Source organism: Rhodovastum atsumiense, from assembly GCF_937425535.1.
GTDB lineage: Bacteria > Pseudomonadota > Alphaproteobacteria > Acetobacterales > Acetobacteraceae > Rhodovastum > Rhodovastum atsumiense.
The window spans coordinates 1-55,881 of the sequence record NZ_OW485604.1 but is presented as its reverse complement, the minus strand read 5'-3'; the positions used below and the strand labels follow the sequence as shown (position 1 = coordinate 55,881).

Annotated in this window: 54 protein-coding genes and 5 pseudogenes; 29 read left to right on the top strand and 30 right to left on the bottom strand. The window is 64.2% G+C overall.

The window, feature by feature from the left end:
• Nucleotides 1-139 precede the first annotated feature (139 nt).
• The 3 genes from NBY65_RS31165 to NBY65_RS31155 all read left to right on the top strand — a co-directional run bounded on the left by NBY65_RS31165 (nt 140) and on the right by NBY65_RS31155 (nt 3,466).
• Nucleotides 140-2,050 carry a sensor domain-containing diguanylate cyclase gene (locus NBY65_RS31165; RefSeq protein WP_150045171.1) on the top strand — a complete coding sequence of 637 codons (1,911 nt, stop codon included), beginning with the start codon at nt 140-142 and terminating at the stop codon, nt 2,048-2,050.
• A gap of 194 nt (nt 2,051-2,244) precedes the next feature.
• On the top strand, nt 2,245-2,955 hold the full coding sequence (locus NBY65_RS31160; protein WP_250266019.1) for an IS6 family transposase: 711 nt from the start codon (nt 2,245-2,247) through the stop codon (nt 2,953-2,955).
• A 280-nt stretch (nt 2,956-3,235) separates the two neighbouring features.
• Nucleotides 3,236-3,466, top strand: a complete 231-nt coding sequence (locus tag NBY65_RS31155; RefSeq protein WP_150045879.1) for a hypothetical protein — start codon at nt 3,236-3,238, stop codon at nt 3,464-3,466.
• Between the two features lie 7 nt (nt 3,467-3,473).
• On the opposite strand, the gene NBY65_RS31150 is transcribed toward NBY65_RS31155, so the two are convergent.
• From NBY65_RS31150 to NBY65_RS31115, 8 genes and pseudogenes are all read right to left on the bottom strand, one after another.
• Nucleotides 3,474-3,674 carry a dihydrofolate reductase family protein gene (locus NBY65_RS31150; protein ID WP_275266353.1) on the bottom strand — a complete coding sequence of 67 codons (201 nt, stop codon included), beginning with the start codon at nt 3,672-3,674 and terminating at the stop codon, nt 3,474-3,476.
• A gap of 168 nt (nt 3,675-3,842) precedes the next feature.
• Nucleotides 3,843-4,340, bottom strand: coding sequence for a UPF0149 family protein (locus NBY65_RS31145; protein WP_250266018.1), 498 nt, complete (start codon nt 4,338-4,340; stop codon nt 3,843-3,845).
• 130 nt (nt 4,341-4,470) lie between these two features.
• On the bottom strand, nt 4,471-6,048 hold the full coding sequence (gene tnpC / locus NBY65_RS31140) for an IS66 family transposase (protein WP_250266017.1): 1,578 nt from the start codon (nt 6,046-6,048) through the stop codon (nt 4,471-4,473).
• Between the two features lie 7 nt (nt 6,049-6,055).
• A pseudogene (gene tnpB / locus NBY65_RS31135) lies at nt 6,056-6,417 on the bottom strand (IS66 family insertion sequence element accessory protein TnpB).
• 29 nt (nt 6,418-6,446) lie between these two features.
• Nucleotides 6,447-6,866, bottom strand: a complete 420-nt coding sequence (gene tnpA, locus NBY65_RS31130; RefSeq protein ID WP_250266016.1) for an IS66-like element accessory protein TnpA — start codon at nt 6,864-6,866, stop codon at nt 6,447-6,449.
• Nucleotides 6,867-6,947: 81 nt separating this feature from the next.
• Nucleotides 6,948-7,289, bottom strand: coding sequence for a dihydrofolate reductase family protein (locus NBY65_RS31125; RefSeq protein ID WP_150045234.1), 342 nt, complete (start codon nt 7,287-7,289; stop codon nt 6,948-6,950).
• Nucleotides 7,290-7,331: 42 nt separating this feature from the next.
• Nucleotides 7,332-7,763, bottom strand: coding sequence for a DUF29 domain-containing protein (locus NBY65_RS31120; protein WP_150045233.1), 432 nt, complete (start codon nt 7,761-7,763; stop codon nt 7,332-7,334).
• Between the two features lie 53 nt (nt 7,764-7,816).
• The gene (locus tag NBY65_RS31115; RefSeq protein ID WP_150045232.1) at nt 7,817-9,895 is read right to left on the bottom strand and encodes a PAS domain S-box protein; all 2,079 of its coding nucleotides are present in this window, start codon (nt 9,893-9,895) and stop codon (nt 7,817-7,819) included.
• Nucleotides 9,896-10,052: 157 nt separating this feature from the next.
• Between NBY65_RS31115 and NBY65_RS31110 the strand changes: the two genes are divergently transcribed.
• Nucleotides 10,053-10,202: a hypothetical protein gene (locus NBY65_RS31110; RefSeq protein ID WP_162530861.1), complete on the top strand. Its 150-nt coding sequence runs from the start codon at nt 10,053-10,055 to the stop codon at nt 10,200-10,202.
• A gap of 585 nt (nt 10,203-10,787) precedes the next feature.
• Nucleotides 10,788-11,834: pseudogene (locus NBY65_RS31105) on the top strand (transposase); the annotation flags it as partial.
• A 522-nt stretch (nt 11,835-12,356) separates the two neighbouring features.
• Here the strand turns inward: NBY65_RS31105 and NBY65_RS31100 are convergent.
• Together NBY65_RS31100 and NBY65_RS31095 are read right to left on the bottom strand one after the other, a co-directional pair.
• Complete coding sequence (locus NBY65_RS31100) at nt 12,357-13,019, bottom strand: hypothetical protein (protein WP_150045231.1); 663 nt, start codon at nt 13,017-13,019, stop codon at nt 12,357-12,359.
• 3 nt (nt 13,020-13,022) lie between these two features.
• On the bottom strand, nt 13,023-13,979 hold the full coding sequence (locus NBY65_RS31095; protein WP_150045230.1) for a site-specific integrase: 957 nt from the start codon (nt 13,977-13,979) through the stop codon (nt 13,023-13,025).
• Between the two features lie 186 nt (nt 13,980-14,165).
• Here NBY65_RS31095 and NBY65_RS31090 point away from each other — a divergent pair.
• Nucleotides 14,166-14,609: pseudogene (locus NBY65_RS31090) on the top strand (transposase); the annotation flags it as partial.
• A 1,045-nt stretch (nt 14,610-15,654) separates the two neighbouring features.
• On the opposite strand, the gene NBY65_RS31085 reads toward NBY65_RS31090, so the two are convergent.
• From NBY65_RS31085 to NBY65_RS31050, 8 genes are read right to left on the bottom strand one after another with little or no spacing between them, the layout of a single operon-like run.
• Complete coding sequence (locus NBY65_RS31085) at nt 15,655-17,376, bottom strand: site-specific integrase (RefSeq protein WP_150045228.1); 1,722 nt, start codon at nt 17,374-17,376, stop codon at nt 15,655-15,657.
• A 13-nt stretch (nt 17,377-17,389) separates the two neighbouring features.
• Nucleotides 17,390-18,499, bottom strand: coding sequence for a hypothetical protein (locus tag NBY65_RS31080; protein WP_150045227.1), 1,110 nt, complete (start codon nt 18,497-18,499; stop codon nt 17,390-17,392).
• Complete coding sequence (locus tag NBY65_RS31075; RefSeq protein WP_239003177.1) at nt 18,492-20,801, bottom strand: AAA family ATPase; 2,310 nt, start codon at nt 20,799-20,801, stop codon at nt 18,492-18,494. The genes NBY65_RS31080 and NBY65_RS31075 overlap by 8 nt, the downstream gene beginning before the upstream one ends.
• Nucleotides 20,801-21,223, bottom strand: a complete 423-nt coding sequence (locus NBY65_RS31070; protein WP_150045225.1) for a hypothetical protein — start codon at nt 21,221-21,223, stop codon at nt 20,801-20,803. Before NBY65_RS31070 ends, NBY65_RS31075 begins: the two co-directional genes overlap by 1 nt.
• The gene (locus tag NBY65_RS31065) at nt 21,220-22,068 is read right to left on the bottom strand and encodes a DNA-primase RepB domain-containing protein (protein WP_150045224.1); all 849 of its coding nucleotides are present in this window, start codon (nt 22,066-22,068) and stop codon (nt 21,220-21,222) included. The genes NBY65_RS31070 and NBY65_RS31065 overlap by 4 nt, the downstream gene beginning before the upstream one ends.
• Before the next feature lie 38 nt (nt 22,069-22,106).
• Nucleotides 22,107-22,556, bottom strand: coding sequence for a hypothetical protein (locus NBY65_RS31060; RefSeq protein WP_150045223.1), 450 nt, complete (start codon nt 22,554-22,556; stop codon nt 22,107-22,109).
• Between the two features lie 2 nt (nt 22,557-22,558).
• Complete coding sequence (locus NBY65_RS31055; protein WP_150045222.1) at nt 22,559-25,036, bottom strand: site-specific integrase; 2,478 nt, start codon at nt 25,034-25,036, stop codon at nt 22,559-22,561.
• A gap of 1 nt (nt 25,037) precedes the next feature.
• Entirely contained in the window at nt 25,038-26,981 is a 1,944-nt protein-coding gene (locus tag NBY65_RS31050) for a hypothetical protein (RefSeq protein ID WP_150045221.1), read from the bottom strand.
• Between the two features lie 133 nt (nt 26,982-27,114).
• Between NBY65_RS31050 and NBY65_RS31045 the strand changes: the two genes are divergently transcribed.
• Both NBY65_RS31045 and NBY65_RS31040 read left to right on the top strand, forming a co-directional pair.
• The gene (locus NBY65_RS31045) at nt 27,115-28,590 is read left to right on the top strand and encodes a DEAD/DEAH box helicase (protein ID WP_162530859.1); all 1,476 of its coding nucleotides are present in this window, start codon (nt 27,115-27,117) and stop codon (nt 28,588-28,590) included.
• Nucleotides 28,580-29,737 carry a hypothetical protein gene (locus NBY65_RS31040; RefSeq protein WP_150045219.1) on the top strand — a complete coding sequence of 386 codons (1,158 nt, stop codon included), beginning with the start codon at nt 28,580-28,582 and terminating at the stop codon, nt 29,735-29,737. The genes NBY65_RS31045 and NBY65_RS31040 overlap by 11 nt, the downstream gene beginning before the upstream one ends.
• Nucleotides 29,738-29,757: 20 nt before the next feature.
• On the opposite strand, the gene NBY65_RS31035 is transcribed toward NBY65_RS31040, so the two are convergent.
• From NBY65_RS31035 to NBY65_RS31025, 3 genes are all read right to left on the bottom strand, one after another.
• Nucleotides 29,758-30,201 (bottom strand): hypothetical protein, encoded by a 444-nt coding sequence (locus tag NBY65_RS31035; protein ID WP_150045218.1) that lies wholly within the window; start codon nt 30,199-30,201, stop codon nt 29,758-29,760.
• On the bottom strand, nt 30,198-30,440 hold the full coding sequence (locus NBY65_RS31030; protein WP_150045217.1) for a type II toxin-antitoxin system prevent-host-death family antitoxin: 243 nt from the start codon (nt 30,438-30,440) through the stop codon (nt 30,198-30,200). Before NBY65_RS31030 ends, NBY65_RS31035 begins: the two co-directional genes overlap by 4 nt.
• Nucleotides 30,441-30,610: 170 nt before the next feature.
• Nucleotides 30,611-31,123, bottom strand: a complete 513-nt coding sequence (locus NBY65_RS31025) for a helix-turn-helix domain-containing protein (protein WP_150045216.1) — start codon at nt 31,121-31,123, stop codon at nt 30,611-30,613.
• Between the two features lie 546 nt (nt 31,124-31,669).
• On the opposite strand from NBY65_RS31025, the gene NBY65_RS31020 reads away from it, so the two are divergent.
• The 7 genes from NBY65_RS31020 (at nt 31,670) to NBY65_RS30990 (ending at nt 37,877) form a co-directional block, all read left to right on the top strand.
• Nucleotides 31,670-32,188 (top strand): IS630 family transposase, encoded by a 519-nt coding sequence (locus NBY65_RS31020; protein ID WP_250266014.1) that lies wholly within the window; start codon nt 31,670-31,672, stop codon nt 32,186-32,188.
• Entirely contained in the window at nt 32,173-32,736 is a 564-nt protein-coding gene (locus NBY65_RS31015) for an IS630 family transposase (RefSeq protein WP_408904194.1), read from the top strand. The genes NBY65_RS31020 and NBY65_RS31015 overlap by 16 nt, the downstream gene beginning before the upstream one ends.
• Nucleotides 32,737-32,876: 140 nt before the next feature.
• Nucleotides 32,877-33,296, top strand: coding sequence for an IS66-like element accessory protein TnpA (tnpA, locus tag NBY65_RS31010; RefSeq protein WP_150045235.1), 420 nt, complete (start codon nt 32,877-32,879; stop codon nt 33,294-33,296).
• Between the two features lie 29 nt (nt 33,297-33,325).
• Nucleotides 33,326-33,688 (top strand): IS66 family insertion sequence element accessory protein TnpB, encoded by a 363-nt coding sequence (gene tnpB / locus NBY65_RS31005; protein ID WP_239003176.1) that lies wholly within the window; start codon nt 33,326-33,328, stop codon nt 33,686-33,688.
• 7 nt (nt 33,689-33,695) lie between these two features.
• Entirely contained in the window at nt 33,696-35,273 is a 1,578-nt protein-coding gene (tnpC, locus tag NBY65_RS31000; RefSeq protein ID WP_250266011.1) for an IS66 family transposase, read from the top strand.
• Nucleotides 35,270-35,902 carry a UPF0149 family protein gene (locus NBY65_RS30995; protein ID WP_203330776.1) on the top strand — a complete coding sequence of 211 codons (633 nt, stop codon included), beginning with the start codon at nt 35,270-35,272 and terminating at the stop codon, nt 35,900-35,902. The genes tnpC (NBY65_RS31000) and NBY65_RS30995 overlap by 4 nt, the downstream gene beginning before the upstream one ends.
• A gap of 1,057 nt (nt 35,903-36,959) precedes the next feature.
• On the top strand, nt 36,960-37,877 hold the full coding sequence (locus tag NBY65_RS30990) for a replication protein RepA (RefSeq protein ID WP_150045795.1): 918 nt from the start codon (nt 36,960-36,962) through the stop codon (nt 37,875-37,877).
• Nucleotides 37,878-38,083: 206 nt separating this feature from the next.
• Here NBY65_RS30990 and NBY65_RS34215 read toward each other — a convergent pair.
• A pseudogene (locus NBY65_RS34215) lies at nt 38,084-38,197 on the bottom strand (transposase); the annotation flags it as partial.
• Between the two features lie 753 nt (nt 38,198-38,950).
• Nucleotides 38,951-40,156 (bottom strand): IS256 family transposase, encoded by a 1,206-nt coding sequence (locus tag NBY65_RS30980; RefSeq protein ID WP_250266009.1) that lies wholly within the window; start codon nt 40,154-40,156, stop codon nt 38,951-38,953.
• A gap of 61 nt (nt 40,157-40,217) precedes the next feature.
• Here NBY65_RS30980 and NBY65_RS30975 point away from each other — a divergent pair, with 61 nt between their 5' ends.
• The 4 genes from NBY65_RS30975 to NBY65_RS30965 all read left to right on the top strand — a co-directional run bounded on the left by NBY65_RS30975 (nt 40,218) and on the right by NBY65_RS30965 (nt 41,896).
• Nucleotides 40,218-40,841 carry a zinc ribbon domain-containing protein gene (locus NBY65_RS30975; protein ID WP_162530923.1) on the top strand — a complete coding sequence of 208 codons (624 nt, stop codon included), beginning with the start codon at nt 40,218-40,220 and terminating at the stop codon, nt 40,839-40,841.
• Complete coding sequence (locus NBY65_RS30970) at nt 40,819-41,037, top strand: hypothetical protein (protein WP_150045755.1); 219 nt, start codon at nt 40,819-40,821, stop codon at nt 41,035-41,037. The genes NBY65_RS30975 and NBY65_RS30970 overlap by 23 nt, the downstream gene beginning before the upstream one ends.
• Before the next feature lie 142 nt (nt 41,038-41,179).
• The gene (locus tag NBY65_RS34210) at nt 41,180-41,461 is read left to right on the top strand and encodes a helix-turn-helix domain-containing protein (RefSeq protein WP_150045756.1); all 282 of its coding nucleotides are present in this window, start codon (nt 41,180-41,182) and stop codon (nt 41,459-41,461) included.
• A 90-nt stretch (nt 41,462-41,551) separates the two neighbouring features.
• Nucleotides 41,552-41,896 carry a hypothetical protein gene (locus NBY65_RS30965; protein ID WP_150045757.1) on the top strand — a complete coding sequence of 115 codons (345 nt, stop codon included), beginning with the start codon at nt 41,552-41,554 and terminating at the stop codon, nt 41,894-41,896.
• Between the two features lie 178 nt (nt 41,897-42,074).
• Here NBY65_RS30965 and NBY65_RS30960 read toward each other — a convergent pair whose 3' ends face one another.
• Nucleotides 42,075-42,650: a DUF3102 domain-containing protein gene (locus NBY65_RS30960; RefSeq protein WP_150045758.1), complete on the bottom strand. Its 576-nt coding sequence runs from the start codon at nt 42,648-42,650 to the stop codon at nt 42,075-42,077.
• Nucleotides 42,651-42,756: 106 nt separating this feature from the next.
• A complete protein-coding gene (locus tag NBY65_RS30955; protein ID WP_150045759.1) occupies nt 42,757-43,467 on the bottom strand; it encodes an AAA family ATPase in 711 nt (236 codons plus the stop codon).
• 427 nt (nt 43,468-43,894) lie between these two features.
• Here NBY65_RS30955 and NBY65_RS30950 point away from each other — a divergent pair, with 427 nt between their 5' ends.
• From NBY65_RS30950 to NBY65_RS30935, 3 genes are all read left to right on the top strand, one after another.
• Nucleotides 43,895-44,068, top strand: coding sequence for a hypothetical protein (locus tag NBY65_RS30950; RefSeq protein WP_162530925.1), 174 nt, complete (start codon nt 43,895-43,897; stop codon nt 44,066-44,068).
• Nucleotides 44,069-44,241: 173 nt separating this feature from the next.
• Nucleotides 44,242-44,999, top strand: a protein-coding gene (locus NBY65_RS34205) for an IS5 family transposase (RefSeq protein ID WP_150045760.1) whose coding sequence is annotated in 2 segments (ribosomal slippage) — nt 44,242-44,578 and nt 44,578-44,999 — 759 coding nt in all. Because the reading frame shifts where the segments join, the coding sequence is not laid out codon by codon here.
• Entirely contained in the window at nt 44,986-45,441 is a 456-nt protein-coding gene (locus NBY65_RS30935; protein WP_275266347.1) for a winged helix-turn-helix domain-containing protein, read from the top strand. Before NBY65_RS34205 ends, NBY65_RS30935 begins: the two co-directional genes overlap by 14 nt.
• A 349-nt stretch (nt 45,442-45,790) precedes the next feature.
• On the opposite strand, the gene NBY65_RS30930 is transcribed toward NBY65_RS30935, so the two are convergent.
• Nucleotides 45,791-45,928, bottom strand: coding sequence for a hypothetical protein (locus tag NBY65_RS30930; protein ID WP_162530926.1), 138 nt, complete (start codon nt 45,926-45,928; stop codon nt 45,791-45,793).
• A gap of 73 nt (nt 45,929-46,001) precedes the next feature.
• Nucleotides 46,002-46,345, bottom strand: a pseudogene (locus NBY65_RS30925) (IS3 family transposase); the annotation flags it as partial.
• Nucleotides 46,346-46,612: 267 nt separating this feature from the next.
• On the opposite strand from NBY65_RS30925, the gene NBY65_RS30920 reads away from it, so the two are divergent.
• Nucleotides 46,613-48,151 (top strand): Fic family protein, encoded by a 1,539-nt coding sequence (locus NBY65_RS30920; protein ID WP_250266007.1) that lies wholly within the window; start codon nt 46,613-46,615, stop codon nt 48,149-48,151.
• A gap of 155 nt (nt 48,152-48,306) precedes the next feature.
• On the opposite strand, the gene NBY65_RS30915 is transcribed toward NBY65_RS30920, so the two are convergent.
• On the bottom strand, nt 48,307-49,149 hold the full coding sequence (locus NBY65_RS30915) for an IS66 family transposase (protein ID WP_250266006.1): 843 nt from the start codon (nt 49,147-49,149) through the stop codon (nt 48,307-48,309).
• A gap of 103 nt (nt 49,150-49,252) precedes the next feature.
• Between NBY65_RS30915 and NBY65_RS30910 the strand changes: the two genes are divergently transcribed.
• The gene (locus NBY65_RS30910; protein ID WP_150045482.1) at nt 49,253-49,678 is read left to right on the top strand and encodes a hypothetical protein; all 426 of its coding nucleotides are present in this window, start codon (nt 49,253-49,255) and stop codon (nt 49,676-49,678) included.
• Here NBY65_RS30910 and NBY65_RS30905 read toward each other — a convergent pair.
• Both NBY65_RS30905 and NBY65_RS30900 read right to left on the bottom strand, forming a co-directional pair.
• The gene (locus NBY65_RS30905) at nt 49,675-50,658 is read right to left on the bottom strand and encodes an IS1595 family transposase (RefSeq protein ID WP_150045481.1); all 984 of its coding nucleotides are present in this window, start codon (nt 50,656-50,658) and stop codon (nt 49,675-49,677) included. The two genes, NBY65_RS30910 and NBY65_RS30905, sit on opposite strands and share 4 nt — an antisense overlap.
• Nucleotides 50,659-50,726: 68 nt before the next feature.
• The gene (locus NBY65_RS30900; RefSeq protein WP_250266005.1) at nt 50,727-51,482 is read right to left on the bottom strand and encodes an IS66 family transposase; all 756 of its coding nucleotides are present in this window, start codon (nt 51,480-51,482) and stop codon (nt 50,727-50,729) included.
• Between the two features lie 5 nt (nt 51,483-51,487).
• Between NBY65_RS30900 and NBY65_RS33975 the strand changes: the two genes are divergently transcribed.
• The 5 genes from NBY65_RS33975 to NBY65_RS30875 all read left to right on the top strand — a co-directional run bounded on the left by NBY65_RS33975 (nt 51,488) and on the right by NBY65_RS30875 (nt 55,816).
• The gene (locus NBY65_RS33975; RefSeq protein ID WP_150045479.1) at nt 51,488-52,003 is read left to right on the top strand and encodes a transposase; all 516 of its coding nucleotides are present in this window, start codon (nt 51,488-51,490) and stop codon (nt 52,001-52,003) included.
• 379 nt (nt 52,004-52,382) lie between these two features.
• On the top strand, nt 52,383-53,246 hold the full coding sequence (locus tag NBY65_RS30890; RefSeq protein WP_408904193.1) for a transporter substrate-binding domain-containing protein: 864 nt from the start codon (nt 52,383-52,385) through the stop codon (nt 53,244-53,246).
• A 325-nt stretch (nt 53,247-53,571) separates the two neighbouring features.
• The gene (locus NBY65_RS30885; RefSeq protein WP_150045477.1) at nt 53,572-54,288 is read left to right on the top strand and encodes an ABC transporter permease; all 717 of its coding nucleotides are present in this window, start codon (nt 53,572-53,574) and stop codon (nt 54,286-54,288) included.
• A gap of 4 nt (nt 54,289-54,292) precedes the next feature.
• Nucleotides 54,293-54,985: an ABC transporter permease gene (locus NBY65_RS30880; RefSeq protein WP_150045476.1), complete on the top strand. Its 693-nt coding sequence runs from the start codon at nt 54,293-54,295 to the stop codon at nt 54,983-54,985.
• A 42-nt stretch (nt 54,986-55,027) separates the two neighbouring features.
• Complete coding sequence (locus tag NBY65_RS30875) at nt 55,028-55,816, top strand: ABC transporter ATP-binding protein (RefSeq protein WP_150045475.1); 789 nt, start codon at nt 55,028-55,030, stop codon at nt 55,814-55,816.
• Nucleotides 55,817-55,881: the final 65 nt, after the last annotated feature.

Here is a 55,881-nt window from a genome sequence, read left to right as displayed (position 1 = left end):
TGCAATGCCAAATTTATTAAAGAATGTTTTTAGTGGACTTTATTCACGCTGATGTGACATCGAGAGCTTCTCGGGAGAACCCGGGGATGCGGGCGCAGAGCCCGCGGCAACGCAAGGACCATGGCTGCAGAGAATCCGCATGATGCCATCCGGGGTGCCGCCTCGCCTGCTCAGGGCGTTCCTTGCCACAGGTCCTGCCCTGCTGGCTGGCTTTTTCGCCTTTGCACTCTGGGTCATGTGGGAGGCCCGCCAGGAAGCCTGGAACAAGGCGGCCTTGGCGGCTGCCAATCTGACGACCGTGGTGGAGCGGGACCTCTCCCGCAACATTGACGGTTTGGACCTTTCCCTGCAGGGGGCGATCAAGTCATTGTCGCTGCCCGGCATCGGGACCGCCGAACCTGGGCTGCGCCAGGCGGCGTTGTTCGACATCTCCACTACTGCCCACGACCTCGGCGCGGTCATGGTGATCGATGCCGCCGGCGACAGGATCTATGAGTCCGTCTCCGACATGCCGCGGGCGGGTAATGTCTCCGGGCGGGACTACTTCACGGTCCACCGTGACCGGGCCGACGCGGGACTCCATATCAGCCACCCGTTCCGCCGCATGCACGGCGGCGACTGGGCGATCGCGCTCAGCCGCCGGCTTCCGTCCCCGGACGGCGCCTTCGTCGGCATTGTCGCCGGAACGATGAGGCTGGCCAGCTTCAGCGAGTTGGTGCGGGGGCTCGACCTGGGTGACCGCGGCACACTGACACTCTTGCAGACGGACGGCACCATCGTCGCGCGCGCTCCGCCAAAGGATGAGAGTGTCATCGGCAAGACATTTCCCCACTCGGTGGTGCTCCGGCACTTCGCCGATGCTGACAGTGGCACCTTCGAAGAGACGTCGGTCGTCGACGGCGTCCGCCGGCTGTATGCGTATCGGAAGGTGGGCGACCACCCGCTCATCGTTGTCACGGCGACCGCGATGGACACGGTCTATGCCGAATGGCGCACCAAGGCGCTGCAGATCGCACTGATTGTCGTCGCACTCGGCGGGACGGGCATGATGCTGGTTGCGCTGCTGCGCCGCGAGGTGAGGCGGCGGTTGGAGGCGGAGCGTGCCGCGCGCGCCAGTGAGGCGCAGTACCGTGCGGTCGCAGATTACTCAAGCGACGCCATTCTCCGCACGGGCCTTGACGGCGTCCGCCGCTACCTGTCTCCCTCGACCGAGCACCTGGTCGGCTACCGCCCTGACGAACTGGTCGGCCGGCGCTGGACGGCCAACGTGCACCCGGATGACCGCCCCATCGTGGAACTGGTGCTCGCCCGCCTGCGCGGCGGAATCCCGCAAGTCACCGCCACATACCGGGTGCTGCACAAGGACGGGTCGGTCGTCTGGATCGAGTCCCAGAGCAGCCTCATCCGCAACCGCCCGGGCGGGGAGGCCGACGAAATCGTCACAATCGCGCGTGACGTCACCGCCCGCAAGCAGGCCGAGGACGCGCTCGCGGCCCTCACGGAGGAATTGGCGCAGCAGGCGACGACAGACGCGCTGACGGGCCTCGCCAACCGCCGCCAGTTCGATCGGTTGCTGGAGCAGGAGGTGCGGCGGATGCGGCGCGAAGCGCAACCTCTTTCGCTGCTCCTACTCGATGCCGACTGCTTCAAGCTCTACAATGACCGCTACGGCCATCCCATGGGCGACCAGGTGCTCCGCAACATCGCGGAAGCCATACGGTCGGTCATCAGGCGCCCCGGGGACGTCGGGGTCCGCCACGGCGGCGAGGAGTTCGCGGTCATCCTGCCGAACACGCCTTCCGAAGGTGCCGTCCGCGTCGCCGAGGCCATCCGGAAGGCTGTGGCGGCATGGAACATGCCGCATGAACGTGCACCGGCAGGGATCGTCACGGTCAGCGTCGGTGCCGTCTCGGTCCACCCTGGGCCTGACACGGCGGTGGCGTCGCTCCTCGCCGACGCCGACCGGGCCCTCTACGCAGCCAAGGCCGGCGGTCGGAACCGCACGGTGCACGCCGCGGTCGGCGGGGGCACTGAGGCGGTCCGGTGTTAGTGGAAGTCGGAGGTCCGGTTGTGCGGACCCTTGTCGCCGGGACGGCGTCGGGGGCAAGCCGCAGCCAGGAAGGGGTTCATCCCCAGCGTCCGCGACAGACGGCACGCCCTTCGGGGCGGAACCGGATGCCGCAAATGGCATTGTCAAGTTCGCGGCCTCTGGCCGGAACGATGCGGCTGAGGCATTCTGCCGAGATGACCTCCGAGCCCGCCACCTACCCGGGATACCGCTTCCCAGCCGAGATCATCAGATACGCGGTCTGGCTCTACCATGTCTTCGGCCTGAGCTTCCGAGAGGTGGAACTGATCCTCGCCGAGCGGGGCGTCACGGTCAGCCACGAGAGCATTCGACAGTGGTGCCACAAGTTCGGCGCCGACTTCGCCCGCAAGCTCCGGAGACGATGGCCAAAGCCGGGCGACATCTGGCACCTTGATGAGGTTTTCCTGCGGATCAACGGCGAGCTGCACTATCTCTGGCGCGCGGTGGACCAGCACGGTGTCGTACTCGACATCCTGGTGCAGGGCCGCCGGAATGCGGCCGCGGCGAAGCACTTCTTCAAGCGCCTGCTCGCTGGGCTGAGGTACAAACCGAAGCGCCTCATCACCGATGGCCTGCGCAGCTATGGCGCCGCGCACCGCGAGATCCTACCCGAGGTGAAACACCGGAGCAGCCGGTATCTGAACAACAGAGCGGAGAACTCACACCGGCCGACGCGATGTCGAGAGCGGCAGATGCAGCGGTTCAAGTCATCGAAGCAGGCTCAGCGTTTCTTGTCATCGCACGCCATGATCTACGGTCACTTCCGGCCGCGGCGCCATCTGATGACCGCCGCTCAATACCGGCGTGCGCGCGCCGAGGCCTTCCGGGTGTGGCGGCAGGAGACGTGCGTCCAGATCGCAGCGTGAACACGAGGAAAGTCGTGCGGCGCGACCAAGCGCGGCCATAGGCCGACAACTTGACAATGCCTGCTGTCCTGCACGGCGTTGCCGGCGATGCAGTTGGTATGACCAATGGGCCCCGCACCGGCCACGCCGCTTGAACAGTCGCTCGGCGCCGGCTTCGGCACGCTATGGAACGGCCACAACTGCCGACCAGAAGGCAGGTCAGCGCCGCGCGCGAAAGCGCTTCTGACAGATCGCGCAAACGGCAGTTGCCTTTGCGATCCCGCAGGCCATGTTGCACGGCATGTTCCTGGTCGACGAAGCCACCGCCGCCGCCATCCGCGAGGCGTATCAGACGTCCGGCGAGCTGGCCGCCGCCGTCGAGTTGCGCCGCCACTTCCCCGGCATCGAGAACATCGACCGGGCCCGGGAGTGCGCGCGGATGATTGCCAGTTGGGGGCCCCGGCCGCCAGATCCGGATCCACCCGCGAAGGCGCCTCGGGCGCGCCGGGGAAAGAATCGATCCAGCGATTAGACTCGGGTCAGTCCATGCGCTCGTAGACCAGATGCAGAGCGCCCTTTGCCTTGATCTCGCACTTGGCGAGCCAAAGCTTCAACTCGCCGGTGCCCTGCGGAAAGAGCGGAATTCCATCGCCCAGAATGACAGGGATTACGGCCATCTCGATCACGTCGATCTTGCCGATCGCGATCATGGACCGAACGACTTGGCCGCCGCCTTCGATCCAAACGTAACCATTGCGACCTGATCACCTGGCGCTGTCACGCGCGCGCGGCGAGACTGGCGGGGGCGCGGACGATGATTGGAGACGCAGCAGGTAGCGGAGTGCTGGCGCAGGCGCGCGGCTGCTGAGGTGAGGGTGCGGCGGTTGCGTACTCCGCACGCCCGGTGGTCAGCGGCCGTAGCGGGTGGGCGCCCAGAATTCGCGCATGGCGACGACGGCGGACGGGATGTTGCGATGGGCGTCGAAGCGGGCCAGTTCGGTCAGTGGTCCCGGAGGTGGGGCCCCCGGGACCGGGCGGCCGTCGGGGTCGGTGCAGTGGGCGAGGATAGGGATCAGCCAGAGATGGGCCTGCCGCCGTGCGGGCAGCAGGGGGCGCCAGTATTTCGGATTGAGCTGGATGGCGGCATGGAAGCCGCGGCACCAGGGCCCGACATCAACCGCACCCGATTCGCTCCGGTCGAACCGCGGCGTGAACTGGTCCGGCGTCTCGCTCAGCGTGGCGGCCAGCGCATTGTGGTATTTGGCGACAGCGGCGATGGCGGCGAACTCCGGCGTGTCGCCGTGGCAATACGCGTTCTTGCTGACGCCGAGCAGCGGGCAGATCCAGCCGAGCGGTTCATAGGTGACCGGGCCAACGACGATGGCGGTGAGAAAGCCGTCGAGCATGGCCAGGCCGTCGGCGATGGGGGTTCGCGGACGGGGGTGCGCAGCCAGCGGTCGAGTTCGTCGAGCGGCATGGGCGGACGAGCCACGCTGGCGGTGGCCGATGACGGCACCGGCTTGGTCGATCGGCGTGTCATGCTGCTTCCTGCAACGACTGAGGCATGCGGGCGGCCTTCCAGTTCCAGACCAGCAACTCGTGCAGTTGATGGCTCTTGGTGCGGCCAGAGACGATGCGCTCCAGCACGTCGGTCAGCCAGGTCAGCGGATCGACGTCGTTCAGCCGGCACGTATTCAGCAGCGATGTCAGGATCGCCCAGGTGCGTCCGCCGCGTTCCGATCCCGCAAAGAGCGAACTGTGCCGGCCCTGGCCGATGATCCGCATCGAACGTTCCACAGTATTACTGTCGGCTTCCACGCGGCCGTCTTCGAGAAACAACGTCAGGCCGTCCCAGTGCCTCAGCGTGTAGCGGATCGCCGCTGCCAGCGTCGATTTCACCGAGATTTCCGCGAGCAATTCGGTCAGCCGGCGCTTCAGCGCTGCCATCAGCGGCTTGCTCTCAGCTTGGCGCACCGCCAGTCGCTGGTCGGCCGTGCCGCCCCGAATGCGCTTCTCGATGGCATAGATCGCGGCGATCTCGACGAGGATCTCTGCGGCGGCTGTCGACTGCGTGGTCTTGTGCACGGCCACGAACTTCCGACGCGCGTGCGCGAGACAGAAGGCAAGCCGGATCTTGCCGCGCCGGGTGCGCTTCACCAACGCCTTGTAGGCGCCGTATCCGTCAACTTGCAGAATGCCGGTGAAGTCATCCCCGAGTTGGGTGGCGATCGCCTCGGTATCGCGGCCAGTGCTGAACACATAGGCCACGGCCGGCGGCGCGGGTCCCTGCCAGGGCCCGTCGTCCACCGCGTGCGCCCACAGCTGACACTTGCGCGTCCGGCGACGTCCTTTCTCGAGCACCGGCAATGGGGTTTCGTCACAAAAGACATGCTGGAAGCTGTGGATCGTCTTCAGCTGCAGGTCATACAAGCCCTCAAGCCACCAGGCGGCGCGATCGACCCAGTGCACCAGGGTCGAGCAATCGAGCGCGATCCCGTAGCCGGCGAGCATCCGGGTCTGTCGGTTGAGCGGCATGGCCCAGGCGAAACGGGAGACCACGACCCAGGAGACCAGGGCCGTGGAGGCCATGCCGGCGGTGATCAGCCGCGAGGGAGCCGGCGCCTGCACCACGGCGCTCTCGCAGGCACGGCAGCCATATTTCGGCCGCACCGTGCGCAGCACCCGCAGGATCGCCGGCACGATGTCGAGTTCCTCGGTCGCACATTCACCGATGCGGTGCATCCGGCCGCTGCAGCACGGGCAGCTGGTATTGTCCGGCTCGATCACCCGCTCACACCGTGGCAGGTGCGTGGGCAGGGCACCGATGTTGCGGCGTGCCGGTTTGTGCGAAGGTCTGGCCGGCGCCTTCGGCTTTGCCGTGCCAGCGTCGTTGGCCGGCGGTGGCGGTGGACTCGCGTCGGTGGCCAGGTCGCCGAGACCCAGCGTCATCTGCCCGTCCACGACGACCACCAACCGCTCGGATTTCGTGCCAAAATGCAGGGTGTTGATCGTCTTCAGCGCTGCGCGCAGCCGCTCGTTCTCCGCCGCGAGTTCCAGGGCCAGCGCGATAAGCTGGTCGGGATCGGTGGGGAGATCTTCGCGGCGCAGCGGCATAGCCAACCTATACCAGCGTGGCCGCGGTCGTACCAGAGGGATTTCTGGTCCCAGACGGCCAGACAGGCCGTCTGACAGGGGCCGCCACCGCGTGCGACCACGACAGCCCGTCCAACAACAACGCCAGCTGGGTCGCAGACAAGCTCATTGCGCCGTCCTGGATCGGTGGCCAGGCGAATCGTCCGTTTTCCAGCCACTTCGTCGCCAATACCATTCCGTTTCCGTCCCACGCCAGCAGCTTGATGCGATCGTTTCGCCTCGAGCGGAATACGAAAATATCGCCGCCATATGGATCAGCGCACAGCACATCCGCTACCAACGCGGCCAAGCCGTGCACCCCTTTCGGAAATCCACCGGCCGCGTCGCCATCCACACCCGCAGCCCAGCTCGTGGCGCAATCAACCTACCCCTCGCACCGCCGCCAACACCATCGCCAGCGTCGCCGCATCCGCGCCCACCGTGACCCGGATGCTCACATCCGCCACCGCAATCTCAATGCTGCCGGCCGCCCGCTGAAGCCGCTGATCCACAGCTACGTCATCGCAGAGCATCACCGGCATAAACGACGCTGGTGGGGACGGCAATTCCTCGCTTGCTTTTTCGCTCGCTCCCATCGCTTGCGAAGTCCTCGCCTGCCGCCGCCAGGTGAACACAAGGCTTTCGTTCACACCATGCCGGGCCGCAACCTCCGACACCCGCACACCGGCCGCATAGCTCTCCGCTACAATCGCCGCCTTTTGCGCTGCCGACCACTGCCGGCGCCCGCCCCCTGCGCTCACCCGGCTCGCCAGACCACTATCCCTTGCCATCCCGTCCATCGCCGTACCCTCCTTCAAACAGGAACGGCACCTATCATCTCCGCGCGCACGCGACTTTCGTAGGTGAGGTCGTCACAATGGTTACATCCAAACGCGGCGGTATCCCCGGTTCTCGAGTTCGGCGGCGACCGCGGCGACGTCACCGGAGCAGGCTTCCACGCCGGCCGGTAGCGGATCGTCCAGCGACCGCGTCGTCAGGACGATGGTCGGCTTGCCGGGGTACGGCCAGTCGCCAAAGCGCCGGATCGCGTCGTACGTCCCACGCCCCATCAGGATAGCGTCGACGCCGGCGAGAAAGCCGTCGAAGCCGAAGTCCTCAGCCGGGTAATCCGCTGCCAGCCAGTCGTCGACGGCCCCGTCCGGGCGGGCGATCTTGCCGTCCAGAGAGACAGCGATGTGGCAGTGCCAGATTGTGCCCCCCATGAAACTGCCCTCCCTTGGCGCCCCTATTCTTGTACCCGCGGATCAGCCGGGCTGCTGGAGCAGGTCGTCCAAGGTCCAGGGGCAGGCGTCGGGTAGGGTTGGCGCGGGCTGCCCATCCACCTCGTCCGGCAGGTGCAGCAGCGCTTCCGCGTAGAGGTCGGCGAGGACGAGGCGCTGGCGCATGGAGGCGGCAAACCGGCGCCGGAGCTGCTTCTGGAAGATCAGCACCTTCTTCCGCCACCCGCGCACAGCTTGGCTTCCCGGCCATGCCTGCAGCTTGAGCCGGTGTGCCATGAGCTGGACCAGCAGCGATCCCACGGCGTGCAGTTCGTTGCGGCCCACGTCCTCGATCTCATCAGCGATGTTCGCCCAGTCCAGGACGGTGTGGTTGACCAGCTCGCCGACGGCGAGGCGCTTCAGTAGAGCGGATTGCTGCTCAGACCACGCCAGGATGTCGGTGTCGTAGTCGCTCACGGCTGCGTCTCCATGCCGCGTCGGTCATGTAGTCGGATGATTACTCAATCACGTCAAATGGCGGATCGTTTTCGTGCAACGCAATCATCCGCTTCTGGCCGCCAGGCAGGCTTGGAATACCCACCACATTCTGATGGCGTGTCGAGGGTTTCCCGAATCCGGTGTGCGAGCACTTCCGCAGTGAACGGCTTCGGCAGCAGGTTGACGCCAATATCCAACAGCCCGAGATGGCTGACGGCGCTGCGGTCGTAGCCCGTCAGATACAGCACCCTCAGCCCGGGGACACACTGGCGTGCTTGCTCCGCAAGCTGGCGACCGTTGATCCCGGGTAGGCCAATGTCCGTGAACAGCAACGCAACGTCCTGGGTAGTCCCCAGCAGGTTCAGCGCCGCCTTGCCGTCTGCCGCTTCCAGGACATGGTAGCCGAGATGCCGCAGCGTGCTCACGACGTAGCGGCGCACCGTGTCGTGGTCCTCGACCACCAGCACGGTCTCGCTGCCACGGGGGATTCCGGCGGGAGAGTCCTGCGGGATCGCCGCGGGTGTGCCATTCTGCCCATTCTGCAGGTGCCGTGGCAGGTAGAGCTTCACCGTCGTCCCCTGGCCCGGTTCGCTGTCCAATGTGATGTGCCCTCCCGATTGCTTGAGGAAGCCGAAGGCCTGGCTCAGGCCGAGCCCGGTGCCACGGCCTTCTGGCTTGGTCGTGAAAAAGGGGTCGAAGGCGCGGCGCATGATGTCTTCGCTCATGCCGGTGCCGGTGTCGTTCACCGCAATCATGATATACCGTCCGGGTTTCAACTCCGGATGCGAGGTCGCATAGGCATCGTCGAGATAGACATTGCCTGTCTCCAGCGTCAGCCTCCCGCCCTCCGGCATCGCGTCCCGCGCGTTCACCGCCAGGTTCAGGATGACGTTCTCCAACTGGTTCGCGTCCACGTGGGTCCGCCAGAGACCTGCGGCGAATGCCGTCTCGATGTCGATTTTTTCCCCGAGCGTGCGCCGGAGCAACCCGGCCATTTCCGTGAGCAGCCCGTTGGCGTCGATGGCCTCGGGACGAAGCGGCTGCTTGCGTGAGAATGCCAGCAGCTGGAGCGTCAGCTGGGCGGCACGCTGTGCCGCATCCTCGATGATAGCCAGGATCTCGCCGCCTTCCCGGTCGGCCTGCTCTTCCAGCCGGGGTTCGAGCAGGCTGGCACCGCCCAGGATCGCCGTCAGTAGGTTGTTGAAGTCGTGGGCGATGCCGCCGGCGAGGTGGCCGATGGTCTCCATCTTCTGCGCCTGCGCCAGTGCCGCCCGCGACTGCTCCAGCGCCTGTTCGGCCTGCCGCCGCTCGGTGATGTCGCGGATCACCTTAGCGTAGCCGACAGGACGCCCGCTTTCGTCGCGTAGGACGTCGATGACGACGCTGGCCCAGAACCGGCTGCCGTCCTTGCGGACCCGCCAGCCTTCGCCCTCGTAGCGCCCCTCGCGGTCCACCGTCTCCAGCGCCTGGACGGGCAGCCCCGCATCCCGGTCTTCCGGTGTGTAGAACACCGAGAAATGCCGGCCCAGGATCTCGTGCTCCCGGTAGCCCTTGATCCGCTCCGCGCCGCTGTTCCAGCTGCTGATGCGTCCACCCGGGGCGAGCATGAACAGGGCGTAGTCGGTGACGCCGTTGACCAGCAGCCGCAGGCTCTCCTCGCTCTGGCGCAGCCGGTGCAGGGTCTGCTGGCGTTCCGCCTCCCCGATGACAAGCTGGTTGGAAACGCGGCGGAACTCAGCGGGAGTGGGGAAGGCCAGGACCCTGATCACCAAGGGCCAGAGCAGGATGGCCGTCAGCACGGAAATGAGCGCGCAGGCCGCCTTCACCAGCCCCTCCAGGCCGTAGGCGGGATACCAGAGGGTCATGATGCCAGCGAAATGGGTGGTGCCGCAGGCCAGGATGAAAGTGGCGAACATCCAGAACATCCAGCTGAACGCCAGGTCCCGCCGTCGCCAGACGAAATAGGCCAGGGCCACCGGGATCGCGTAATACGAGAGCCCGATGACCCCGTCGGAGACGACGTGCAGCCAGATCAACTCAGGTTGCCACAGCAGGCAGAAGCCGTGCGGCGGCAACCCCTGCATGGACAGGATGTGCGTAAGATACTCCATGGCGGTGTTGTTCTCCGGCTTCCCGACCCGTGAATGGCCGGGCGCTGACGACCCCGGCAGCCAGGAGCATGCGGTTCATGCCAGCTGATCCTGACGACTCCATTCCGGATTCCTCCGAAACAAAGCAGCCACCTGGGCCACTATCGCGGAGACCAGCGTGAGTCTGGACGGACGTGGGGAAAATGCGTTGCTTATCAAAGCACTGGTGTTATTGACTTATTTTCTGCATGAATCTGGTCTGGGTAATTTTTTAATCTCCAAATTTTTGCATGAAGCGCAAATATACGCAGTAATTATTTTTAAGTGATTCACCAAAACGGGACAATTATGCCGACCGCCCGCTCTTGGTCCTGGCTGTGCTGGCCAACCAGCGCCTATGCCCAATCGATGACTGCCGCCGGCCCCGGCGGCGTCATCCGGGAGCGGCACCGGCGAGGAGCGCAAAAACGGGCAGAGGTGAACCGGGACCCCGCTTATCAACCAATCGACCCGCTCGGGACCATTGATCGGAAAGAAGAATTTCGGCGGCGGTCGCCGCTTCGTCGCCTCGTGACGGGTCTGATCGACGTTGCCCGCCCAGTGCTCCCATCTGACCCGCCGGAATCCGCCATCTGGGGCGGGCCGATTGGTTGATAAGCGGGAACCGGGACCGAAATCCTGGCAGAAAGGAACCGCCACCGCTCCTGGCCAACATGGCCGTTCCCGCCGCTGCGGGTACGCCAGCGGCTCGGCAGCCCGGAAGGGGATGAAGGGTATCTTGCTTGTGTGTGCATGCCCCGGCGGCGCCCGCCCTGCTGGCGGCCCTGACGGCCCGGCCCCCCCTCCGGCACGGAGGCACAACGCTGACGGCCGCCTCTCACCGGACAGGCGAACGCCGACGGTTCCGTTGATCCGAAGCGCGGTGCCGGACCATTCGTGGCTGAGCCGCACCCGGAGCCGTCTGCCGCTGGAAGTGCATGACCAGGTTTTCGCCTGGGTGCTACAGCGCTTGGCCGAGCGCGGTCTGGTCCGGGGCGAGCGGATCGGCGTGGACGCCTCGACGATGGAGGCCAACGCGGCGCTGCGCACGCTGGTGCGGCGCGACAGCGGCGAAACCCATCGCGAGATGCTCAGGCGCATGGCGCACGAGAGCGGCATCGAGACGCCGACGACGGAGGATCTGATCCGGCTCGACCGCGCCCGCAAGGACAAGACGCTCTCGAACGCCGACTGGGAGAGCCCGGTCGATGCCGAGGCGAAGATCGCCAAGATGAAAGACGGCCGTACGCATCTGGCCTACAAGCCCGAGCACGCGGTTGATCTCGATACCGGCGCCATCGTCGCGGCCGAGGTGTACACCGCCGAGCAGGGCGACACCACGACGATGCCCGGCACGCTGGACGCCGCGATGAAGCAACTGGCCGCGGTGGATGTGGCACCCACATCCGAGGACCCGGCCGAACTGGTCGCCGACAAAGGGTATCATGCACGCGCCACGCTGAAGGCCATGGACGATGGCCCGTGGAAGACCCGCATTGCCGAGCCGGAGCGCAAGCAATGCCTGCGCTGGCACGGCGACGAGGCGGCCCGCCGCGCGGTCTACAACAACCGTGCCCACCTGCTGTCCGGGGTGGCACGGGAAGCCTTCAAGCTGCGGACCGAATGGGTCGAGCGAAGTTTCGCCCTGACCCTCGATCGCGGCGGGATGCGACGGGTCTGGCTACGCGGGCGGGAGAAGGTCCAGAAGCGCTACCTGATCCACGTCGCAGGCTACAACCTCGGATTGATCATGCGGCTCCTGACCGGGGCAGGAACGCCCCGGGTGTTCCGGGACCGAGCTTCTGTCCGGCTTGGCGCCATTGTCACACCGAATAGCGGGCTAATCCTCTTGTTCGTCGTCGCCTGGGGCGAACAGATCGCCCTTCTCGTCATCAGCCTTCAGCCAGACCCGCTCGGCTGAAAGACGACTTCTTCAACGGGCTGTTATAGTCGCGGGACATCATTTGGGATCTGCGCGTTCGGGTTGAAGCGCTGTTGGACGGAACGGCCGGAGCAGGTTCGGCTCGCCAGCGGCTCCGGGACCGTCTCGCCGTTCGCCCGCATGTCCGCCACCACGTCGCGTACCAGTGCCTGGGCGCCGGCGAGCGCGGCACCGCTGTCTGGGGCAGGTGGGAAAGGCTCGGAACCGCGGCGCAGGTGATGACATACTCGCCATCTTTCTCCGACCAGGAGACCCGGTAGGTGTAACGGCCAAGCATCTATCCCTCTTCGGTTGGTTTCAGCCGGTTGGCGACCAGGAACAGCTGCTTCACCTGATAGACTTTTTGCCATTCCGCCCTTGGCTTCCTGCGGGTTGATGCGCAGGTCGCTCGACCAGGGCATGCGGAACACGCGATGGCTGCCGGTGCTTCGCGGGGGCCGAAGAAGTGTTCCACTACCCGCATCGCGTCCACACTTCCGTGTCCGGATCCCAATACCGTCTTCAGACGATCGGGCATACCGTGAACCGGAGCGCCGGCCATTCCGCCTGCACGCGCGCCAGCGCCTGCCAGGGTGTCCAGTCCGCGCTCCAGAACCGCACGCGGAAGCCGTGCCGGTCCGCGTCAGGTGCGGGCGATGGCGCGGCCGGCGGCAGCTCCTCGACCCGGCGCAGCGGCCAAGTAGTGCCCCAGTTCTCCCACAGCCAGGCGATGGCGTCCGGGTCGTCGTCGCCGAGCCGCAGGATCTCGAAGGGCACCGGCACGAGGCTGTGCAGGTCGAACGGACAGGCGCGGCTGACGCCGACCATGCTGACCGCGTCCTCGTGCTGCGCCCAGACCGCCTCCCGCAACTGGCGGGCGAGGATGCGCGCGCCGGCTAGGCTGATCGGGCGCTCCTCGGCAGGGGCGGTCAGGAACAGATGGAACCAGTCCTCCTCCATGCGGTCGTAGTCATGGACCCAGGGGATGACGCCGGCGCCGGCCGCGGCGGCGCGGAAGGCGGCAACCAGGTCGGCAGGCCCGGTCACGCTGAGCGTGGTCTGCACCCAGTCCGGCTGCGGCAAGGCAAGCGGCCCCGCTGCGGCCGGCAGCGGCGGGGTGGCCCGTGGCGCCCGCCGCCGCCCCGTCCCGGCGGGCAGGCCGAACGCGCTCTCGCCACCCGCCAAGGCTCAGAGCCCCAGCAGCTTCGCCGGACTGTCGCTGACCAGCTTGGCGCGGCGGACATAGCCGCGCATGGTCTTGAGGTCGGCGTGACGGGTATGGGCCATGATCTGCTCGTCACGGGCGCCGGCCATGTAGGCCTCGGTGACAAAGCCGGCGCGCAGGCCGTGCGGGGAGAGGCGCTCGCTGCTGGGCACCTCGATGCCGGCTTGCTTCGCGCGCCTGAGCAGAATCTGGCGGACGGCATCGGGATGAAGCCGGCGGTGCTCGATGTTGCCCCAGAGATCCACCTTGCGGAACACCGGGCCGAACTGGCAGTCGGATGCAAGCAGCCAGGCTTCCAGCGCACGCACCGGGCAGGTCTCGCGGCGGTTGCCCCTGGGAATGCCGATCTCCACGCCCGCGCCTTCCTGGTCGCCCTTGCTGCGGGGGATGGTGAGGCGGATGCCGCTCTCGCGCAGCACCAGGTGCTCGCGGTCGATGGCGACCAGTTCGGAGCGACGGAGCGCACCGGCGAAGGCAAGCAGGATCATGGCACGATCGCGCAGGCCGGTCAGGTCGTCGCGGCAGGTGGCGACGATCTTGCGGATTTCGGTCGTCGTCAGGGCGGCCGAGCGGCGCACAGCGCTGCCATGGCGACGGGCGATGCCACGCAGCGTGGTGCGGATGGCCGGGTGCGAGGGGATCCACTCCTGGCCGGCCAGCTTGTGCGCCTGGCCAATGGCGGCGAGGCGGCGTTGGATGGTGCTGCGGGCATGGGTGGCGGCCATGGCGGCGAGATAGGCGGCGACGGTCTGCGGCATGGCCGGCAAGGGGCAAAGGCTGGCGGCGCGGCAGAAGGCGGTGAAATCGGCCCAATCGGCACGATAGGCGCGGCGCGTCGCCGCGGAATGGGCGTCAGCGGCGTAGTCGCGGGCGGCAGCGAAAGCAGCAGCGCCGGGAAGGGCGGGAAGGGTTTCGGTCATGGCAATTCCGCAGCAGGATATGTCCAGTCTGGCAGGTTGTCAGGCGGGAGGACGCAAAAATGCGGTTTTGCACGGATCCCGGAGCGGGAGGCGGCAGGATGTCGCCATGGCTTCGCCTCCTTACCCCAGTCCCGCGCAGAGCAATGGCGCTTCGGCCGGCCGCAGGGTTTGCAACAGAACCCGCGTGGCGGCTTTGGCACCAAGGCCTGCGTGATCGCGGACGCTTCGGGCCGGGCCATCGGCTTCGTGCTGGCTCCCGGACAGGCTCATGAACTGCCGTTGGCACCCCTGCTGCTGACCTGCCTCACCGTCCTACCGCTCTGGATCGTCGCCGATCGCGGCTATGCCTCGCATGCTTTCCGCGAACTCATCTGGAATCTTGGCGCCCGCCCGGCCATCCCTGCCAAGCGCAACGAGGCACCGGTCGCCTGTCCACCGTGGATCTACACCAATCGCAACCGCGTCGAACGCCTGTGGGCCAGGTTCAGGCCCAGATTGGCGATGCCGCGAAGATCACCCGGCTTCGCGATTTCCATCACGTCCGTACCTTGGTCATCGCTATCAGCACCGGCCTCCACCAGCCGTACAACCCATGCCACCCGCGCCATCCTGCCGAGAATAGCGCCATAGATTATCACCTATTTGTTCCTACCCCCAATCATGAGACAGTCCCGGTACCGGATTGAGCAACAGCCTCCAAAGCGTCCCCCTGGACCTGCCGTCCGCCGCGCGTCACAACCGGAGGCACGACACGGAGAGCAAGTGAACGATGCAGGGTGCTCCGCCCCGGCCAAGAAAGACCGACCAGCCGCCCCTGCCCGGCCTGACCAGCCAGCCGGAAGCGCCGCCCCCTGACCGGACCAGCCTCGATTATTGGCTGAGCCAGCTCGGCCCGATCCTGGCCGCCGCTTCGCCCGACGCCTTGCCGATCGCCGAGGACGCCATCCGGGCCTGCGCCGACCCGGCGTTGCTGCCGATCGCGGCCCTGGCCGCGCTGGTGGCGGACCAGCCCGACCGGACACTCGGCTTCATCCGGCGCGTCGAGAAGAAGTACGAGCCGACCCCGGCCACCGCGCTGCTGACAGCGCTTGCTATCGCGCGGCAGGGCCACTCCGCCCGCGCCTGGGCCCTGCTGCTGCAACACGGGCTGGACAACGAGCGGCAGGCCGCGCGCTGGTTCGCCGGCCCTCCCGGCATGGTGGGCTGGCTGCTCATGCAACTCGCCGAGATCCGCCACGCCCTCCTGCGCCAGCAACAGGCGGCCCAGGCAGCCGAACGCCAAGCCGCGCGCGCCGCCGCAAAGCGCGCGGCGCAGACCCAGGCCGCCGAGACCAGGGCAGCCACGGCAGCCCGCGGCAAGGCTCGGCAGTCATCCGCCGCCGCAACACCGTCTGCCGCCATCGCCGACCTGCCACGGCTGGAGGTGGCGCTGGATGTGACCTTCGCCTTCACCGATCCCGAGGCGGTCGTCACCAGCGGCGGAACGCCCGATCCGGTATGGTTCGACCTGCGCCACGAACTGGTGCAGCTCGGTCTGGTGGAAGGCTTCGACGAGTTGCTCTGCCTGCCGACGCTGCAGGGGGTGGAGGCGCACTGGTACCAGATCGAGACGGTCCGCAAGGTGCTCAAGCAGTATCGCGGCCGCGTGCTGCTGGCCGACGAGGTCGGGCTCTTTTCACACATCAGGGTTTTTGGGCACCACGCGCAAGGAAGGGCGCCCCCTCCGGGCCGGGTTTGGGCTGACCTCGACACCACCATGAGTTGTATCCCTCGGAGACACGGAGGCGGCGTGGATCTCCAGAATATCTGCAATGACCTCATCGAGCGCGGCCCCATCGAGACCTGCTGCTCCGCGAATTTCGATCAGCCGTCCGACCATCTCGAAGAAATCCGGGGTGATCCGGCGGTGGTGTTCAGCCATGGCGTTGACCGCTTTCCGCATGGCCTTCAGTTGGGATTTATCTCCTAGCTTGAAGTAAGCGGCCCGGCCCAGGTCTAGGTAGTACCTGCATGCCGTGTTCGGGCTGTTGTGGCCGAGCGCCTGGGCAAGTTCCACCAGCACCGTGTTTTCGACCGTCTGGTCCCAGCGGAACATGTTGTCGGCGAAGTACTTCGCCCACAAGCGCTGCGCGAGTCTGGTAGCGAAATAGGCCCTGAGCCGATGGCCGCTGCCCTCAACCTTAACCTCGGGGGCACTGAAGGCACTCTTAACGAGGTTGCCAATTGCCCTCGCCTCCAACCCTTTCTTGGTCTTTTCGGAGAGAAACATCTGCGGCGGTCCCGGCGGGGAAACCGTATTGCGCCAGCGTCGAAGCTGGCCCAACCGAACATCCCAGATGCCGATGGTGATAAGGTCCCGCACAAGGTCGATCGGGAATGGGGCACTCCGAGTGACATTACCCTTCCCGGTGACGCTGACATAAATATGTAGGCGTCCAGCCCTTTGCAGCCGATCCAGGCCACCCAGGACAGCCCGCCGACCAGGTTCCCATTCCGCGATGGCGTCGAGGCCCTTGTAACTGGGGTTCCATCCAGCCTTCCTGGCTTCGTCGATGGCCTCAGGCGTTGGAATTCGGATGCGCTCCGTGGCGAGAGCGACCTCAAGTGCGCGGGGTGTCAGCTTGGCTACCTCATCCGCCCGAAGACCGGCCTCCGCCTCGACTCTGCCTATCAGCCAGTCCCGGTTGCCGAGCACCTCATTCTCAGCAGAGTTCCGCAGGTAGGTCAGAACGTTACTGACGGCCGAATCGTCCGGGATCGGGCGCTTGGTCATGTCGCGGCCTGAGGACTCGGCGCAGGCCCATTCCCGATAGTCCATCTTCACGCGCCGTTCGGGCGCCATGCTGAACCGACGAGGGGGTGGCGCGGCTCTTTCGGCGCGGCATGTGAGGGGCCCCGTGGTGCTGACCAGGTCGGTCTTGAGAAGGTTAGAAGCCTTCGCCTTGTCATAGAACAAGAACACGACCGCGAGCCTACGGTTGATCCGGTCTTCACCCATAGGCTTCTTGTTCTCGTCGGGAGCCTTCTCCCATTTGTCGAGAAGCGCCTTCCGCTCGCGCTTCAACTCCTCCCGCCAGTCGATCAGCACCTGGTCATTCACCCGGTCCCAGCGCAGCCCACGCCGGTCCAGGTATGCCTTCCACTCCCGCAAGACGTGAGCTTCATCACGCATCGATGAAATAGTTACGCGCTTGAAGCGATGCGACCATCCAAAAAAGCGAAGTAGCGGTTCACAAATGGTACCATCGCTCTCGCAGATAATGGGGAGTCCATGAGCGTTTTCCCCTGACCACTTAAAGTCGTCTGGCGCAAACAGCAGGCGATACTGCTCAGGATCGTGCTTGCACTTCTTGCCCCGTTCATTGATTCGAGTCGATAGCGTCCGTTCCAACATCATTTATAGACAGTCATCAGTAATAAATAACAGAAATTGTTTTCTCAAAATTCCAATTTGTAACAATACGACCTAACTCGATTACAGACTTTCCAGAGCGGCGCATGACCATGTTGCCGGTAGTGTCAAAGCGGTATTCGTTTTTCTCCGGCGGATTCGTCCAGCCGCCTGGACCCAATACGGCGTTGTTCCGGCAATTTACCTTAGCCTCGGCCTCATTCTCGTCATTGTTTCGGAAAAATTCCAAATGCTTGAAGCATCCACTTCCTGGATAGAAGCCATCGTTCGAAACATATCCCACGTCCAAAAAACTGGATCCGTCGGCCCGATAGGAATAAAAGTAACGGCCGTAGAAACTGGGCTTCTCTGCATCTACTGCGTCCCCGTGGCGGTCTGTGACCTCGGCAAAAATGGGCCTGCCCTGCTCGTCCAACTGAAATGCAGACTGTGTCTGCCGTCTTCCCAGAATTTCATTGGCAAAGTATCTCAACATAACGCTATGGTTCCCATAATTGTATTCAACGCGCCATCTGGCTTTGCCAGACCAGTCACGGGCAATCGTTTCCTTGGGGCGGCCGTCCGAGAGTAGCGTAACTCCAATCAATACACCAGAAGGCTCCATATAACTTGGCCGATGACGAAATCCTACTAAGTTCCCAACGCCGTCATAGGAGAATTCTTCAATTGCCGTCTCATTCGAGATATGCGCAGTTATCTCTATACGTGCTAACTTTTTCTTGTCATTATACACGTATAACTTTTGATACCCATACGATGGTTTGAGCAGATCGCGAGATTTAACCTTATCTATTCTTCCGTCTTCAAAAAACTCTGTTACTGTTAGGTATGACGAATCCACCTCGCCATTATCTTTCCTTGACGTAAGTTTCTCTGTGGCCTGCCTAACTCGTCCCAGTAAGTGCATGTCACGCGCGGTTAGTTCATCTACGGCACCACGAGCGCCGAAAGGACTCTGAATGTATTCTTCCAATGGAACGTTTGCGGCAAGGCCAGGATATGTCCCCAATGTCATGGTTAAAGCCGACCAGGCAAACATCCTTGCCAAAATTTGTTTCACGATTTCACTTGTATTCATTGCCAGTCCATGTATGCTGTTCTCATTCATCACTCCCGCTGAGAAGACTCGTCAGTCCTGTTAGGCGGCTCAGCGCCCGAGGCGCCTCCTGTACAGCCTTCTCGGCGGCGGCGATGTCGCCCACCAAGACAACTTGCCGGACCGCCCGGGTGACGGCGGTATAGACGAGGGTCCTGTCGAGGAGAGGGCTCGGCGCAATCGGCACGATTACGCGATTCCACTGGCTTCCTTGCGCCTTATGGATGGTGATGCCGAAAGACCGCTGGATGCGCTCCAGAAGGTCTGTCTCGGTGAGGTAGTGCACCTTGCCGTCGATAACAGCCTCAGCCCAAACGATTTCCCCATCCTCTCGCGGGCTGCCATCCGACCCCATGGCTTGGGCCAGAGGAACGAGCGTATCCTCGTCCTTCCCCTTGACTAGGAACATGGGTCCGGGGAACGCACGGGTGATCATCCCGAGCGAGCCGTTGTTGAGGCTCCGGTCCCAGTCGTTCTCAATGAACATGATCGGGCAGCCTTCGCAGAAGCCTGACAGCCCGGTCCGGACCTTGACTGCGAGGCGGTCGCTGAGCCGCTGCTGGTAAAGGTCCCTGTTGATGTGGAGAACGGTGCCGGGTCGTTCGCGGCGCTCGCCCTTGCTCGTGGCAAGGATCTGAACCTCGTTCTCGTCCCCCTCGTGCACCACCAGTTCGTCGTAGAGACGCGCGATCACATCCGCGACGTCGCCCATTGAGCAGGGGAGAATGCTGACGCCGACACCTGGGCCTGCATAGGGTGGGATTATGGGCCATCCCCCGTCCCGGATCGCCTGGCCGATTGCCGGGATGCCGGTCGATCCGTCCTGCCGATAGACCTGCGTCAGATGGCTGCGGGGTGCAGGCGACTCCGGTCGGCAGAGCAGATGGAACGTCAGGCCCGCTCCGATAGGCGGAAGCTGCATGTCGTCACCGACCAGGACAAGACGTCCGCCGGGGCCAATTTTCCGCAGGACCTGGTAGAGAGTCGCGATGTCCAGCATGGACGCCTCGTCCACGACATAGGTTCTGGTGTCCATCCGGTCGCTCTGGTCCGATTGCGCCTTGTCCTCCTCCCCGCCGTGCAGGAAGCCAGCAATGGTCATGGCTTTCCGCTTTGTGGCGTCGTGCATGCGCTTCGCGGCACGCCCCGCAAGGGCCATCTGCACGACCTCGCTCCCGAGCGCATCCAACCCGGCGTAGAAAGCCATCAGGATGGTGGTCTTCCCGACCCCGGCGCCGCCGCTGATGACGGCGAACTGATGCTTCAGTGCTGTCCAAACAGCCTGTTTCTGCCCCGGGCCGAGCGGGTGGTTATTGGCCTGCCATGCAGTTAACGCATAGCCGATCTTCTCGCGCTCCCGGGGACCGAAATCGATGGGATGGACGTAGAGGAGGTCGCTCTGGGCGGGGAAGTCCTGATGAGCGATCATGCGGCTCAAGCGCTGGGCGACGTACCGCTCCATCAGCCAGGCACCCGACGTCTGGTAGAGGCCACTCGACGCATCGAGCAGCCAGCCGCCCCCTTGGTGGGGGGTTCCAACCGCCCGCTCGGCCTGCTGCTGATCACCACCCAGGATGGTCCTGGCGCTCGTGAGGAGCGCGTCCCTGTCGAGGGCCGTCGATCCGTCCTTGTCGTAGGCACGGTAGAGCGCTTCCGCGACGGCAGCGTGTTCGCGCCGGGGATCCTCCGGCGCGACGGCAAGGCGCTCCAAGGCAATCTTGTCCACGGTGGACCACGGTTGGCCGAAGGCCAGTAGGCGGTAAGGGTCGGCGTGCAGCTTGTCGGCGGCGCACTCGCCGTAGAACTTCAGCAGGGAAGCCCCCAGGCCGACGGGAAAGCGGTGTTCATCGAGCCAGTCGATCACGTCACCCGGATTGAGGTCCCGCCAACCTTGGACGAGCACCTTGGCACTCTCGGGCGTGACCACCTCGGTCAGGCGCTCCAGGTCCCCCTCTTCGAGCACATCGCGCAGTCCTGCGCCGAACCGCTCCCAAAGCGCCTGGGCCTTCTGCTTGCCGACGCCGGGAAACCTCTTACCCGCGAGGGTGGCGACCATGTTGCGCCCGTAGGGCCGCACGAGGATGGCGACGTCGGCGTGGAACTGCGGCTGCCCTCGGTATTCCTCCATCTGGCCGTGGAGCCTCCAGAGATCGCCCTGAAGCGTGATTTGGTCAGCGAGCGTCCGCGAGGGCATCCGAACGGCCAGAGCCTCCCCTGCGGGCTCCCCTGCGGCATTGAGTGGGGTTCCCACGATGATGGCGCCCTGGCCTGGGGCAGACCAGCGGACGTGCGACACCTGAACGGTGAGATTCATCACCACGGCAGACGCCCAACGTCGGGCAGCGTGAGGTCCGCGTAGCCTTTTGCCCGAAGTTGCGCCTTGAGGTAGCGGTTCTCCTCTTCCAATTGGGCGACTCTGGCCTGGAGTTCCTTCGCCTTCTCGTTCGCCATGACCTCACGCCGCGACCGCTCTCCAGCCGCGCGCGCGTCGGCATCGCCCAGGCTCTCCCGGTGTTCCGAAGCCCCTTCGACTTCGGCCAGCTTCTGTCGGATAACCGGGTTGGTCCGGAAGACGTCCCGGTTGCACTGGAGGTCCTGGGCCATGACGCTACGGATCAGCTTGCCATCCGCACCCCACGGCAACGTCCCGTTGGCCCGCCTCTCCTCGATGTAGGCCAGGAACCGGTCGGCGTTCGCCTTACCCGCGTCGGCGCCATTGATACCCTTGAGGCTCATCCCGCACCTCTCTCCCGACCCAGCGCACTCTTGGCGGCGCTGACGGTCCGTTCGATGTAGTGCCATGGGTCGCCGTGCTCTCGCGCCTTCTCAGAAGCAGCCAGGACCAGGCTGACCTCGGGCGGCGGCATGCCGTCCGCGAGCAGGCGCCGCGCGATAGCGTAGTCCGCCCGGCTGCGGTCGAGGTTGCTGCCGTAATGGGCTGCGTAGGGAGCGATCAGGCGCCCGTAGAGGGCGCTGTAGTCTCCGGACAGCGCCCCGGCAGGGGCGCAATTTCTCAGCGCGCCGCCGCGCGCGCCCTGTTGATCCTTCTGCTCTGCCGAGTTCGCCAGGGGCAGTTCGGTCGCCATTGCGGCGAGGATCGGGTCGATGCGAGCGGACGCGGTCCGCAGACGGGCGAAGGGATAGCTGCCGTCTGGGCGGCGGTGCCTGACCTTGCGGTTCGTGAATCCAGGAAGCCGTCCGGCATGCCATGCGTCGGCGGACCCGGGATCGCCGCCCCAGCGCTCCGCCATGTGACGCGCGAGGAGCTTCGCCTCGAGGTGGTCGATACCAGCCCCGGCATCGAAGAAGCCTTGGTAGTTGGCAGGAGATGACTCTACAATGACGGCTGGGCGGTGACCGGCGCTTACCATCGCCCGCAGCGTGGCATCGGAGATGTCATCGACGAAGATGTAGCATGGGTCGACGGGCCGCCCGATTATGTTGAACCCGTGGGCGTTCTCAGCTTTGAGAAAGCCAATGAGGGCAAGCAGGCCGTCGCCCGAGACTGTGCGCATCGCAGAGGGAATCTTGGCTGCACGGTCGGGCCAGACGGCGCGAATATCATAGCGTTCCGACGGCAAGGCGGTGATCCACCGTTGGAGCGGAGCCAGCGACGGCGTCACAATGGTGCCTCGATGCCATTGGCCGCAAGGAGATCCAGCAATGTCTTGATGCGGCGCTGGAGTGCGTCATTGATGCCAATTAGGGTTGCGTTCTGCATTTCGAGGTTCTCGGCTCTCGTTCTCGCCTCCGCGGCGTCAGCCTCGACCTCCTTCAAACGGTTTCCTTTGGCGGCGTGGCGCTTCTGTATATTGGCGAGGGCCGTCAGGTAACGCTTCGTGAGGTCCGGATACTTGCCAACCAACTCTTTGTCGATGTTCGGATCAGACCAGGGGCGAAGGTCGCCGTCGGGACCCATCCACGCGCGGAGTGCCGTCCTGTCCTTGGGAACCGACTGACCCCCGGGAACGCCCTCCCGCGCCCACCGCTCCAGGATGGCAACCTTGGCTTCGAAGGACTTCATGACCGCCTTGGCCTTCTCGGCGGGCGTCTCGTTGCGTTCCAGCATGGTCATAGCCTCTGATGGCCGCGCACGGCTTGCCTCGCACCCCCGAGCTTGGCTTGGTATGCTTCCAGGCGAGCCTTCGCGGCCACTCGGAACGTCTCGTTAGGGGACTTCACGGCTGCTGCCTCAGCCTCATCGACTTTCCGGTTCATGACCGCGACGTTCTCGCTGAAGGCAATGCCGTGTCGGCATCCATAGCAGTCCTCGGCGGATGCGAAGGCGAAGTCGGGCCGCACGCTGTCGGTGATTCCGGTTTCCCGAGCCTTGTTCTGGAGGCAGACTGCGTGAGTCAAGTCGGTTGGGGTGTGTGGCTTGCAGCGGCAGTGGGCGTGCTTGCCGGAATGCGGTTCGATGTACAGGGCGGGCGCATGTTTGCGCAGTTGTGTAATCAGAGCCTCACGCTCTTCGTTCGGAGAAATGTTCGAACGTCCCTTGATCCTAATGCTGCGGCGGGCCTTTGCGACCATATCCTCCAGTTCGTCGTAGAGGGTCGCAGCCCCTTGCCCAATCGGGGTCTCGTCACCGTCATACACTTCCAATGTGCGGATGACGAAGTGCTCCTGGCGGACCTCCTCATGTTCCTGGGCAAGCTCAGCGAGGCTTGTTGCCGCTGCACGAGCCTCCGTCAGAATGGGATCGCTCGTGGCTGTTTCGCCTTCGGCGATGGCCTGGCGGCTCCTCGCCTCAATCACCTCGCGCAGGCGCATGAGGGCACCGTGCAGGACTTCGGTGATGTAGCGCAGGGTCATTTCCGGGTCGTAGTGCCGGAGAAAACGGCTCAAGGCGTCTAAATTGGAGAAGCGGTTGCCGTGATAGTAATAGATTGAAAATCCACGACGTAGCTGGTGCGCACTAAAATGCCAAATATTCCCATCATCATCTTTCCGCGCACCAACTAATTCAGCGAACTCGTTGAGGGTGGCTGCGAGCTTCGCTCGAAGGTAACTTCTTTTATCAACGTCTTTATCGCTCGAAGTGACGCTCGGACGGTAAATCGCGGTCAGCCAGTTTGTGCCGTCCCGCTCCCGAGCCGTCTCGCTCAACTCCTCCAGAAGTTGTACGGCCACAGCGACCATCGCGGGAATTGGAATCTCCGCGTTGTCTCGGATTGTCTTTTCGATATAGCTCGTCATGAGCCAGTTTCCGGAGCCGGACGGGTCCTTGTAGGCGCACCCTGCCTGAAGGCTGTCCAACTCTCCACCGCGCCGTGCCGAGAAACCCCCTATGAGGACGAGGCAGGCCGTGACGACATGGCCCAACGCATCATCCAGCGTCATGCCTTCAAAATCACCACGCCTTCCGGGCCGTCCGTGACGTTTCCACCGCGGCGCGATCCGAGGCGCACCAGGGTGTTCAGCGGTGAGGTTTGTGTCAATGATGGCCAGAACATCCGCCGTGAACCGCTCTTCCCGCCGCGGCGTAAACCATGGCGTCGGGTAGATCTCGATTTGCTTTTCACGTGCCAATCTACAGATCTTTGTGATGGGTTCGGAGTAGTCCATGACCCATCGGGCCGCACCGTCAAGCAGACGTAACCAATGTTCTGGACCTGGTGTTCCGGTGCGTCCGCCGTTCTTTCCTTCGCCAGCATCTGGTTTTGGCTTTCTTGCTATCTGCTTCACCCTGGCGGTGAGGGAAATCTCCTTGAACGGATCGAAAGTGAGCGGGTCGTGGGGCAGCAAGCCGACGGAGGAGCAGTAGTGAAACCTCCGCCATGACGACAGGACACGCGAAACGGAGCCGGAAGCCAGTCCCTCATCATCGGTGGAATAAGCGTCTGCGCTCTCAGGGTCCAGGTCAGCTTCACGTCCCATTCCAAAGACAAGCTCAGGAGCGGTGCTTTCTATGAGGTCCATGAGGCGCTGCCTAATCTCACCGTACAGCGCCTGGCGGCTGACCCCGAGTTCTGTTGCCAACGCTACAACGTCGATCTGCCGTTTTTTCCATTTACTGACCGGCCACGTCCATTCTCCCTCGCGAAGCCGTTTTTCCAAGTGCACAATCCGGTTCTCGATGGGAACCAGGGCCAATCTGCCATCTTGCAGCCTGTCGCAAAAGTGGTCGAACAGCGACAGGCTGAGTCGCTGGAACTGCGGCACGCCGAGTGCGAGGCGCCACCGGACAAACCATAAGAAATGGCTCAACCACGACTGAACTGCCCTGGCGCCGTTGGCGCTGAGGTACTGTCCGCGAAGAGTTTCGATAGCAACGACTTTGCCCGACAGGAGATCGCTGGCCCGTGAGGCGTCCGTAAGGAGAAGCCGCTCTGCGACCGGCTGGCCGAAGTCGAGGGGGAAGTCCGTGACGCGGACCTTTTCTGGGTCTTCGGTTCGGGCAATCCAATAGTTATGGCGAAGGTCCGCTGCTGGACCTTCAAACACGAGATCTGATTCGGCATCAGGCTTACTTGCTACGAGCCATGTCGGTTTAGCGTAACCGCCGAGAACTCGGTCGTGGTCAGCGCGGGAGAAGATCGCGGTCATTTCAGTCATCCAGGCAAGGCAGCGCGGCTTCGCCTGCCCGCAGGGCTGCTGACGCGATACGCGCAGCGCGCCAGTAACGGGGACCAAGATGCTTGCTGAACACATCTCGGCCAATGGCCTTTGTAAGCGCAAGCAGGGGGAGGTAGTCCTTTCGAAAGCGCGCCCTGTTTGGATAGTGCGCCTGCATTTGCCGTAACTTGCGATGAATCATGTAGAGGTCGGCCAAGCGCTCTGCGGTTGGCGCGAAGTGCAGGACGTCGGTTACCCGGTCGTCATCTTGATCCTGGACAAGTCCCAAGGCGGCAGTGATCCCAGCCTGGTCGGCCACGCGACGCATGCGCTCCAGATCAGACACCGTCTTGCCGAGCTTCCGCGCCACCATCTCCTGATCCAAGTCGCGCGTTACGATGCCCTCCATCGCTTCTTGGAACTGGCGAATGTTGGCATCCAGTTCCGCGTTAATCGTCGGGGTGTTCAGATAGTGGGGCTGAAGTATCTTGGAACTGGCATGGCCTGCGGTAGCCTTGGTGGCCGCAAAGGAACCAGTGTCATTGCGCTTTAACGGCGTGAATGTGCTGCGGATGGCTTCCAGCGTGAAGCCGGGGCGCGCGAGCACCGAACTCTCCGGGTAAATTTGATTGCAAGCCAGGCGCCGCGTTTCTGAGTTGTAAGTCCTCGCTCCCCTGATGTTGCTGAAAATCCAGAACGAGTTTCCGAACAAGCGCTCGGAGTGGGATCCGAACTCTGCCCTGAGCGCGTCGGCCATTCGCCCATATCGGTCCAAAAGGTCAGCAGCCGTGATGTCGTTCTCGTCGACGGGAATTCGGTTCAGACAAGCGTAGCCGTTGCCCTGCTGATTGGGGTCATAGGCTTCGACCTGGCAGTTCCAGTGCTCGGTCGCGGTTTCGAGCTTGTGCCCGTCGAGGTCGCTGCGTTCGCCAAGATACCCAAGGACATGGTGGCCAGCCCGGTTCTTGAAGCCGTCGATGAAGGACTGCTCAGCGATGTAGATGTTCTTTGCGGAACGAAAGACGTAGGGGTTTCGAGGGAGGTCGCGAGCCGGTTGTAGGTTCCACCCGGTGTCGCACAGCAGCACGCCAAGCGCGCCGATCATGCCTGGCGGCGACGGCCCGAAAGCACTTAGGTACGGGCTGAATATCTTGAAGCGCCCTCCCCATACGTCGGACAGGTCAAAGCCGCCCGCGCGGCGCCACACGTCCGGGTCTTTCGGTAAAGCGTCGCGCACATTGCGGCTCAGCCTGAATGACCCGGTCTTCTGTATCCCAGCGCGGAAGCATAGGAGGCCGTCGCGGATCATTTCCCGCGCCGCCGGTTCGCTGTCCGGTCCGGGCGGATCCCCTCGTAGAAGGCTCTGCCCGAAAAGGAACAGGCGCTCGTAGAAGAGAAAGTACTTGACGAACTCCGCTCGCGTCATGTCGAGCGCGCGGCGCTCCCGGTCGTAACCCTGACTTCCCTCAAGCTCCGGCCACTTGGCAGCACCCAGGCTTGGAGTCGTGCCATACTCTGGCGCGCCGGGCTTGATCCAGTGGCGCCGGAAGTTCTGCGGGATGCCACAGAAGCCCTGGTCCCTCAACGCTTCCAGCCCGAACCGTGCCGCGGCGACGTAATCGATGCGGGTGCCTTTTGCTACGTTGATGTCGCAGGTCAGGTAGGCGTCGCGCCATTCACTTATGGCATCGGCGAACGCCCTCTCATGCCCCATAGCGTCTGGAATATTTTCCTTTCCATCCGCATCCGTATCGCCATGGAAGAAGTGATGGACGCGCCCGCCAGGAGACATCGGATCGCATCGGGCAAGCCATTCTAAGAATGGAACAACGCCATACCTCTGTTTGTATGGCAAGGCGTAGACCGCGCGAACCAGCGTCTGATCGTAACTTTCCTCCCATGCCGCCGCCGCTGCGGCACCCGTCGCATCACCCACTGCCCACTCGCCTGCCAGTTGTGGTGGTTGAGCGTCAGCGATGCCCGACCAGCCTTCCTTTATCGAAGGCGTTATGAACTTGAGTAGACTCCGCGTCAACCCTATGACTCATTCATGCAGCGGCCGATTAAATGTGCGAAAAGGCCTCGGCAAGACGGTCGAGGCCGGCATGGTGCTGAAGGAATACCTGCTGCGCGGCATGGCCGAGCGCATGCTGATCCTAACGCCGGCCTCGCTGGTCGGGCAGTGGCGCGAGGAGATGGCGCGGAAATTCGGCATCGACTGCGCCACCACGCACGATCCGCTGCTGCGCAGCGACCCCGCCGCCTTCTGGGCGCAGCCGCGGGTAATCGCCTCGATCGCCGCCGCGCGCCGGCGCGAACACGCAGCCCTGCTGGCCGGGCGCAGCTTCGACGTGGTGGTGGTGGACGAGGCGCATCACCTGCGCGACCAGGCGAGCGCCAGCTACCGGCTGGTGAACGCGCTGCAGAAGCGTTTCCTGCTGCTGCTGTCGGCAACGCCCGTGCAGAACAACCTGATCGAGCTCTACAACCTGCTGACGCTGCTGCAGCCGGGCATCTTCCGCACGCCGAAGGACTTCCGCGCCGCCTACATGGTCCCCGGCAAGCCGCGCGAGCCGGCCAATCGCGGCCGGCTGCGCGATCTGATGCGCGGCGTGATGGTGCGCAACACCCGCGCGCTTGCGGCACTGCGCCTGCCGCGGCGGCACGCCGCCACCATCCGCGCCGAGCCCGATGCCGCCGAGGCCGCCTGCTACCGCGACCTTACCGGGCTTGCCCGCGCGGCCGCCGGGGACAGACACGCACGGCTCGCAGTGCAGCACCTGCTATCGGCCGCCGGCTCGTCGCCGGCCGCGGTGGCGACGGCGGTGGCGCGCTTCGCCGAACGTCATCCCGAGCAGCCGGCCTGGGCCGCCCTCCACGCCCGCTACCAGGCGATCGCCGCCGGCGCCAAGCAGGCGGCACTGCAGAAACTGCTGGCACAGAACCCCGCCGAGAAGAAGATGGTGTTCGTCCACCATCGGGACAGCATGACCCATCTCGCCGACCTGCTACGGCGGCAGGGCATGGCGCCGCTGGTGTTCGACGGCAGCCTCACCGGCGCCGAGAAGGACCAGGTGGTGGCGGAGTTCCGGGACTCGGGAAAACTCCTGCTGTGCAGCGAGTCCGGCGGCGAGGGCCGCAACCTGCAATTCTGCAACACCCTGGTAAACTTCGACATCCCCTGGAACCCTATGGCGATCGAGCAGCGCATCGGGCGCATCGATCGCATCGGCCAGACCCGCGAGGTATTTGTCTTCAATTTGGTGACCGCCGGTACCATCGAGGACGCCATGCTCCGCATCCTCGACGAAAAGATTAACATGTTCGAGCTGGTGGTCGGCGAGGTCGGCGCCATCCTCGGCGAGATCGAGGACCAGCAGGACTTTTCCAGCATGGTGCTAGACGCTTGGCTGCAGGTTACGGAGGACGCGCGCGCCACCGCCTTCGGCGCGTTGGAAGGGCAGTTGCTGGCGGCGCGGCGGCAGTACGAAGGAGCGAAAGCGCTGGACGAAGCGCTGTTCGGGAACGACCTCGATGCCGCTTGAGGACGGCCGGATGCATCGTTTCGTCGCCGGCCTGCTGGCGGCGGAAGGCGCATTGGTCGAGCCGATCGCGCCGGACGGCATGGAGGCGCTGGTGCCACCCCCGCTGCAACAGGCGCTGGGCGTGGGCGAGTTGTGCCGGTTCGGCTTCGGCGCCACCCTGCCTACCGGCGCCGAACGCGTGGGAATCGAAAGCGACTGGCTCGGCCGGTTCGGCCGGGTGATCGGCGAGCGGGGCCGCTGGCACCGGCGGGTCCTCGATGCGGGAACCCGCAAGGCCCCCGACGCCGGACGCCTGCTGGAGCAGGAACTCGCGTTGGAAAACGCCACCTGGCGCCTGCTCGACATGGCCCCGGCCTGGACCCGTTACCTGATCCCGGCGTTCCGCTTCACCGCGCTTTCCGACGAGAAGCGGGAGGGCACGCAGCGCTTGGCGATCAACCTGGCAACCGGTGCGATGCCGGACGCCCTGCTCGACCGCATGCTGCCCTGGCCGAGCGAGGACGAGCCTACTGCCCTGCCCGCGGACGCCGCGCTTCCGCCCGACTGGGAGCGGGCGCGGGTCATCGAACGCCTGCGCGCCGCCCTGCCCTGGCGGATCGATGCGGCCCTGGCGCCGTTCGTCGCGGGGCTGCGCCGGCGGCTCGGCCGCGACCTCAACCGCCTGCACGGCTACCACAACGACCTGCACCGCGAGGCGGCGCAACGCGCGGCACAATTATCGACCGGCGATCCCGGGCGGCAGCGCGAGACCCTGCGCATGGCCGCGATCGCCCAGGACTACCGCGCCAAGGTGGACGACCTCGCCCACAAATACGCGCTGCGGCTGACGGTGGAGTGGGTGCAGACTCTGGAATTGGTGATGCCGGTGCACCGGCTAACCGTGCAGATCCGGCGCCGCAAGGCCGAGCGGGTGATGGCGCTGGACTGGAACTCCATCGCCCGCCGGCTGGAACCGCCCCCGGATGAGGCGGGCTGGTCGGCGGAACGGCCGCGCCTGGTGTGCGACGACGCGCTGCACTTGGTGGCCGCGGCCGGACTTGCGCCCTGCACGACCTGTGGCCGCGCCTATTGTCGGGCCTGCCACCCGCAACAATGCCCAAAATGCGGCGGGAAGACGGCGCCGTCCTCGGCTTCCCCCATGCAATGAATCGGGCGCGGCGCCGGCTGTCAGGAGGTGCGCGCTACCAGCCGTGTTCGCTGACGCTCGCGGTTGGCAAGATAGGATTGCGCGATCTGCCGGAGCAACGGGCACGACACTTCGCCGTAGATTATGGTCCCCGGCGGACGGCCTGGAATCGGTCGTATGTCCGGACCTGGCCAGACGAAGGCATTGCCTTCGGTGGTGACGATCCAGGATGGCAGGTCGTCCAGGCCGAGCCGGCGCTTTTCGGCCATCGGAAAGGCAACGGCATCCGCCGGATCGGCCGGGGGCGTATGAGTGATGGCCAGGACCAGGACCTGAGTGTGCCCCTCGCTGACCTGCACCGCGAGCGCCAGCACCAGGGCGGGCCGGTCCTTCCGCCCTTCTTCCCGCCCGGCGGCATTCTCATCGGCCCAGAGGTAGGCGTAGCGGATGACACTGCCCGGCGGCGGTGGCGCGCTGGGGGTCATGCGCCGTCGTGCGCCAACCTCTCAATTTCGGGCAGGAACTGATCGGGCGTGTCGACGGCGCGGAATGCCAGCTGGTCGCGCTGCTTGAGCCGCTGGTATTCTTCGACGGACAGAAGCACGGTGCGCGGGCGGCCATTCTTGGTCACCATCACGGGACGCGCGAGGGCAATGTCGCTGTAGTGGGAGAACTGGCGAACCAGTTCGCCTGCTGTGGTCACGACGGGATCGCCTGTCGACATCCGTAGCCTCCAAACCCACTGATCTCACGCAAAATACATGAAATGCATGTTTTGCGCAAGGCAGCCTTCAGGCGTGATAACCCTGCATTATCGCGGGTGATGGGGGAGTGCCTTTTTTGGGGATTTTATAAATTTAACAACAGCTTGTTGCACTCCTGCAGCGGCTCACATCAGAGAACCGGGGTAGGAGCGTAGGCTTGTTCGACGCACTCAGGATCATTGGCGATGGCCCGGAGATAGCTGCGGGCCGCCAGACCCGGCTCTCGCCGGCCCGCCTCCCAGTTCCGCACGCTCTCCACATCCAGACCATAACGGGTGGCAAACTGCTCCCGGGTCAGGCGCAGACGTGTCCGCAGGGCGCGGATGTCGGGGAGCGTGGGCGGATCCAGAGGAGCCGCCGCAATGCCGGCCTCGGTCAGTTCAGTCGCCAGGGCAGCACGGTCCTCGACCGTCGGCAGGTCCACGAAGGCGCGCCCGGTCATGAGCAATTCCTCCATCGCCCGCTTCGCGCGCAGCAGCGACAGCCCACGCCGAGCCAGGGCGAGCGCCCCGTCAATCGTCTTGGGCGTCGCGCGGTTCTGAGGCAGGCGCAGGACGAAGACAGCGGGTAAACCGGAGGACATCCGGTCGACGGCCCGGATTGGCCCCAGTCGTGCGAAGCGCTCCCTCAACGACGAGTCCATCGAAATCCATCCTTTCCATCACCGTCCATGCCAGCACCTTGAGATTTGCTGCTCTGACCCCGTTTCCTCAGGCGTCCTGCACGTGAACGCCGTGGAGGATCAGGGTGAAACCGGCCATCTCCGGCTTCGGCCATGAACCGAAGCGTGCCTACCGGGCTCTGCACGGTGATCGTGACCACCGGATCGGACGTCAGGTCGTTCACCAGCTCGAACGAAAGATCCTCAGGGCTCCACACCTGAGCAAGGTGGTCCAATGAACCACTATTCTCAAGGCCGCTGCACAGGTGGCCATTGCAATCGGGGCTGAAGGCCTTGGCCGCACTGGGCTTATACCAATGCCCGTTGGTCGGAACCTATCGGCGCAGTGGGATGACGGCGTTCCTGGCAGCCGCCCCAGGGCCATCGGTTCCGATCTCTGAACATTGGTATTAGACCCAGTCAGCAGCCTTCTCACCTGTATCATACCGCCCTGCTGATGAACTGATTTTTTAATGCGGGAGGCTGTTGGGGTGTGATGCTCTTCGTCCGGTTACGAGGGAGCCCCCGATGGCAAGGCAAGCGCTGGAAATCCGGACCGACTTGCACACGGCTGATGCTCTGCGACGCATGGCGCGTCAGGAGCAAGACCGGCGCGCGGCGATGCGGATGCTGGCGTTGGCCAATGCCATGGAGGGGATGACACGGGCTGAAGCGGCGCGGCTGGCCGGAATGGAGCGGCAGGCGTTGCGGGATGCGGTGATCCGCTACAACGCCGAGGGTCTGTCCGGACTACATGACCGCCCCAAACCGGGTCGGACACCGACGCTGACGGAAGGTGAGCAGGCGACCTTGCGCGCCGTGATCCTGCGTGGCCCCGATCCTGCCTGCGATGGTGGCGGTGACTGGACGTTGCCGATGCTGTGCCGCTGGATGGAAGACCATTTCGGCAAAACCATGCATCCGGACAACCTCTCGCGCGTGGTGCGGCGGCTCGACCTGTCGCGCCAGAAGACGCGCCCGCGGCATCCGAAAGCAGACGAGGCAGCGCAGGCTGCCTTCAAAAAGGGGGGCTGCGCGATGCCGTAACCGAGGTCGCGCAGGCCCATCCGGACCGACGGATCGAAGTATGGTTCATGGACGAAGCCAGAGTCGGCCAAAAGGGCCGCACCGGCCATCGCTGGTGGTTGCGGGGCGAGCGTCCACGCGGGCTGTGCGACCGGCGCTTCGAATCCACCTATATTTTTGGCGCTGTCCGTCCCGCCACCGGCGACGGTCTCGCTCTGGTCCTCCCCACCGTCTCGACCGAGACCATGCAGATTTTCCTCGACGAGTTCGCGGCACGCCTTGCCGCCGATGCGCAGGCCGTACTGGTGCTCGACGGTGCGGGTTGGCATGCCTCCAGCGATCTTGTAGTGCCTGACCGGGTCAGCCTGGTGATGTTGCCTCCATACGCGCCCGAACTAAACCCGGTCGAGCGTGTGTGGCTCTATCTGCGAGAACGATTTCTCTCGCATTGCGTGTTCGCCACCTACGACGACATTGTCCAGGCTTGCGCTGACGCTTGGTGCGCGCTCACCCCCGACACGCTCAGGTCGCTCACCGCCTATCCGTGGCTCAAAGAGATCAGTTCATAGGCAGGGCGGTATCAGACACCTCGTTCGGCGGTGGCCCGGCCACCTTCGCTCGGATGTAACCATTGTGACGACCTCACCTACGAAAGTCGCGTGCGCGCGGAGATGATAGGTGCCGTTCCTGTTTGAAGGAGGGTACGGCGATGGACGGGATGGCAAGGGATAGTGGTCTGGCGAGCCGGGTGAGCGCAGGGGGCGGGCGCCGGCAGTGGTCGGCAGCGCAAAAGGCGGCGATTGTAGCGGAGAGCTATGCGGCCGGTGTGCGGGTGTCGGAGGTTGCGGCCCGGCATGGTGTGAACGAAAGCCTTGTGTTCACCTGGCGGCGGCAGGCGAGGACTTCGCAAGCGATGGGAGCGAGCGAAAAAGCAAGCGAGGAATTGCCGTCCCCACCAGCGTCGTTTGTACCGGTGATGCTCTGCGATGACGTAGCTGTGGATCAGCGGCTTCAGCGGGCGGCCGGCAGCATTGAGATTGCGGTGGCGGATGTGAGCATCCGGGTCACGGTGGGCGCGGATGCGGCGACGCTGGCGATGGTGTTGGCGGCGGTGCGAGGGGTAGGTTGATTGCGCCACGAGCTGGGCTGCGGGTGTGGATGGCGACGCGGCCGGTGGATTTCCGAAAGGGGGTGCACGGCTTGGCCGCGTTGGTAGCGGATGTACTGTGCGCTGATCCATATGGCGGCGATATTTTCGTATTCCGCTCGAGGCGAAACGATCGCATCAAGCTGCTGGCGTGGGACGGAAACGGAATGGTATTGGCGACGAAGTGGCTGGAAAACGGACGATTCGCCTGGCCACCGATCCAGGACGGCGCAATGAGCTTGTCTGCGACCCAGCTGGCGTTGTTGTTGGACGGGCTGTCGTGGTCGCACGCGGTGGCGGCCCCTGTCAGACGGCCTGTCTGGCCGTCTGGGACCAGAAATCCCTCTGGTACGACCGCGGCCACGCTGGTATAGGTTGGCTATGCCGCTGCGCCGCGAAGATCTCCCCACCGATCCCGACCAGCTTATCGCGCTGGCCCTGGAACTCGCGGCGGAGAACGAGCGGCTGCGCGCAGCGCTGAAGACGATCAACACCCTGCATTTTGGCACGAAATCCGAGCGGCTGGTGGTCGTCGTGGACGGGCAGATGACGCTGGGTCTCGGCGACCTGGCCACCGACGCGAGTCCACCGCCACCGCCGGCCAACGACGCTGGCACGGCAAAGCCGAAGGCGTCGGCCAGACCTTCGCACAAACCGGCACGCCGCAACATCGGTGCCCTGCCCACGCACCTGCCACGGTGTGAGCGGGTGATCGAGCCGGACAATACCAGATGCCCGTGCTGCAGCGGCCGGATGCACCGCATCGGTGAATGTGCGACCGAGGAACTCGACATCGTGCCGGCGATCCTGCGGGTGCTGCGCACGGTGCGGCCGAAATATGGCTGCCGTGCCTGCGAGAGCGCCGTGGTGCAGGCGCCGGCTCCCTCGCGGCTGATCACCGCCGGCATGGCCTCCACGGCCCTGATCTCCTGGGTCGTGGTCTCCCGCTTCGCCTGGGCCATGCCGCTCAACCGACAGACCCGGATGCTCGCCAGCTACGGGATCGCGCTCGACTGCTCGACCCTGGTGCACTGGGTCGATCGCGCCGCCTGGTGGCTTGAGGGCTTGTATGACCTGCAGCTGAAGACGATCCACAGCTTCCAGCATGTCTTTTGTGACGAAACCCCATTGCCGGTGCTCGAGAAAGGACGTCGCCGGACGCGCAAGTGCCAGCTGTGGGCGCACGCGGTGGACGACGGGCCCTGGCAGGGACCGGCGCCGCCGGCGGTGGCCTACGTGTTCAGCACCGGACGCAACACCGAGGCGATCGCCACCCAACTCGGGGATGACTTCACCGGCATCCTGCAGGTCGACGGCTATGGCGCCTACAAGGCGTTGGTGAAGCGCACCCGGCGCGGCAAGATCCGGCTTGCCTTCTGTCTCGCGCACGCGCGTCGGAAGTTCGTGGCCGTGCACAAGACCACGCAGTCGACAGCCGCCGCAGAGATCCTCGTCGAGATCGCCGCGATCTATGCCATCGAGAAGCGCATTCGGGGCGGCACGGCCGACCAGCGACTGGCGGTGCGCCAAGCTGAGAGCAAGCCGCTGATGGCAGCGCTGAAGCGCCGGCTGACCGAATTGCTCGCGGAAATCTCGGTGAAATCGACGCTGGCAGCGGCGATCCGCTACACGCTGAGGCACTGGGACGGCCTGACGTTGTTTCTCGAAGACGGCCGCGTGGAAGCCGACAGTAATACTGTGGAACGTTCGATGCGGATCATCGGCCAGGGCCGGCACAGTTCGCTCTTTGCGGGATCGGAACGCGGCGGACGCACCTGGGCGATCCTGACATCGCTGCTGAATACGTGCCGGCTGAACGACGTCGATCCGCTGACCTGGCTGACCGACGTGCTGGAGCGCATCGTCTCTGGCCGCACCAAGAGCCATCAACTGCACGAGTTGCTGGTCTGGAACTGGAAGGCCGCCCGCATGCCTCAGTCGTTGCAGGAAGCAGCATGACACGCCGATCGACCAAGCCGGTGCCGTCATCGGCCACCGCCAGCGTGGCTCGTCCGCCCATGCCGCTCGACGAACTCGACCGCTGGCTGCGTACACCCCGTCCGCGAACCCCCATCGCCGACGGCCTGGCCATGCTCGACGGCTTTCTCACCGCCATCGTCGTTGGCCCGGTCACCTATGAACCGCTCGGCTGGATCTGCCCGCTGCTCGGCGTCAGCAAGAACGCGTATTGCCACGGCGACACGCCGGAGTTCGCCGCCATCGCCGCTGTCGCCAAATACCACAATGCGCTGGCCGCCACGCTGAGCGAGACGCCGGACCAGTTCACGCCGCGGTTCGACCGGAGCGAATCGGGTGCGGTTGATGTCGGGCCCTGGTGCCGCGGCTTCCATGCCGCCATCCAGCTCAATCCGAAATACTGGCGCCCCCTGCTGCCCGCACGGCGGCAGGCCCATCTCTGGCTGATCCCTATCCTCGCCCACTGCACCGACCCCGACGGCCGCCCGGTCCCGGGGGCCCCACCTCCGGGACCACTGACCGAACTGGCCCGCTTCGACGCCCATCGCAACATCCCGTCCGCCGTCGTCGCCATGCGCGAATTCTGGGCGCCCACCCGCTACGGCCGCTGACCACCGGGCGTGCGGAGTACGCAACCGCCGCACCCTCACCTCAGCAGCCGCGCGCCTGCGCCAGCACTCCGCTACCTGCTGCGTCTCCAATCATCGTCCGCGCCCCCGCCAGTCTCGCCGCGCGCGCGTGACAGCGCCAGGTGATCAGGTCGCAATGGTTACGCTCGGATTGGACTTGCCTCGGTTCGGTAGCTCTTCCGCAGAAGGCGTGGTGGCGAGCCGATGAGTGGCTTGGTGCCGAAAAGGAAGTGGCTTGATTGGAGAAAGATGTTGCCCTCAACGGGAGCATTTCGGTGGCACGCTGAGCGAATCGTTGCCGCAAAGAGATGCCAATCCCGACTTCCACTCTTCCTGCGGAAGAGCCGGTTTGGTGGACACCTGACCTCTTGAGGACGAGGTGCTCCGATGCCGAAGAGTCATCTACCCCCCGGGATTTCGGCGCCAAATGGTCGAGGTGGCAGCCGTGTGCGGGAAATCATCCCGGATCGTGTCCCGCCCCGTGGTGCAGAGGCGTCCAGTGATGGGCGTCTCTACCGCGATCATGATACCGCGTCGGTCTCGTTTCCAACTACCTGGAACCACCCACAGTCACAGTGCCCCCGCCAGATGGCACACCCTAGAGCCCCGCCTCTGGAAGCCTGTTAGCGTTGCAGGCGGCAGCGAATCGGGAGCGTGGGTGCCGAGTGGCCGTCCATCCTGTGTCGTGACGCGGGAATCAGTGGCTTGGCTGGATCCGTCCACAGACCAAGTCAGGCCAAGGCACGAAAATCCAAGGATTAGCCTGGTTTCCCGCCAGACGGCACGCCCAGCCTGTGGATAGCATCCGGACAGGCTCGTTGTTCACAGCCTAAGTGTGCCTTCTGGCGGGAGAAAAGCGTGCCTTCTGGCGGGGATGCCCAAATGCGAGATACGAACAGAATCAGTGGTTTCGTCCAGGTTATCCCGTGCCATCTTGTGGGGACATCTCAAGTACAGAGTCTAATAGCTTAACAAATAGCTCCTCCCCCCAGAAGGCACACTTCCCTGGAGGCACGCCGTCGTGGCAACGTCACGGCCCATGAACAACGTCCACCGCCTCATCACCGAATGCGGCCGCCAAGGCGCCTTGGATTTCGGCATCAAGGCGGAAGTCATCCACGCGGCCGCGAGTTACCTGAGCGATGAGGAAGGGGGGACCGGGTTCCTCTACTCGGGCTGGTGCCAAGCCGCACTGCCGCACAAGAAGCTCGCCGATGGAGACGATTGGCAGGTTGAAGCCGGGAACGTCACCCTCATCGTCGAGGCCGGCGTACGACCTGGCCCGGGAGGAAAGCCGATCTCCGTGGGCGTACCCTACGGTAGCCGGGCGCGCCTCATCTTGCTCTACCTGCAGTCTGAGGCCCTGCGCACAAGCTGCCCTGAAGTCGAACTCGGGAAGTCCCTGCGGGCCTGGATGGCACGCATCGGGGTACCAATCGGCGGCTCCAACGCAGCGCTACTGCGGGAGCAGGCCGAGCGCATTAGCCGCTGCCGACTCACGTTCCACGTCGCCCGGGGCGACAAGGTCGGCATGCTCAGCCAGACCATCGTCGACGCGGCGCTGTTCGAGCGCGCCGACGGCAAGCGCTCTGGCTTCGCAGAGCGGGCAAGGCTGTCGGACGGGTTCTTCGCGCAACTCAAAGACCATTCGGTGCCACTGGACGAAGCAGCGATCCGCGCCATCGCAAACAACAGCCAAGCGATCGACATCTACGCCTGGCTCGCCTACCGCCTGCACCACTTAACTAAGGCCACGCCGATGAGTTGGGCGGCCGCGAAGAAGCAGTTCGGGCTAGCGGTGAAACGGATGGATCACTTCCGCGAGAAGTTCATCCCCAATCTCGAGTTAAGCCTTGCGGTCTACCCAGACGCCAAGGTTGACATCACGCCGACCGGGCTAGTGCTGCACCCATCTAGGCCCCCAGTCGAGCCGCGGAAGTTGCTGAGAACCGCTTGAAGCGGTCAACGACTCCCGCCAGATGGCACACCGTGGGTTGGTGTCCCGCTAGACGGCACACCCGATTTCGACAGGTGAGACCAGTCGATTCTCCGCACAAAGCGTGCCTTCTGGCGGGACTCGAGCAGCAGAAGCTGCTGACGCTAGCTGGAGGACTGAGCATGCAAAATTGGTTCCCCCACGCTTCCCGTGCTGTCGTTTCGGCCTCATGCGGCATATAGGACCCGGGCACGCAGGAGTTCGAAACCTGCGTATCCATACATTATCCGCTTGATGAGCTTGATGCGGTTCACCTGCCCTTCGACGGGACTGGTGGTCCACAACAGATCGGCGCCTGGCGACGGCAACTACCGCGGCAAGGGTCGGCACCATCTTCAGCAGTCTCGCAACGAGTACCCGGTCGGCCTGCTCCAGCACCTCGGCATCAGTCATCAGCACCTGCACGACGCGGCGGCCGGACGGCGGTTGCCTTGCCATGGTTGGCCGGTCGCGGTCACAGGCACCCGGGCGGGAACAGGGGCGGTTTGCCACCGCTGCCTGGCCCAGGTCCGCACCATGGATGCGGCGCCCTATAATACCAGAAAGCCTCGATCGTGTCCCGCCCCGTGGTGTAGGAGGCCGTTGACCGGCCTGCTGGAGCGACCGCCCCGAGTCTGGCGCAGGCAGGCCGGTCAGCGGCCACCGCGCATGCGCTGTCAATCGGCGTCGAAAAGGGGCTCTTCCGTGCTTTCGGTGCAACCGGGTTGGATGCTTCTGGTGCAGTTCCCACATATGGCAGGCATCTTTGGAGTTCCAAACCTACAAGTTGTTCTCTCTTCTCCCGTTTTTTCTGCCGAGGCTTTCCATCCGCCAGGTTCTGCTCACTCCTGACGGCATCACCATCCAGGCTGACGTGAAGTCGGCATCCGCGCCGTGCCCTGACTGCGGCAGGCGGTCGAGACGACGGTACAGCCACTATCACCGCACCCTGGCCGATTTGCCGCTTCAGGACCGCGTTCGCGGATAGATGTCCCGGGGAGTGGTGTAGGAGCGGCGGTGGCGGACCTGTCTCCGGCGGTCTGGGTTTGCCGCGGTCAGGCTGGGACGGCGGGCAGCTTGACGAGCTCAGTATTGCCCATGGGGGCCAGCGCCTCCAGAGGCATATAGCGGCGCTGGACCGCCCATTCGTCGTTCTGCTCCATCAGCAGCGCGCCGACGAGGCGGATGACCGCAGCATCTTTGGGAAAGATGCCGACGACATCGCAGCGGCGCTTGACCTCGGCATTGAGGCGTTCGAGCGGGTTGGTGCTGTGCAGCTTGCTCCAGTGCGTTTTGGGAAAGTCCATGTAGGCCAGCACGTCGGCCTCGGCGGCCTCGGCGGCCTCCAGGAAGGCGGCCAGTTTGGGGAACTGCCCCCGCAGCCGGTCGGTGACGTCGCGCCATTGTGCCTGGGCGGCGACACGGTCGGGCTGGGCGAAGATGGTCTTGAGCAGGGCGATCTCCATCGGCCGCTGCGTGGCGCCGACATAAGCCAGTGCGTTGCGCATGAAATGAACCCGGCAGCGCTGCCAGGTGGCGCGCAGCGTCTTGGCCGCGGCCGCCTTCAGCCCCTCGTGGGCGTCCGAGATCACCAACTTGACCCCGCGCAGGCCGCGCCGGGTCAGGGAGCGCAGGAAGTCGGTCCAGAAGGTCTCCGCCTCCGACGGGCCGGTCGCCAGGCCGAGCACTTCGCGGCGGCCGTCGGTGTTCACCCCCACAGCGATTATCATCGCCGTCGAGACCACCCGACCGGCCTCACGCGTCTTCACGTAGGTGGCGTCGATCCACAGATATGGCCAATCGCCCTCGATCGGCCGGTTGCGGAATGCCGCCACCTGGCCGTCGAGTTCGGCGCAGATGCGGCTGACCTCGCTTTTGGAAACACCCTCCAGGCCGAGCGCTTTGACCAGGTCATCCACGCTGCGCGTCGAGACACCATGGACATAGGCTTCCTGGATCACCGCCGCCAGCGCCCGCTCGGCGGTGCGCCGCGGCTCAAGGAAGCTGGGAAAGTAAGAGCCGTGACGCAGCTTCGGGATCCTGACGTCCAGGCGGCCTGCCCGCGTGTCCCAGGGGCGCGACCGGGTGCCATTGCGCTGGTTGGTGCGCTCGGGGCTGCGCTCGCCGTGCCCGGCACCGCAGAGCTGCGACACCTCGGCGTCCATCAGCCGGTGCACCATGAAGCTGAGCATCTCGCGCAGTAGGTCGGTCTCCGCCCCCTTCTCAAGCAACTTGGTAAGGGCGATCGTGTCGGCGGTCATGGTCGGTCTCCAGGGAAGGTTTCGTGGTCGTTACAACCCAAACCTACCCGGTGATCAGGCCATGGCCATCCACTCGGGGGGGGGCCGCTCCTACACCACTCCCCGGGACACGATCGGTTCAATCCGTGTATCGGAGCAGTGGGCCGTCATGCGTCGGGATTGCTGGCCAGCCTACATCGACTGGGACACTTATACGCGCAACCAGGAGCAGATGGCGGCAAACCGTGCCAAGCACGACGGGGTCCCGCGAGGCGGCCCAGCTTTGCTGGGCGGCATCATTCGCTGCGGCCAGTGTGGCCGGCGCATGTCGGTGGGGTATCACAACAACGGCCGCGAAGCACGCTACCTATGCTGGCAACTGGCAACCATCTTTGGCGGACCGCGCTGCCAGTCAGCCAGCGCTCAACCGATAGATAGTTTTGTTACTGATCTAATTCTCGCGTCCCTTGCGCCATCGGCGATTGAGGTCAGCCTGCAATTGGCCGAGGACATTGAGATCGAGCATGCCGCGCGGCAGCGACATTGGGCACAGCGCCTGGAGTGGGCCCGTTACGAGACCTCGCTGGCGCGCCGGCGTTATGAGGCAGTGGATCCCGAAAACCGGCTGGTTGCACGCACACTGGAACGGGATTGGGAGGCGGTGCTGGCCTGCCGAGCAGGCGTTGCAGACCGAGCACGAACGTGAGTTGGCACGCCAGCCCGCCCAGCTGCAGGCGACGGAGATGGAAGCGATTCGACCCCTGGCCAAGGACGTGCCTGCGCTGTGGAACGCCCCGACGACAACCGCGACCGATCGGCAGATGATTGCACGCCTGATGCTGGAGCGGGTCGCTGTGCCGGTGGAGACCAACAGCGAGCACGTCGAGCTCACCTGCAACTAGGCTGGCGGTGTGCAGACCCGCCACACTTTGGTGCGTCCCGTCCGGCGCTTCGAGCAACTGCGCGGGTTCGACCAATTTCTGGCCACGATCCAAGATCTGCGCGGACAGGGCTGCTCGGCTGTGGCCATTGCCGAGCAGCTGAATGCTCGCGGGCTGGCGGCCGCCCAAGCGCGAGGCGTTTGGAGCATCCATGATCCAGCGCCTGCTATTCCGCTACGGGCTGTCGAAAGGACGGCCGATCTGGACAAGCAACGTCCAACGCGAGAGCGGTGCCGAGTGGACCTTGCAGGAGGTAGCTGCTCGGCTTGGCATTCATCAGCGCACCGTCTACCGCTGGCTCCGACAGCGGCCGGCTGCTCAGCCGCATGGCCACCCGGGGCGATCAGCGCGTCTGGCTCGTGCAGATGACCGAAACCGAGCTTGACCAGCTCCGGCAGATGAACGTCGAGCCATCAACCCCGCCCGAGTGCAGGAATCGCACATAAAGAGGCAGCATGGAAATGCAGTTGAGCGTGTGTGGCTCTATCTGCAAGACCGCTTTCTTTCGTTGCGGCTCTTTGCTGACCTCGATGCCATCCTCGATGGCTGCACCGATGCATGGAACTACCTTCTCGCAGAGCGGTGGCCGTATTGCCTCCCTAACCAACTACTCCTATCTGCGGTCAGTCAGAATTTCATGAGGCTGGTATTACTTGCGGATGCGCTCCCAGCCGCCGGGCGATGTACGAAAGGGTCAGCCGACGGAGACAAGGTGTTCCAGGAACGGGTGGTCGGGCGGCACTCAGCTCTCGTCGTCTTCATCTTCATCGTTCGTGCCCTGCCGCTGTGGCTCGCCAGGACACGGTTACAGATTGTCTAGGTCGTGGGCCGACCAACCCGTAACGGCGCTTAGTGGCCTTGGGGTTGTCAATCGGCTCGAGAATGAAACCCGCGTTGGACGAGCATCGACCAGTCGCGTGTCGCAGCTGGTCGTCCCCTAACTACGAACGGCCATATGTCTCACACGTGAGACATATGGCCGGGGTTGCAGCCTGGGTTCAGAGCGGGCGCGCCATGCCCATTTCTTGGCCTTCCGGCGCTTCCTCAGGCAACCCAAAAGGCTCAGCGCTGCTGTTGATTTCCGCCACGCCCCTCTCTTCGCGAGAGAGCTCGGACTCGATTTGAGCCAGTTCCTCCATCAGGCGCTTGCGTCTGCGCAGCAGCTCCGCCCGGCGCTGGCTGGCCCGCTCGGCCTCATCCGCAGGCAGCTTGAGCTCGCGCTTGAACGCGTCAATTTCCCTCCGCGTGACATCTGGACGAACCAGCTGTCGCTTGGCCGCCAGCGCGAGTTCGTGGCCTTCGAGCGCCGCAAGCTCGTAGGCATTGGCGTAGCTGCGAGGCAAGGTCTCCTCAGCGAGCCGCTTCTCCTCGACCGCCTCGGCGACCACTCTCAGCTTGTGGGCGACGGCGCGGCCGAAGGGCAGCATATGGGAGACCAGTCGCTCCCAGTCCCCGTGCGGGAGGCCTGCCTTGGCCTGCCGCAGGTATTTGCCGATGGCCAGGAACTTCTCCTGAGCCTCGCCCCAGAGCAGCCCGATCTCCCGGGCGTATTCCTGGGCCGTGCTGCGCGGCATAATGGCGTTTGCAAGGACTTTCGCTCGTGTCCCCTCACGACCATTCTCAATGGGGGTCTCAGCCGCGCGTGCAGAAAGGGCGCGTTTTGATGCAGTGAAAACCATCTCACATCCCCATTGAATGGCAAACGGCGTCCCAGACGCCTTCGAAATCTTCGACGCCCTTGGCGCGCCTGATCTCGCAAATACCCACCCCAAACTTATGAGTGGATTGGACGTCTTCCAACTGTCGGATGTCCATGGGGCACAACTGCCCGCTTTTGAGAAGGAGGGAACGGGCTTCTTGAAAGGATCCGTAGGTGCGCTGGGTGCGCGTTAGCACAAAGGCAGCGTTCGCTCCCTCGCGCCGCAGAAAGCCCATCCACTCCCGCACTGACTCCACGTCCGCTAGGCCCTGGGTAGTGGGCACGAGGACAAAGTCAGACCGCTCAACCAGCAGTCTAGCCTGGATAGGATGTTCGTCGATAGATGGCGGGGTGTCGATGACGACCACGTCCAGGCCGTCCGTCTTCTCGGCAAGATCCACCTGCTGGATGGCGCGATCCGCCTTTTCCAAGGGGACCGTGAATAGACGGATTCTCGGCGCTTCCTCGGGACGGCGCATATGCCATTTCGTCGCGGTCTCCTGGCTGTCCATGTCGACCAAGGCCACTTTGAGCCCCTTGTTGGCCGCCAGCACCGCGAGGTTCAGGGCAGTTGTGGTCTTTCCACTCCCACCTTTGGCGCTCGCAAGCAGTAGCCAGCGCGCCCGAGGGACCGGGTCGGCATGCGGTCTGGATTTCCCCCTAGCTTCTGCTAAGGACGATATTTCAGCCATTTGTGGCCTCCAGTTCCTTCTTAAGGTGATGAAATAGCCTAAAACCCTGGGGGCGGTGAACCACTCCACAATGGCAATCGGAAACAAACTGGGAAGGCGCGGCGTGAATGTCTCACGTGTGAGACCTTTGTACCACGAGGGCCGCAGAAAACCTGGCCGTCAAAAGTCTCACACGTGAGACATTCAGCCCCTGAAAGGCCGACCCTGGCAAAAACCACTGAGTCAGTCCGCATTGCGGAGGCATCCGGCGGATTAGGCTTGGACTTGGCCCGGATCAGCGGACGGTTTGCGGCGTAGGTCGTTACACCTTCCATAGCGGCGCCTTCGTAGAGATAGTCGATCTCGGAATGGCGATGGATCGGGTTATAAACACAGACTCCGTGAGAATCTGCTTGCCTTGGGGGAGCGAGCTTGATTCGCGCCTTCCATGACCGGTGACATCCTGCCCCCTGAGGATCGGACGCATTTTCTGGCGATGATGCGTCGGCAGACGAACAGCGCGGTGCATCGGCGGATGAACGCGCTGCTGCTGCTCGACGATGGCTGGACTGCCGAGCGGGTGGCGGAGGCACTTTTCATCGAGGCGGATGACGGTACGTGAACATCGGCGACGCTACGCGCTGGAGGGTCGGACGGGCATCGAGCGGCTGGCCTATGAAGGGTGCGCCCCGGCCCTGACCGAGGCGCAGACGGCCTAGGGTCTGTTGACATTCGGGGATTCCCTTCCGGTTCTCGGCGTGATTCAAGCTCCGCTTTGCCGGAGCGAGGTAGGCGGTGGACCGGGAGCGTTTCGTCATCAGCGACGCGGTGTGGGAGAGGATTGAGCCGGTGACGCTCGGAAGAGCGGCCGATCCGGGAGTCACAGGACGTGATACCCGGCTGTTCCTCGAAGCCGTTCTGTGGCGTGTGCGGACGGGAATGCCGTGGCGCGACCTGCCATCGGAGTTCGGCAACTGGAACAGCGTGTTCCAGCGCTTCCGCCGCTGGGCCAAGGCGGGCGTGTTCGAGCGGATCTTCGAGGCGCTGTCAGGCGAACCGGACTTCGAATATGCTCTGATCGACGGCACGATCGTCACCGCTTACCAGAAGGCGAGCGGCGCAAAAGGGGGACTCAAAATCAGGCCATCGGCCGCTCGCGCGGCGGATTGACGACCAAAATCGTCGCCCTGGTCGATGCCCTCGGAAACCTGGTGCGGTTCGTCCTGCTGCCTGGCCAGCGCCACGACACGCTGGGCGTGCTGCCGCTCATCGCGGGCCTAACGTTTGACGCCCTGCTTGGCGACAAGGCGTTCGACGTCGATTGGCTGCGGATTGAACTCGACGGGCGTGGCGCCGCCGCCGTCATCCCGCCCAAATCCAACCGAAAGGCAGCGATCAGCTACGACAAGGCGATGTATCGCTGGCGCCACCTCATCGAGAACTTCTTTGCTAAACTGAAGGAGTTTCGCGCCATCGCCACCCGCTACGACAAGACGGACACCAGCTTCCAGGCCGCAATCTACCTCGCCGCCGCCGTCATTGCCAGTCGGTGATTGTCAACAGACCCTAATTGGCGACGGAACTGTCGGCCCGGCTGTATCTGACGGCGAAGGCAGTCTGCGGCTTCGTGGTGGCACGGTTAATGTCACCTACACGCCGCATGCGATGGCGAAGCTACTAGTCCGCATAGGCTTTGTCTGGAAGCGGCCGAAATGCGTGCCTGCTAAGGCGGATGCTGATGCACAACAAGCATTCCTGGCGCAGACGCTGGCGCTGCTGATGGCCACCGCCGAGGTGGACCCGGCACGTCTGGACAACCCCAACATGTTGTTGGCTCTGGCGTCGTCCGGACACCTCATCTGGCGCTCCGGACGATCCGCGCACAGGTCTCATTACCTCGACGATTCCGGCCGTTCGCATCAGCGGGCAACGCACTTCCTGCCGAGCTTCTCACCCTGCGCTTTCAGCTGGGCAAGCATCCGCGGTGCGTCGTAGGTACTGCGCGAGACGCGCGTGCACGGTGCGGATCCGCTTCAGCAACTCGGTGTCCGCCTGGGCTCATGCCGAGGGTGGGCGCCGCAGCCCGGCATGATAGCCCGCCCTGGACACGCCGATTACTCGGGCCATGGTGGCAATGGGGAACACGGCCTGGTTCGCCGTCATGAACCGGAAGATCCGGGTGTGATCACGTCCGCCTTCCGAGCGCACCAGGCTGCCGCTTTTGCCAGAATATCGCGCTCCACCGCAACTGGTGGTTCTCACGGCGTAGCCCGGCGAGTTCCTCCCGCTCGGCACTGGTCGGACCGCCCTCTCTGCGGCCCGCATCGCGATCAGCCTGCTTCACCTAGTTGCTGATCGCCTGGGCCGACGGCTCGAACTCCCGCGACAGTTCTTCCGGCGTGCGCCCAGCGCGCATAAGTTCGACCATTTGGCGCCGGAATTCCGGTGGATAGGCGGGATGGCTCTTCGGGCTCTTCGGCATCGGAGCACCTGTTCCTCAACAGGTCAGGTGTCCACCGAGCCGGGGCAAGTCCGATCGAGACCAACTCGCATTACCGTGCAATCGGCAGTTGCGGATGCTCGGGTTCGACCATCTCTCGCCTCCGGCCGACGCTCATCGACCGGAGGTCTTCCGCAAAAAAACTCGCTCCACCACCAACTGGCCGATCTTGATGTGCAGCTTCTCGAGCCCCTCCGCCCATACCGTCTCCGCTGTCTCCGAACGGCCCGAGAACATACCGGTCATTCCCTCAATGGCTTGCTTCTTCCGGGCGTCAATGAGCGTCTGGTGCACCCCGTGCTTGACCACCAGTTGCGTCACCGTCAACTTGCCCCGGATCGCCTCCAGAGCCACCTTCGTCCTGAACTCCGCCAAGTAGCGGCTTCGCTGCCCGCTCATCCGTTCGTTCCTCGTCCAGTCGGACCAAGCTTATCGAACTGTTCGGGATCCGGGGACCAGTTCACTGGCTGCTGGTGGGCCTGACCGCTCCTTCACCGAAATGGCGGCGGTGGAGGCAGATCACCGCCGATAGCTCCTGGCTGCATCTCGACCGTGTGGGGCGACGGTCTTGATCGTTTTCGCAGGCCTGTCTAAATTTATGAGCGTTTTCGCGCGACGCTGAACTATTTCACAGGCTGAGGGCGGTCAACCGGAAGCTGGATGGCCATGGCAGAAGAAGGCACGCCCGTCGGGCAAGCCGCCCTGATCAGCATGCTGGGGCTGCATCTGCCCACCCCTACCGTCGCGTCCAGGGTCGCCCCAGGCGCTCGGAAAACGGTCGTCAAGGATGGCCGCACAGTGGAGCGCTATCCCCAGGGCTACATGCCCGAGGACAACCTCATCGGCCACTTACGGTTCGCGCTCCGCTATGAGCCGGTTGACCTCGGTGTTTTTGCCGCCGCCTTTAGGACCCCAGGAGCCGCCGACAATATCGAGGCATGGATCCGGGCCGAGCCGACTGGCGCCTATGCGCGGCGAGCCTGGTTCCTCTACGAATGGCTGACCGGTGAAAGGCTCGGGATCCCGGATGCAGGGACGGTTGGCTATGTGGATGTGCTCGACCCCGGTCTCCACGCCACGGCCAGGGGCATCCCTTCCCGGCGCCACAAAGTCACCGACAACATCCTTGGCCGTCCAGGCTTCGCGCCGCTGGTCCGCCGGACGCAGCGCCTGGTAGACTTCCAGGCGGAGAACTTGGCGGCCGAGGCCCGCGTCGTTGTCGCCGGGTGCGATCCGGCGGTCCTGGCCCGCGCTGTGAGCTACCTCTACACGAAGGAAACCAAGAGCAGCTTCGCCATAGAGGGTGAGACGGCCACCGGGAATCGCGCCGAGCGGTTCGTCGCCGCACTCCGGGCAGCTAGGACGTTTGAGCCAACCGATCCGCGCAGCCTGGTCGCCTTGCAGAACGCCATTGTCGACCCGCGCTACGCTGCCAGCGGCTTTCGGGATTTCCAGATCTTCGTTGGGGAGACCGTGGGCGGTTACCGCGAAATTGTTCACTTCATCTGCCCGCGCCCGAAGGACGTCAGCCCGCTGATGTCCGACTGGGCGCAGATGACTGAGCGCATCAAAGGCGCGACCGACCCTGTTGTGGCGGCAGCACTCTCAGCCTTCGGCTTCGTCTTCATCCACCCGTTCGAAGACGGCAACGGGCGCATCCATCGCTTCCTCATCCATCAAGTGCTGACCGCGGAAGGCTTCACGCCGCCTGACGTCCTGTTCCCGGTGTCGGCGGCGATCGTACGCGACCGGCAAGCCTATGACGCCACCCTGGAATCCTTCTCCAAGACCATCGCGCCGTTCATCGAGTGGCATTGGGCGGAGGGGCCTGATGGGCCGGAGATCGCCGTCGACAACGACACGGCACACCTTTACCGCTACTTCGACGCCACGCCGCTCGTCGAGTTCCTGTACGCCAAGGTCACCGAGACCATTCGCAAAGACTTCCGGGAGGAACTGGACTTCGTGACCGTCTACGATGCGGCACTGTCGGCGGTGAAGTACATCGTCGATATGCCGGACCGCCGGGCCAGCTTATTCGTCCGGCTGTGCCTTCAGAACGGCGGACGCCTTGCCAAGGCCAGGAGGGACACGTTCAAAGAAATTACGGATGGCGAACTCACCGCGCTCCAGGACGCAATCCAGGGCGTCCTGGCGGAACGGGGGGACACGCCGACGTCTGGCACGCAGGCCGAAACGCCGTAGGATGACGGCGACCAGTTCAGGCAGCCTCACGGGTTCCTCAGGCGGACGAACTGCGAGTGCTCTGTTGCGGCAAGGTCTGCGAGGAACGAATTAAGAGTTTCAACGAATTAAGAGTTTCTGCGGTATCCGGGGCAAAACCGCGGGTAGCAGGCTGATCAGGCAGGCTGACCGCGGCAGCGGATGAGGTCAGCGAGGCGGGGAATGGCTGGCGCGTTGGGCACGCCGAGCCTGGCGCCGAGATAGTCCCAGAAGGAGACGCAGAGCTTCTTGCAGGTCTTTCCGAGCCCGAGGAAGGCGTCGCGGCAGTCGCGCCCGGTGTCGGTTTTGGTGCCGCCGCTGACCTGGCGCTTGGTCACCTGGCAGCGGATGTCGTTCTCCGACCCGTTGGTATGGAGCGGGATCTCGGGGTGGTCGAGCACCATCAGCAACTCGGCCTTGTTGGCGTGTAGCCGCTGCAGCAGGCGATCGAGCGTGGCAAAGCCGGTGGTGCGCAGGAAGATACGATCGAAGCGGGCTCGTAGCTCGCTGCGTCGACGTGGGGTCGGATCGAGGCGGTAGGCCTTCAGATCGGCATAGTACCACCAGATCAAACTGCGGACGATCTGCTGGGCGGCGCGCTGCTGGTCGGTGAACGTCTCCAGCTTGTGCACCAGCCGCTCGGCATGGATCCAACACAGGGCGTGCTGGCCGACGTTGAACTGGCCGGCGTCGTCGCTGACGATCACCGCCTCGTTGAGAAATCCATGCGCGGCGATGGCACCCCGGAGCGCCCCCTCGGTGGCAACACGCACCGGGTCGGGGGTCACCTGGAGGTCGGTGATGCCCAGTTGCTCCAGATGGCGCTGCCACGCGGCCTCATCGGCAAACTGCCGCTGCGGATGTCCGGCCAACTGCTGGATCGTCGGTCCGGCCAGGTTATGCTCGCGCATGTATTCCAGCGCCGCCTCGTTGACCACGTAATCCGTGTGGCCGGCGCACAGCAACTCGAGGAAGTTCATCCGATCGATCCGGTATCATGTAGCAAGCGCCACTGCTGGCCGGTTCGGGTTCTGAGATCGGCCATCTACCCTCGTTCCACTGGAATTCAGGAGGAGGGCGACGGTGGCCGAGCAGCAAGTCATCCGTATATTGCGTGACAAGCGATCCGAGTTGGCCGGGCTGGTGAAAGACCTGGAGCAGCAGCTGGGCGAGCGCCGCGCCGCCTTGACGCACCTGGACGCGACCATGCGGCTGTTCGATCCGGAGATCCGACCCGAGGGGATCGGTCCTCGACCGCGGCGACGTTGCAACGCCTGGTTCCGTCCTGGTGAAAGCCTTCGGCTGATCTACGACGTGTTGCGCGATGCGCCACGGCCAATGACGACACGCGAAATCGGCGAACGAATGATGGATCTGAAAAGCATCCCGGTCAGCGACGACCGCCAGCGCGCGTTGATCCAGAAGACTGTGTTGGCGTCACTGAATCGCGCCAAGGAGACGATCGAGCGGGTCGAGACCGCGGGCGTGGTCGGATGGCGGGTGCGTTAGGCCACATGGGCACGCTGCCAGTAACCGCAGAAGTCCACCGACGGTCGGCAGCGCAAAGCCAGGCGGACCACCCCATGCACCTGCTCGCCGTTACTGACGCGCCTTGCGTCTTCCCGCCAGGCGGCTTCCTGGGCATAGCGGAGGAGATACGGTCCGGCGATGTGGTGGTGGTGCCCCAGCTCGCTGCGGCGCAGGCGGGAGAAGTAGGATTCCGCGCCGTTGGTGCAGGCACCGTCGATGCTGTAGCCTTCCTGATGGTTGATCCGCCGCATCGGAAACCTCGCGTGCAGCTTGTTCCAGGCCGCGCTTTCATCGGCATGCAGCACGGTCGCCTTGGCGATCCGCTGGGGAATGAGCGGCAGTGCGGCATCTTCGGTCGGCACCACCTGCACCAGCGTGGGACCACCGCGTTCGCGCATGACCACGACGACCTGGCGCTTGCCGGACTGGTTTTTGACCAGTCGCCGGTCGACGCGATCGGTCGCCAGGTTCTTCGGCCGGACGTGGCCACCGAAGTAGGCGCCGTCGAGTTCGACCTCACGTCCCGCGCCGCCGATGCGCACCGCTTTCGTGCCGGATGCCATAGCCTCACGCATTTTATGCGCCAGCACGAATGCCGTTTTATATTGGACGTCGAGCTCACGGGAGAGCGCGAGCATGCTCTTGCCTTTGACCTCGTTGCAGAAGGCGACCACGCTGAGCAGGTAGGTGCGCAGCGGCAATTTGTGATGGGCGAACAACGTGCCCGAGGTGATCGAGAAATCGGCGTGGCAAGCTTTACAACGCCAGCGCGGCCGATCCGGTGATCTTGGGCAGGCATAGCAGACCATGCAGCCGCAGCCGGGACAGACCGGCTTGCCATCGGTCTCAGGCCAGCGCAGGCGCAAGAACACGTTCACCACGCCGCTCTCCGACATGCGCATGACCTTCGCCGCGCTGAGTGAGCGTGCCGCTGCGGAAAGCAGGAAATGTTGCGCCATGCCGACCCGTTGCACGAAACTCCGTGCGCCCATCTTGCCAGAGAGGGGCGCCGAGTACAAGCCCGATTTCACCAGTGGCGCATGCTACATAATGGCGGATCGATCCGCTTCGCGGCTCGATTGCTGCCGGTGGTGCCGAACCAGGCAAAGTTGTCGTTACCGATCTGCGTGCACACCGCATTGGCTCCACGGTGGCGCGCTCCGGTGTCGTCCACCGTGATCCAGGCCGCCGTCTCCAGTCCCGCCCGCAGCACCTCCCGGGTCTCGGTCAGGAACGCGTCCTGCCCCTCGATCAGCAGCCGCATGACCTGCCGCTTGGAGATACTGACCCCGACCCCCTGCAGCTGAGCCACCAGCCGCTCCACGGTGACCTGGCCTTGGTGATACTGCATCAGCACATAGCGGCGCAGTTCCGGCCCGAAATGGCCACGAATACCCTCGGGCAGTGGTGCCACGATCGTCTCGCCCGCCGGCGTCACCCAGCGTTCGCGCCGGTAGCGCACCACCCGTGCCGTGAGCACCAGATCCTGTATCTGGTAGGGTTCGTAGCCCTTGAACTGCGACCCCGTCGGCGCCGTCACCCGGATCACCAGGGTTTCAACTGTCACCCGTGGCGTCACCTTGCCGCGGCCTCGGTGCTTGCCGCGCTTGCCGGCGCACTTCGGCTCGGTCGCCTTCTCCATACCGCTCGGCTTGATCACCGGCCGGCCCTTCAGCCCCTTCAGCCGGGCAATCTCGTCGCGCAGCGCCAGCACCAACTGCTTCAGTTCGGCCACCTCGCCTCGCAGGGCCGTCACTTCGGCTTCCAGCTCGGCGCGCGGCATCTCAGATGGATCGGGAAGCGCTGACATGGCCCCAGCGAACCGTATTTGGCCGCTTCGGGGAAGGCCCAAAATCAGCCGCCGCCCGGGGTTTTGCCCCGGTTACTCATGATTCTGTCTACCTGTTCGGTGCCATCTGCCCCGAACGGGCTGTTGGTGCCGCGATCATCATGCCGGCGGTCAACAGCGAAGCCATGGCCGAGCATCTGATCGAGATCAGCCGTCCGGTGGCACCCGGCGCGCACGCTGTGTTGGTCTGTGATGGGGCCGGGTGGCACCAGCCCAGCCAGCGCCTGCCCGTTCCCGACAACATCAGCCTGCTACGCCTGCCAGCCTACGCCCCGGAATTGAACCCGATGGAGAACGTCTGGGAATATCTGCGGGCCAACAAACTTAGTCTGCGCGTATGGAACAGCTACAATGCCATCCTGGCCGCTTGCCTGGATGCCTGGAACTTTCTGATGTCTACCCCAGACACCATCAAGTCCATCACTCAGCGCGCCTGGGCATCGGTCAAAATTTAGGGCCGCCGGTATTATACGAAATCCTGGTGATCGGCGCGGCCGGGCGCGAGTTTTGCCAGGGCGTCGCCAACCGGGCCACCAGATTGGCGCAGGCGGCGAGTCGCGCAGGCGCCATGCCGACGCGGGTTGCGACGAGGCGCTTGCCTGTGAGGCCATCGGCGGGGGCCGAGGGCGGGATCCGTCCGGATTTGCGGCGGAATCGGGCCCGGGTATGATCGCTCAGGACAAACGGGCGGACATGGCGGCTGTGGCGAGCTTCAAGGGACGGTACTTCAGGGGCGAGTTGTTCGGCATCGTCGCCTGAACCTTGGGCCGCCGAGAGAGGCACATGATTGGATCGTCCGCTTTGCAACCGAACCGCCAGTTCCACCCCAAGAATATACCCGTAGTAAAAGGACCACCAATGAAGTTGTACTCTGCCGCTGCCTTGGGCCTGTTAGCTGTCGCCGTTGCAACCCCCTGCATGGCCAAGGATTGGAAGACCGTTGTTATTGGCATGGAAGGTGGTTTCGCTCCCTACAATCTGACCGACCCCAGCGGAAAGATCGTCGGCTTTGAGCCAGATCTTGTCATGGATCTGTGCGCCCGCATCAAGGTCCAATGCAAGATCATCGCGCAAGACTGGGACGGCATGATTCCAGGTTTGAATGCCGGCAAGTTCGACGTCATCATGGACGGCATGTCCATTACTGAGCAGCGCAAGAAAGAAATCGACTTCACGGCGCCTTATGTCAACTCCCCTGCCGCGTTCATCGCCGCAAAGGACAGCCCGCTTGCGAAGCTTCACTCCAATGGCAAGGTTTTCAACCTGACCGCAGACCCGAAGGGCGGGGGTGCTGCCCTGAGCGAACTGCGGAAAGCCTTGAAGGGCATGGTGATCGGCGTCCAGGTTTCAACGACTCATGCGACCTTTGCCGACAAGCACCTCAAGGATATTGCCACCATTAAGGAATACAAGACGGTGGACGAGCGCGACCTTGACCTCAAGTCCGGTCGTATCGACGTGGAACTCGACGACTATGCGACGCTCGCCGCCATCCTCGAAAAGCCGGATTCCAAGGACTATGCCTTTGCCGGTCCGGAGTTCACGGGCGGCGATTTCGGCACTGGCGCCGGAATGGGGCTGCGTAAATCGGATGCCGACCTGACTGCCAAATTCGATGCGGCGCTGAAGGCCGCTTTCGCGGACGGGTCGGTCAAGAAGTACAGCCTGAAGTGGTTCAAGATTGATACCACCCCATAAACCCGGTCGGATGCCCCCCGCAACGTGCTGACTCCGGATGGCGCATCGATCCATGTCGGCGCGGTCGGCGGGCCGGTGTGTCGTTTCTGGCGCGCGGTGGCCCCACGGCCCCGCCCGCCGGACGGCCGACCCGGCGGGACGGCGCCATCAGTGACGGCCGGGAGCCTGGTTGCTCGGCGCTACCTCCCCGCCGGCTGAAAAGCAGGCGATTGTGCGGGCAACCGTCGTTGGTGCAGCTGCGCGTTCGTCGCGCCTGGCATACCAGACACCAATCGCGGTCAGGGCGAAGCAGATAACCGGGACGACACCAGCAGGGGCATGAGATGTGACAGCCTTCGAGCTATTGGGCTTTGGGGAGAAGGGCTGGGGGGCGGTGCTTCTCCTGGGAGCGCTGATGACCTTGGCCGTTTCGCTGTGCGGGCTCGCGATTGGGTCGGTACTGGGCTCCCTGGTGGCCTGGGCCAAATTGTCCGGACACAAGGCCTGGGGGGCGGTTGGCGATGCATATGCCTCGCTGTTTCGCGGCCTTCCAGAACTCCTGGTGATTTATTTCGTCTATTTTGGCTCCTCGGCGTTGCTGACCGAAATAGGGCACATGCTCGGCATCGAAGGCTTTGTCGGAGTGCCCTCGTTTGCGGCAGGCGCACTCGGCGTGGGCATCATTTCCGGTGCCTATCAGGCTGAGGTTTATCGTGGCGCTTATCTTGCAATCGCACCCGGCGAACTGGAAGCCGCCCGGTCGGTCGGGATGCACCGCATGCTCATGTTCCGACGCATCATCGTACCACAGGTTCTGCGTTACGCCATCCCGGGCCTGGGCAATCTGTGGCAGGTCGCGCTGAAGGATTCCTCTCTGATCGCCGTCACCGGACTGGCGGAACTGATGCGCACGAGCCAGGTCGGCGCCGGTTCCACGCACCAACCGTTTGTCTTCTATCTGGCCGGACTGGCGCTCTATCTGCTCCTGACCGGCGTGACCGATCGCTTGTTCGAGGTCGCCGAAGCGCGCGCGACCCGCAGCCTCGGGCGCATACACAGGTGAGCGCATGACTCCCGATTTCATTGCCCAGACATTCGCCAGGTTGATCTCCGCGCTGCCGGTCACGCTTGAAGTCTGGTTCCTGTCGATTTTCTTCGGAGGGATCATCGCGGTCGGCGTAACCTGGATGCGCGCGAGCAGATCAACCGCGCTGGCCGCTGTTGCCCGCGGCTACATATTCGTTTTTAGGGGATCGCCATTACTGATACAGCTTTTTGTGATCTATTATGGCCTGCCGTCGCTGCCGTTCGTGCGTCACAGCTTTCTTTGGCCGTTCCTGCGGGATGCGTTTTTTTGTGCCGTGCTGTCCCTGGCGCTGTGTACCGCGGCTTACACCAGCGAAATTTTCCGGGGCGCGCTGGCGGCCGTGCCGCGCGACCAAGTCGAAGCCGCCCGCGCATGTGGCATGTCCGGCTTCCTGTTGTTGAGGCGCATCATCCTGCCGATTGCCATGCGGCAGGCACTCCCGGCCTATGCCACCGAGGTCATCTCCATGACCAAGGCAACGGCGCTCGTGTCCCTGGTCACGCTCTGGGACATGATGAATGTCGCACTCAAGATCCGCAATGATACGCTCGTTACTTATACGCCTCTGATCATTGCCGGCGCCATCTATTTTGTCCTCAACCTCATCATCGCACGGTTCTTTGCCTGGCTGGAGCGCCGTGTGTCTCCCCATCTGAGGCCCCGGGGCCACTGACCGCCAAAGCCGCCGTCCACGGACCTGACCGAGAGAACCGACATGCCGCCGCCTGCACCCAACGCGATGACCGTCACGAACCTGCGTAAGACCTTCGGCAAGCTGGAGGTCCTCAAAGGGATTTCGCTGGCGGCGCAGGAAGGGGATGTGATTTCGCTGCTTGGCGCGTCCGGGTCGGGCAAGAGCACCTTTCTGCGCTGCATCAACCTTCTGGAAACGCCGGACGAAGGCGTCGTCACGGTTGCGGGCGAAACAATCCGGATGCGTAGGCGCGCGGACGGCAAGGTGGAGCCTGCGGATCGCCGGCAGGTTGACCGCATCAGGTCCGAACTCGGCATGGTCTTTCAGAACTTCAATCTGTGGTCTCATATGACGATACTTGAGAACCTGATTGAAGCTCCGGTCCATGTGCAGAAAAGACCTCGCGCCGAATGCATAGAAGAGGCACATGCTCTGCTGGCGAAGGTTGGCATCGGTGACAAGGCCGGCCATTATCCGGCGCATCTTTCGGGGGGCCAGCAGCAACGGGCTGCGATCGCCCGGGCGCTCGCCATGCATCCGAAGGTCATGCTGTTCGACGAGCCGACTTCGGCGCTCGATCCTGAACTGGTGGGCGAGGTGCTGCGGGTGATGCGGTCTCTGGCGGAAGAAGGCCGTACGATGCTGGTCGTGACGCACGAAATGGGGTTCGCGCGCGACGTTTCCAGCCACGTCATGTTCCTGCACCAGGGCCTGGTCGAATGCGAGGGCCCCCCGTCGCAATTGTTCGGTTCGGGTGCGAGCGAACGATTCCGCAAATTCATTTCGCGGTATTTGCCTCGGCAAGACTAAGGTGGCCATGCGCCGCCGCGGCAACTGCCTCGACAACGCCCATTTCCGCCCGCAGGCAGCCGCGT

Coding starts and splice junctions, on each gene's coding strand:
- NBY65_RS30930 (WP_162530926.1), bottom strand. CDS start 45,928: ATGCCGAAGAGCCCGAAGAGCCATCCCGCCTATCCACCGGAATTCCGG.
- NBY65_RS31040 (WP_150045219.1), top strand. CDS start 28,580: ATGCCGCTTGAGGACGGCCGGATGCATCGTTTCGTCGCCGGCCTGCTG.
- tnpC (WP_250266017.1), bottom strand. CDS start 6,048: ATGCCGCTGCGCCGCGAAGATCTCCCCACCGATCCCGACCAGCTTATC.
- NBY65_RS30920 (WP_250266007.1), top strand. CDS start 46,613: ATGGCAGAAGAAGGCACGCCCGTCGGGCAAGCCGCCCTGATCAGCATG.
- NBY65_RS31075 (WP_239003177.1), bottom strand. CDS start 20,801: ATGAATCTCACCGTTCAGGTGTCGCACGTCCGCTGGTCTGCCCCAGGC.
- tnpA (WP_250266016.1), bottom strand. CDS start 6,866: ATGGACGGGATGGCAAGGGATAGTGGTCTGGCGAGCCGGGTGAGCGCA.
- NBY65_RS31055 (WP_150045222.1), bottom strand. CDS start 25,036: ATGACCGCGATCTTCTCCCGCGCTGACCACGACCGAGTTCTCGGCGGT.
- NBY65_RS31020 (WP_250266014.1), top strand. CDS start 31,670: ATGGCAAGGCAAGCGCTGGAAATCCGGACCGACTTGCACACGGCTGAT.
- NBY65_RS31160 (WP_250266019.1), top strand. CDS start 2,245: ATGACCTCCGAGCCCGCCACCTACCCGGGATACCGCTTCCCAGCCGAG.
- tnpC (WP_250266011.1), top strand. CDS start 33,696: ATGCCGCTGCGCCGCGAAGATCTCCCCACCGATCCCGACCAGCTTATC.
- NBY65_RS31095 (WP_150045230.1), bottom strand. CDS start 13,979: ATGACCGAAACCCTTCCCGCCCTTCCCGGCGCTGCTGCTTTCGCTGCC.
- NBY65_RS31080 (WP_150045227.1), bottom strand. CDS start 18,499: ATGAATGAGAACAGCATACATGGACTGGCAATGAATACAAGTGAAATC.
- NBY65_RS31085 (WP_150045228.1), bottom strand. CDS start 17,376: ATGATGTTGGAACGGACGCTATCGACTCGAATCAATGAACGGGGCAAG.
- NBY65_RS31035 (WP_150045218.1), bottom strand. CDS start 30,201: ATGACCCCCAGCGCGCCACCGCCGCCGGGCAGTGTCATCCGCTACGCC.
- NBY65_RS31115 (WP_150045232.1), bottom strand. CDS start 9,895: ATGGAGTATCTTACGCACATCCTGTCCATGCAGGGGTTGCCGCCGCAC.
- NBY65_RS34210 (WP_150045756.1), top strand. CDS start 41,180: ATGCTCGCGGGCTGGCGGCCGCCCAAGCGCGAGGCGTTTGGAGCATCC.
- NBY65_RS30990 (WP_150045795.1), top strand. CDS start 36,960: ATGAACAACGTCCACCGCCTCATCACCGAATGCGGCCGCCAAGGCGCC.
- NBY65_RS31125 (WP_150045234.1), bottom strand. CDS start 7,289: ATGGGGGGCACAATCTGGCACTGCCACATCGCTGTCTCTCTGGACGGC.
- NBY65_RS31070 (WP_150045225.1), bottom strand. CDS start 21,223: ATGAGCCTCAAGGGTATCAATGGCGCCGACGCGGGTAAGGCGAACGCC.
- NBY65_RS31030 (WP_150045217.1), bottom strand. CDS start 30,440: ATGTCGACAGGCGATCCCGTCGTGACCACAGCAGGCGAACTGGTTCGC.
- tnpB (WP_239003176.1), top strand. CDS start 33,326: ATGGCGACGCGGCCGGTGGATTTCCGAAAGGGGGTGCACGGCTTGGCC.
- NBY65_RS31155 (WP_150045879.1), top strand. CDS start 3,236: ATGTTCCTGGTCGACGAAGCCACCGCCGCCGCCATCCGCGAGGCGTAT.
- NBY65_RS30975 (WP_162530923.1), top strand. CDS start 40,218: ATGGCCATCCACTCGGGGGGGGGCCGCTCCTACACCACTCCCCGGGAC.
- NBY65_RS31165 (WP_150045171.1), top strand. CDS start 140: ATGATGCCATCCGGGGTGCCGCCTCGCCTGCTCAGGGCGTTCCTTGCC.
- NBY65_RS30900 (WP_250266005.1), bottom strand. CDS start 51,482: ATGCCGCGCGCCGAGCTGGAAGCCGAAGTGACGGCCCTGCGAGGCGAG.
- NBY65_RS31145 (WP_250266018.1), bottom strand. CDS start 4,340: ATGCTCGACGGCTTTCTCACCGCCATCGTCGTTGGCCCGGTCACCTAT.
- NBY65_RS30905 (WP_150045481.1), bottom strand. CDS start 50,658: ATGGCGCAACATTTCCTGCTTTCCGCAGCGGCACGCTCACTCAGCGCG.
- NBY65_RS30875 (WP_150045475.1), top strand. CDS start 55,028: ATGCCGCCGCCTGCACCCAACGCGATGACCGTCACGAACCTGCGTAAG.
- NBY65_RS30880 (WP_150045476.1), top strand. CDS start 54,293: ATGACTCCCGATTTCATTGCCCAGACATTCGCCAGGTTGATCTCCGCG.
- NBY65_RS30995 (WP_203330776.1), top strand. CDS start 35,270: ATGACACGCCGATCGACCAAGCCGGTGCCGTCATCGGCCACCGCCAGC.
- NBY65_RS30955 (WP_150045759.1), bottom strand. CDS start 43,467: ATGGCTGAAATATCGTCCTTAGCAGAAGCTAGGGGGAAATCCAGACCG.
- tnpA (WP_150045235.1), top strand. CDS start 32,877: ATGGACGGGATGGCAAGGGATAGTGGTCTGGCGAGCCGGGTGAGCGCA.
- NBY65_RS30950 (WP_162530925.1), top strand. CDS start 43,895: ATGACCGGTGACATCCTGCCCCCTGAGGATCGGACGCATTTTCTGGCG.
- NBY65_RS30980 (WP_250266009.1), bottom strand. CDS start 40,156: ATGACCGCCGACACGATCGCCCTTACCAAGTTGCTTGAGAAGGGGGCG.
- NBY65_RS33975 (WP_150045479.1), top strand. CDS start 51,488: ATGGATCGGGAAGCGCTGACATGGCCCCAGCGAACCGTATTTGGCCGC.
- NBY65_RS30915 (WP_250266006.1), bottom strand. CDS start 49,149: ATGAACTTCCTCGAGTTGCTGTGCGCCGGCCACACGGATTACGTGGTC.
- NBY65_RS30960 (WP_150045758.1), bottom strand. CDS start 42,650: ATGCCGCGCAGCACGGCCCAGGAATACGCCCGGGAGATCGGGCTGCTC.
- NBY65_RS31060 (WP_150045223.1), bottom strand. CDS start 22,556: ATGCTGGAACGCAACGAGACGCCCGCCGAGAAGGCCAAGGCGGTCATG.
- NBY65_RS31025 (WP_150045216.1), bottom strand. CDS start 31,123: ATGGACTCGTCGTTGAGGGAGCGCTTCGCACGACTGGGGCCAATCCGG.